Consider the following 57,671-nt stretch of genomic DNA (forward strand, 5'->3'; position numbering starts at 1 on the left):
GAACCTGCGGTTGGATCACCTCCTTACCTTAAAGAAACGTTCTTTGTAGTGCTCACACAGATTGTCTGATGAAAAGTAAATAGCAAGGCGTCTTGCGATTGAGACTGACACGTCCCCTTCGTCTAGAGGCCCAGGACACCGCCCTTTCACGGCGGTAACAGGGGTTCGAATCCCCTAGGGGACGCCACTTGCTGGTTTGTGTGAGTGAAAGTCGCCGGCCTTAATATCTCAAAACTTACCTTCGGGTGACGTTTGAGATATTTGCTCTTTAAAAATCTGGATCAAGCTGAAAATTGAAACGACACACTGTTTCATTTCTCCGTAATAAGAAATGAAAAGCGGTGTGTTCGAGTCTCTCAAATTTTCGCAACACGGTGATGTTTTACGAAACATCTTCGGGTTGTGAGGTTAAGCGACTAAGCGTACACGGTGGATGCCCTGGCAGTCAGAGGCGATGAAGGACGTGCTAATCTGCGATAAGCGTCGGTGAGGTGATATGAACCGTTATAACCGGCGATTTCCGAATGGGGAAACCCAGTGTGTTTCGACACACTATCATTACGTGAATCCATAGCGTAATGAAGCGAACCGGGGGAACTGAAACATCTAAGTACCCCGAGGAAAAGAAATCAACCGAGATTCCCCCAGTAGCGGCGAGCGAACGGGGAGCAGCCCAGAGTCTGAATCAGCTTGTGTGTTAGTGGAACGGTCTGGAAAGTCCGACGGTACAGGGTGATAGTCCCGTACACCAAAATGCACAGGTTGTGAACTCGAAGAGTAGGGCGGGACACGTGGTATCCTGTCTGAATATGGGGGGACCATCCTCCAAGGCTAAATACTCCTGACTGACCGATAGTGAACCAGTACCGTGAGGGAAAGGCGAAAAGAACCCCGGCGAGGGGAGTGAAAAAGAACCTGAAACCGTGTACGTACAAGCAGTGGGAGCCTCTTTATGGGGTGACTGCGTACCTTTTGTATAATGGGTCAGCGACTTATATTCTGTAGCAAGGTTAACCGAATAGGGGAGCCGAAGGGAAACCGAGTCTTAACTGGGCGTTAAGTTGCAGGGTATAGACCCGAAACCCGGTGATCTAGCCATGGGCAGGTTGAAGGTTGGGTAACACTAACTGGAGGACCGAACCGACTAATGTTGAAAAATTAGCGGATGACTTGTGGCTGGGGGTGAAAGGCCAATCAAACCGGGAGATAGCTGGTTCTCCCCGAAAGCTATTTAGGTAGCGCCTCGTGAATTCATCTTCGGGGGTAGAGCACTGTTTCGGCTAGGGGGTCATCCCGACTTACCAACCCGATGCAAACTGCGAATACCGAAGAATGTTATCACGGGAGACACACGGCGGGTGCTAACGTCCGTCGTGAAGAGGGAAACAACCCAGACCGCCAGCTAAGGTCCCAAAGTCACAGTTAAGTGGGAAACGATGTGGGAAGGCACAGACAGCCAGGATGTTGGCTTAGAAGCAGCCATCATTTAAAGAAAGCGTAATAGCTCACTGGTCGAGTCGGCCTGCGCGGAAGATGTAACGGGGCTAAACTGTGCACCGAAGCTGCGGCAGCGACACTATGTGTTGTTGGGTAGGGGAGCGTTCTGTAAGCCGTTGAAGGTGTGTCGTGAGGCATGCTGGAGGTATCAGAAGTGCGAATGCTGACATAAGTAACGATAATGCGGGTGAAAAACCCGCACGCCGGAAGACCAAGGGTTCCTGTCCAACGTTAATCGGGGCAGGGTGAGTCGACCCCTAAGGCGAGGCCGAAAGGCGTAGTCGATGGGAAACAGGTTAATATTCCTGTACTTGGTGTTACTGCGAAGGGGGGACGGAGAAGGCTATGTTAGCCGGGCGACGGTTGTCCCGGTTTAAGCATGTAGGCGGGAAGTTTAGGTAAATCCGGACTTCTTTTAACGCTAAGGTGTGATGACGAGGCACTACGGTGCTGAAGTAACAAATGCCCTGCTTCCAGGAAAAGCCTCTAAGCATCAGGTAACACGAAATCGTACCCCAAACCGACACAGGTGGTCAGGTAGAGAATACCAAGGCGCTTGAGAGAACTCGGGTGAAGGAACTAGGCAAAATGGTGCCGTAACTTCGGGAGAAGGCACGCTGATATGTAGGTGAAGTGGTTTACCCATGGAGCTGAAATCAGTCGAAGATACCAGCTGGCTGCAACTGTTTATTAAAAACACAGCACTGTGCAAACACGAAAGTGGACGTATACGGTGTGACGCCTGCCCGGTGCCGGAAGGTTAATTGATGGGGTTATCCGTAAGGAGAAGCTCTTGATCGAAGCCCCGGTAAACGGCGGCCGTAACTATAACGGTCCTAAGGTAGCGAAATTCCTTGTCGGGTAAGTTCCGACCTGCACGAATGGCGTAATGATGGCCAGGCTGTCTCCACCCGAGACTCAGTGAAATTGAACTCGCTGTGAAGATGCAGTGTACCCGCGGCAAGACGGAAAGACCCCGTGAACCTTTACTATAGCTTGACACTGAACACTGGTCCTTGATGTGTAGGATAGGTGGGAGGCTTTGAAGTGTGGACGCCAGTCTGCATGGAGCCAACCTTGAAATACCACCCTTTAATGGCTGGTGTTCTAACGTGGACCCGTAATCCGGGTTGCGGACAGTGTCTGGTGGGTAGTTTGACTGGGGCGGTCTCCTCCTAAAGAGTAACGGAGGAGCACGAAGGTTAGCTAATCCTGGTCGGACATCAGGAGGTTAGTGCAAAGGCATAAGCTAGCTTGACTGCGAGAGTGACGGCTCGAGCAGGTGCGAAAGCAGGTCTTAGTGATCCGGTGGTTCTGAATGGAAGGGCCATCGCTCAACGGATAAAAGGTACTCCGGGGATAACAGGCTGATACCGCCCAAGAGTTCATATCGACGGCGGTGTTTGGCACCTCGATGTCGGCTCATCACATCCTGGGGCTGAAGTAGGTCCCAAGGGTATGGCTGTTCGCCATTTAAAGTGGTACGCGAGCTGGGTTTAGAACGTCGTGAGACAGTTCGGTCCCTATCTGCCGTGGGCGCTGGAGAATTGAGGGGGGCTGCTCCTAGTACGAGAGGACCGGAGTGGACGCATCACTGGTGTTCGGGTTGTCATGCCAATGGCATTGCCCGGTAGCTAAATGCGGAAGAGATAAGTGCTGAAAGCATCTAAGCACGAAACTTGCCCCGAGATGAGTTCTCCCTGAGACTATAAGTCTCCTGAAGGAACGTTAAAGACGATGACGTTGATAGGTCGGGTGTGTAAGTGTAGCGATACATTGAGCTAACCGATACTAATGAACCGTGAGGCTTAACCTTACAACGCCGAAGATGTTTTGGCGAAGAGACATCAGATTCAGCTTGATACAGATTACATCAGAACGCAGAAGCGGTCTGATAAACAGAATTTGCCTGGCGGCTGTAGCGCGGTGGTCCCACCTGACCCCATGCCGAACTCAGAAGTGAAACGCCGTAGCGCCGATGGTAGTGTGGGGTCTCCCCATGCGAGAGTAGGGAACTGCCAGGCATTAATTAAAGTGAAGAAGCCCATCCTGACGGATGGGCTTTTTTGCGTCTGTATTCCCGGATAACCAGGCTGTTGTAGGCCTGATAAGCGCAGCGCATCAGGCAATAAGTACGGCTACCCGTGTACGAGGCTGAGTAACGGGTACGGTCGTCCGAGATCGTCCACTTCCCTCCATCCCGTCACGCTAAATCCCATCTTCTTATAGAATCCAACTGCCTGTTTATTCTGTTCATTAACGTTGGTCGTTAGCGTTGAAGTCATTGATAAAGCATGTTCAATCAGTAACTTACCAACGCCGCGACCACGTGCATCCGGGTCGACGAACAGGGCATCCATATGCTGATCGGTCAGGAGCATAAAGGCGACAGGCTCATCTTGTTCTGTCACTGCAACCCATAGCGGAGCTTCTGGTAAAAATGAACGTACCAGTTCTTCCAGCTCAAGGCGATAATCCGGTGAGAGGAAATGGTGTGTCGCATCGACTGAACGACACCAGATAGATACGAGCTTATCACCTTCGTCCTTACGCGAACGACGAATGGTAAAGGGCATAGCATTCTCCTTTTATCTTTACTGCACTATTCTACAGCAAGGGCCGTGAAACTTTCTCAACTTGAGGATGCAGGCTCGACATTCGCATGATTCCTGGGTATCTTCAGCTATCTGGATGTCTAAACGTTTAAACGTATGTAGTGAGGTTATCAGGTTATGCCAATTCGCGTGCAGGACGAGCTACCCGCCGTCAATTTCTTGCGTGAGGAAAACGTCTTTGTGATGACGACATCCCGCGCTTCCGGTCAGGAAATTCGACCACTGAAGGTGCTCATCCTCAACCTGATGCCCAAGAAGATTGAAACGGAAAATCAGTTCCTGCGCTTACTGTCGAACTCCCCCCTGCAGGTAGATGTTCAGCTGTTACGCATTGATGCCCGGGAGTCACGTAACACCCCAACGGAACATCTGAATAACTTTTACTGTAATTTCGAGGATATCTGCGATCAGAACTTTGACGGACTGATCGTGACCGGCGCGCCGTTGGGTCTGGTTGAATTTAATGACGTGGCTTACTGGCCGCAGATTCAACAAGTGCTTGAATGGGCGAAAGATCACGTTACCTCGACGCTATTTGTTTGTTGGGCGGTACAGGCCGCGCTGAATATCCTGTACGGAATTCCTAAGCAAACCCGTACGGACAAACTCTCAGGTGTTTATGAGCACCATATTCTTCACCCTCATGCGCTACTGACGCGCGGATTTGATGATGCGTTCCTGGCTCCGCATTCGCGCTATGCCGATTTTCCTGCTGCGCTTATCCGGGACTACACCGATCTCGAGATTTTTGCCGAGACAGAAGAGGGAGATGCCTACCTGTTTGCCAGCAAAGATAAACGTATTGCCTTTGTGACGGGTCATCCGGAGTATGACGCCCATACGCTCGGCAGTGAGTATTTTCGTGACGTCGAAGCGGGCTTAACGCCGGAAGTACCCTATAACTACTTCCCGAAAGATGACCCGCAAAACAAACCGCGGGCAACCTGGCGCAGCCACGGCAATCTGTTGTTTACTAACTGGCTCAACTATTACGTCTACCAGATCACGCCATATGATCTGCGTCACATGAATCCAACGCTGGATTAATCTTCTGTAGCAGACGATCCTTAAGCGTTTCAGCATGTTGAATCAGGCACCTTCGGGTGCCTTTTTTATTTCCGAAACGCACCTCATCATGTAATTAAATTTTATTTATATTGTTATCAATGAGTTAATTGATATTTAAATTAAAAATGGAAATTGTTTTTGATTTTGAAATTTAAATGAGTAGTCTTAGTTGTGCTGAACGAAAACCGCACAACGATCCTTCGTTCGCATTGGGGATGTGATTGGATCAATGACGAGGAACTACGCAATGAATCAACAGGCAACGACAACCGATGAACTGGTCTTCACCAGGCCGCGTGGCGAACAGGAGCAACAAATTCTGACCGCTGAAGCAGTAGAGTTTCTGACTGAACTGGTGACAAGATTTACGCCAAAACGCAATAAACTTCTGGCTGCACGTATCCAGCAGCAGCAGGATATTGATGACGGTAAGTTGCCTGATTTTATTTCGGAAACGGCTTCCATTCGAGAAGGTAACTGGAAAATTCGCGGAATTCCTGATGATTTACTGGATCGCCGCGTAGAGATCACCGGACCCGTTGAGCGCAAGATGGTCATCAACGCGCTCAACGCGAACGTCAAAGTCTTTATGGCTGATTTTGAAGATTCGCTGGCTCCTGAGTGGAGCAAAGTAATCGACGGGCAGATAAACCTGCGTGATGCGGTCAATGGCACCATTAGCTATACCAACGAAGCGGGTAAAATTTATCAGCTCAAACCTAATCCGGCTCTGTTGGTATGCCGCGTTCGTGGTCTGCATCTGCCGGAAAAACACGTTACCTGGCGTGGCGAATCCATCCCGGGCAGCCTGTTCGATTTTGCCCTCTATTTCTTCCACAACTACAAAGCGTTGCTGGCAAAAGGCAGTGGCCCTTATTTCTATCTGCCAAAAACGCAGGCCTGGCAAGAAGCGGCATGGTGGAGCGAAGTGTTCAGCTATGCAGAAGATCGCTTTAATCTGCCTCGCGGCACCATCAAAGCGACTCTGCTGATTGAAACGCTGCCGGCCGTCTTCCAGATGGACGAAATTCTGCACGCCCTGCGTGACCATATTGTGGGTCTGAACTGCGGTCGCTGGGACTACATTTTCAGCTATATCAAAACGCTGAAGAACCATCCGGATCGCGTGCTGCCGGACCGTCAGGTGGTGACGATGGATAAGCCATTCCTCAGCGCCTATTCGCGTCTGCTGATTAAAACCTGTCATAAACGTGGCGCATTCGCGATGGGCGGCATGGCAGCGTTCATTCCCAGCAAAGATGCGGAACGTAACAACCAGGTTCTGACCAAGGTAAAAGCGGACAAAGCGCTGGAAGCAAATAACGGTCATGACGGCACATGGATTGCCCATCCGGGGCTGGCAGATACCGCTATGGCGGTGTTCAACGACGTACTCGGTGAAAACAAAAATCAGCTGTTCGTGACCCGTGAAGAAGATGCCCCGATTACCGCAGAACAACTGCTGGCACCTTGTGAAGGTGAACGTACTGAAGAAGGCATGCGCGCCAACATCCGTGTTGCGGTGCAGTACATCGAAGCGTGGATCTCCGGCAACGGCTGCGTACCGATTTACGGTCTGATGGAAGATGCGGCTACCGCAGAAATCTCCCGTACCTCCATCTGGCAGTGGATCCACCACCAGAAAACCCTCAGCAACGGCAAGCCGGTCACCAAACCGCTGTTTCGCCAGATGCTGGCCGAAGAGATGCTGGTGATTCAGGACGAGCTGGGCGAACACCGCTACAGCAGCGGGCGTTTTGACGATGCCGCGCGCCTGATGGAGCAAATCACTACCTCTGATGAATTGATCGATTTCTTGACCCTGCCAGGCTACCGCCTGCTGGCGTAATCCACCACATAACAATATGGAGCATCTGCACATGAAAACCCGTACTCAACAAATCGAAGAATTACAGAAAGAATGGACTCAACCGCGCTGGGAAGGCATCACCCGTCCATATAGCGCGGAGGAAGTGGTGAAATTACGTGGCTCGGTCAACCCGGAATGCACGCTGGCTCAGCTTGGCGCGGCGAAAATGTGGCGTCTGCTGCACGGCGAATCGAAGAAAGGTTATATCAACAGCCTCGGCGCGCTGACTGGCGGTCAGGCGCTGCAGCAGGCGAAAGCCGGTATTGAAGCGGTCTACCTTTCAGGATGGCAGGTGGCGGCAGATGCAAACCTGGCATCCAGCATGTACCCGGACCAATCGCTGTATCCGGCGAACTCCGTCCCGGCGGTGGTGGATCGGATCAACAACACATTCCGTCGCGCCGATCAGATCCAATGGTCTACCGGTATTGAACCGAACGATCCGCGCTATGTGGATTACTTCCTGCCGATCGTCGCCGATGCGGAAGCGGGTTTTGGCGGCGTCCTGAACGCGTTTGAACTGATGAAATCGATGATTGAGGCTGGTGCAGCGGCCGTCCACTTCGAAGATCAGCTCGCATCAGTGAAAAAATGTGGTCACATGGGCGGCAAAGTTCTGGTGCCGACTCAGGAAGCTATCCAGAAACTGGTGGCCGCCCGTCTGGCGGCCGACGTCATGGGCGTTCCGACGCTGGTTATTGCGCGTACTGATGCTGATGCAGCCGATCTGATAACGTCTGACTGCGACCCATACGACAGCGAGTTCATCACCGGCGAACGTACCAGCGAAGGGTTCTACCGTACGCATGCGGGTATTGAGCAGGCGATCAGCCGTGGTCTGGCCTATGCACCTTATGCGGATCTGGTGTGGTGTGAAACCTCCACGCCGGACCTCGAACTGGCGAAGCGCTTTGCCGATGCTATTCATGCGAAATTCCCAGGCAAACTGCTGGCCTACAACTGTTCGCCATCGTTTAACTGGCAGAAAAATCTGGATGATAAAACCATTGCCAGCTTCCAGCAGCAACTGTCAGATATGGGGTACAAATATCAGTTCATTACCCTGGCGGGCATCCACAGCATGTGGTTCAACATGTTCGACCTCGCACACTCCTATGCGCAGGGTGAAGGCATGCGTCACTATGTTGAGAAGGTTCAGCAGCCAGAATTTGCGGCGGCGAAAGACGGTTACACCTTCGTGTCCCATCAGCAGGAAGTGGGTACAGGCTACTTCGACAAAGTCACTACCATCATTCAGGGCGGCGCTTCCTCGGTGACCGCGCTGACCGGCTCGACCGAAGAATCGCAGTTTTGATTAATGCCCGGTGGCGCTGCGCTTACCGGGCCTACGAAGGGATGTAGGCCGGATAAGCGAACGCGCCATCCGGCATGACGTTGTGCCGGATGGGAGAAGTCGATGACGCGTGGCCTGGAATTACTGATTGCTCAGACGATTTTGCAAGGTTTCGACGCCCAGTACGGGCGTTTTCTGGAAGTCACCTCCGGCGCGCAGCAGCGTTTTGAACATGCCGACTGGCATGCGGTTCAGCAGGCGATGAAAAGCCGTATTCACCTTTACGATCATCACGTGGGTCTGGTGGTGGAGCAGTTGCGCTGCATTACAGACGGCAAAAGTACCGACGCGGATTTTTTACTTCGCGTGAAAGAGCATTACACCCGGCTATTGCCGGATTACCCGCGCTTCGAGATTGCGGAGAGCTTTTTTAACTCCGTTTACTGCCGGTTATTTGACCACCGCTCGCTGACTCCCGAGCGGCTGTTTATTTTCAGTTCTCAGCCAGAGCGTCGTTTCCGCACGATCCCACGCCCGTTGGCGAAAGATTTTTTCCCTGATTCAGGTTGGGAGTGGCTGCTCACTCGCGTCCTTAGCGATCTGCCCCTGCGTCTTCCATGGCAGAATAAATATCGTGATATCCACTACATCATCGAACACCTGACCGAAACCCTGGGAGCGGATGTGTTGCAGGGCTGCCATTTACAGGTGGCGAATGAACTGTTTTATCGTAACAAGGCCGCCTGGCTGGTCGGTAAGCTGATTACCCCTTCTGGAACGCTGCCGTTTTTACTGCCAATCCACCGGACAGACGAAGGTGAGCTGTTTGTCGATACCTGCCTGACCACGACGGCGGAGGCGAGCATTGTGTTTGGCTTTGCCCGTTCCTATTTCATGGTGTATGCACCGTTGCCCGCCGCACTGGTGGAGTGGTTGCGCGAGATCCTGCCCGGTAAAACCACCGCTGAATTGTATATGGCGATTGGCTGCCAGAAGCATGCAAAAACGGAAAGTTATCGGGAGTATCTGCTCTACCTGGCCAACTGTGATGAGCAGTTTATTGAAGCGCCGGGGATCCGCGGTATGGTGATGCTGGTGTTTACCCTGCCGGGCTTTGACCGGGTGTTTAAAATCATCAAAGACAAATTTGCGCCGCAAAAAGAGATGTCTGCCGCCCACGTCCGCGCCTGTTATCAACTGGTCAAAGAGCACGATCGTGTGGGGCGGATGGCTGACACCCAGGAGTTCGAGAATTTTGTGCTGGATAAACGGCAAATCGATCCTGCGCTGATGGCGCTGTTGTTACAGGAAGCACCGGAAAAAATTACCGATCTTGGCGATCAGATTGTCATTCGCCATCTGTATATCGAACGACGGATGGTGCCGCTGAATATCTGGCTGGAGCAGGTCGAAGGTCAACAACTGCGCGATGCCATTGAAGAGTACGGCAACGCGATTCGTCAGTTGGCCGCCGCCAATATTTTCCCCGGCGATATGCTGTTTAAGAACTTCGGCGTCACCCGTCACGGGCGCGTGGTGTTCTACGACTACGATGAAATCTGCTACATGACGGAGGTTAATTTCCGTCATATCCCGCTGCCACGCTACCCGGAAGATGAGATGAGCGCTGAGCCGTGGTACAGCGTATCGCCTGGAGATGTCTTCCCGGAAGAGTTTCGGCACTGGCTATGTGCTGATCCGCGTATTGGTCCGCTATTTGAAGAGATGCACGCTGACTTGTTCAGCGCCGACTACTGGCGTGGTCTGCAAACGCGGATTAAAAACGGGCATGTGGAAGATGTTTACGCCTACCGGCGCAAACAGCGTTTCAGCGTGCGTTATGAAACCGATCGTAAGCCGGGTAAGGCGTAGCCGCCACCCGGCAATCCCATCTTAACGAAACCCGCCATACGCCAGCGTCACTTCTTTCGCCGCTTTGATCGCCATGGCGCCAAACTCGGTCACGCGATCGTCGGTAATGCGCGAAATGGGGCCGGAGATGGAAATCGCGGCGAACGGCTCGCGGTGCTCGTCATAAATGCACGACGCCACGCAGCGCAGGCCCAGCGCATGTTCCTCATCATCAAAGGAATAGCCGCGCTTACGCGTCTGGGCCAAATCCTCTTTCAGATGCACCGGCGACACCAGCGTGGCGTGGGTGTATGCGTGCAGACCTTTACGGTGCAACAGCCCAGTCACCTGTTCTTCGCTCAGCTGGGATAAAAACGCTTTGCCCGCCCCGGAGGCGTGCATCGGCAGTTTGCCGCCGATAGGCGCAGACATACGCATCAATTGGGTACACTGCACCTGGTCGATAATAATCGCCTGATGGTCGCTTTGATCCAGCACGGCGAGGTTGACCGTTTCACCGGAGTCTTCCATCAGTTTGCGCAGGATTGGGTGGACAATCGCCAGCAGATTACGGCTTTGCAGAAAGCTGCTGCCGACGATAAACGCATGTGCGCCCACGGCCCAGTGGCCTAATTCACCGACCTGACGAACAAATCCCTGCTGCTGCATGGTGGTCAGCAAACGGTGAGTCGTGGAGTTTGGCAGGCCAGCCTGCTGCGCCAGCTCGGTCAGCGCCACGCTGCCGTTGGATTCCGCAATCCACTCGAGCAGCTTCAGGCCGCGCGTCAGGGACTGAACCTGCCCGGTTGCGGGCGCAGTAGTAGCGGCGGGTTTTCTACCGCGTTTCGCGGGAACGGGGGCAACCATGGCAGACTCCTTTTCTGTATCGTGGAAATCATTTTCGTTTTATTCAATTATAATGCAAGAATTCCTGTACTGATCGGATGAGTGAAGCTGAACATGTCTCATGTTGGCCGTTGTTCTCTTTTCCGCCTCTCAGGTTTGTGCCAGTATGACCTGTTGAGTTTTTTTCGGTCTGGTTGAGCGTTGTCGGGAGCGAGTGTGAGCAGCAAAGTAGAACAATTACGTCAGCAGTTAAATGAACGTATTCTGGTGCTGGACGGCGGTATGGGCACCATGATCCAGGGATATCGTCTGAGCGAAGAGGATTTCCGCGGCGAACGCTTTGCCGAATGGCCGTGCGATCTGAAAGGCAACAACGACCTGTTGGTGCTCAGCAAACCGGAGGTGATTGCCGCGATTCACAACGCCTACTTCGAGGCGGGCGCGGACATCATCGAAACCAACACCTTTAACTCCACGACTATCGCCATGGCGGATTACCAGATGGAATCCCTGTCGGCGGAAATCAACTTTGCGGCAGCCAAACTGGCGCGTGCGGCGGCAGACGAATGGACGGCGCGCACGCCGAACAAACCGCGCTATGTCGCGGGCGTGCTTGGCCCAACCAACCGTACAGCGTCTATCTCGCCCGACGTCAACGACCCGGCTTACCGTAATATTACCTTTGATCAGCTGGTGGCCGCCTACCGCGAATCCACCAAAGCGCTGGTGGAAGGCGGCAGTGACCTGATCCTGATTGAAACCGTTTTCGATACCCTCAACGCCAAAGCCGCTATTTTCGCGGTTAAAACTGAATTCGAGGCGCTGGGCGTTGAGCTGCCGATTATGCTCTCCGGCACCATCACCGACGCTTCCGGGCGTACACTCTCCGGCCAGACCACCGAAGCGTTTTATAACTCGCTGCGCCACGCCGATGCGCTGACCTTCGGTCTGAACTGTGCCTTAGGCCCGGACGAACTGCGCCAGTACGTGCAGGAACTGTCGCGTATTGCCGAATGCTACGTGACCGCGCACCCGAACGCCGGGCTGCCAAACGCTTTTGGTGAGTACGATCTTGATGCCGACACCATGGCGGCGCAAATCCGTGAATGGGCCGAAGCGGGCTTCCTGAATATTGTTGGTGGCTGCTGCGGCACCACGCCGGAACACATCGCCGCCATGAGTCGCGCCGTGGAAGGGCTGCCGCCACGCCGCTTGCCGGAAATCCCGGTTGCCTGCCGCCTTTCCGGCCTTGAGCCGCTGAACATCGGCGACGACAGCCTGTTTGTGAACGTCGGCGAGCGTACCAACGTTACCGGTTCGGCGAAGTTTAAGCGCCTGATCAAAGAAGAGAAATACAGCGAAGCGCTGGACGTCGCCCGCCAGCAGGTAGAAAGTGGCGCGCAGATCATCGATATCAACATGGATGAGGGGATGCTCGACGCCGAAGCGGCGATGGTTCGTTTCCTCAACCTGATTGCCGGTGAACCGGATATCGCCCGCGTGCCGATTATGATCGACTCCTCGAAATGGGAAGTAATCGAAAAAGGGCTGAAGTGCATTCAGGGTAAAGGCATCGTTAACTCCATCTCGATGAAAGAGGGGGTTGAGACCTTTATTCATCACGCGAAGCTGCTGCGTCGCTACGGTGCTGCAGTGGTGGTGATGGCCTTTGACGAGCAGGGCCAGGCCGACACCCGCGCGCGCAAAATTGAGATCTGCCGTCGGGCGTACAAGATTCTTACCGAAGAGGTGGGCTTCCCGCCGGAAGATATTATCTTTGACCCGAACATCTTTGCCGTCGCGACCGGCATTGAGGAACACAACAACTATGCGCAGGACTTTATCGGGGCCTGTGAAGACATCAAACGCGAACTGCCGCACGCGCTGATCTCCGGCGGCGTTTCTAACGTGTCATTCTCATTCCGTGGCAACGACCCGGTACGTGAAGCCATTCACGCGGTATTCCTCTACTACGCCATTCGCAACGGCATGGACATGGGGATTGTTAACGCCGGACAACTGGCAATCTATGACGACCTGCCCGCCGAGCTGCGCGATGCGGTTGAAGATGTGATCCTCAACCGCCGTGACGATGGCACCGAACGACTGCTGGAGCTTGCTGAGAAGTATCGCGGCAGTAAAACCGACGATACGGCGAATGCCCAGATGGCGGAGTGGCGCAGTTGGGACGTGAAAAAGCGCCTCGAATACTCGCTGGTGAAAGGCATTACCGAGTTTATTGAGCTGGATACCGAAGAAGCGCGCCAGCAGGCTGCGCGCCCGATCGAGGTTATTGAAGGACCGCTGATGGACGGCATGAACGTGGTTGGCGACCTGTTCGGCGAGGGCAAAATGTTCCTGCCGCAGGTGGTGAAATCCGCCCGCGTGATGAAGCAGGCGGTGGCGTACCTCGAACCGTACATTGAGGCCAGCAAAGAGAAAGGCTCCAGCAACGGCAAAATGGTCATCGCTACCGTGAAGGGCGACGTGCACGACATCGGTAAAAATATCGTCGGCGTGGTGCTGCAATGTAACAACTACGAAATCGTCGATCTTGGCGTGATGGTGCCCGCGGAGAAAATCCTCAGAACCGCGCGTGAAGTGAATGCCGATCTGATTGGCCTTTCCGGGCTGATTACCCCTTCGCTGGACGAAATGGTCAACGTGGCGAAAGAGATGGAGCGTCAGGGCTTCACCATCCCACTGCTGATTGGCGGTGCGACCACCTCGAAAGCACACACTGCGGTGAAAATTGAGCAGAACTACAGTGGCCCGACGGTTTACGTGCAGAACGCCTCGCGTACCGTTGGTGTCGTGGCTGCGCTGCTCTCTGACACCCAGCGCGATGACTTTGTCGCCCGTACGCGTAAAGAGTACGAAACTGTGCGTATCCAGCATGCGCGTAAGAAACCGCGTACTCCGCCCGTAACGTTACAGGCTGCCCGCGACAACGATCTGGCCTTTGACTGGGAAAACTACACCCCGCCGGTGGCGCACCGTCTGGGCGTACAGGAAGTGGAAGCCAGCATCGAAACCCTGCGCAACTACATCGACTGGACGCCGTTCTTTATGACCTGGTCGTTGGCCGGGAAATATCCGCGAATCCTCGAAGATGAAGTAGTGGGCGAAGAGGCGAAGCGCCTGTTCAAAGATGCCAACGACATGCTGGATAAACTCAGCGCTGAGAAGACGCTGAATCCGCGTGGCGTGGTGGGTTTATTCCCGGCCAACCGTGTGGGTGACGACATCGAGATCTACCGTGATGAAACACGTACACACGTGCTTAACGTGAGTCATCATCTGCGTCAGCAAACGGAAAAAGTCGGTTTCGCCAACTACTGCTTGTCGGACTTTGTCGCGCCGAAACTGAGCGGTAAAGCAGATTACATTGGGGCTTTCGCGGTTACCGGTGGTCTGGAGGAAGATGCGCTGGCAGATGCTTTCGAAGCGCAACATGACGACTACAACAAGATCATGGTGAAAGCGATTGCTGACCGTCTGGCGGAAGCGTTCGCGGAATACTTGCACGAGCGCGTGCGTAAAGTCTACTGGGGCTATGCGGCGAACGAGAATCTCAGTAACGAGGAGCTGATCCGCGAAAACTACCAGGGGATTCGCCCGGCACCGGGCTATCCGGCGTGTCCGGAACACACCGAAAAAGCCACCATCTGGGAACTGCTGGACGTAGAGGCGCACACTGGGATGAAGCTCACCGAATCCTTCGCCATGTGGCCAGGTGCCTCGGTATCCGGCTGGTATTTCAGTCATCCGGACAGCAAGTACTACGCCGTGGCGCAAATCCAGCGCGATCAGGTTGAAGATTATGCCTTCCGTAAAGGGATGAGCGTGGCAGAAGTGGAGCGCTGGTTAGCGCCGAACCTCGGCTACGACGCCGACTGATTCACAAAACTGTCATCTTTATTTACAACAAACAGGGCACTCAATGAGTGCCCTGTCTCTTTATTACGTTTAAACCCTTATACTGAAAGAAGGCTTCGGCCTCAGGAACATATAACGATAAGGAGTACCTGATTCCGTGTTAACTCTGTTACACCTGCTTTCTGCTGTTTCTATGCTGGTCTGGGGTACGCATATTGTGCGTACCGGCGTGATGCGTGTCTTTGGTGCCCGTTTACGCACTGTGCTCAGCCGTAGTGTTGAAAAGAAGCCGCTCGCCTTTTGCGCGGGGATCGGCGTTACTGCTCTGGTGCAAAGCAGTAACGCTACCACCATGCTGGTGACGTCGTTTGTCGCGCAGGATCTCGTGGCGCTCACCCCTGCGCTGGTGATTGTCCTGGGTGCCGACGTGGGGACCGCGCTGATGGCGCGTATCCTGACTTTCGATCTCTCCTGGCTGTCGCCCTTGCTGATTTTTATCGGCGTCATTTTCTTTCTTGGGCGCAAGCAGTCTCGTGCCGGACAGCTGGGGCGGGTCGGTATTGGGCTGGGGTTGATTTTACTGGCGCTGGAGCTGATTGTGCAGGCAGTAACGCCGATCACTCAGGCTAATGGCGTACAGGTTATTTTCGCCTCGCTCACCGGCGATATCATGCTGGATGCGCTGATTGGCGCCATGTTTGCGATTATCAGTTACTCCAGCCTGGCGGCGGTACTGCTGACGGCCACGCTGACCGCTGCAGGCATTATCTCGTTCCCGGTGGCGCTGTGTCTGGTGATTGGCGCCAACCTCGGATCCGGCCTGTTGGCGATGCTTAACAACAGCGCCGCTAATGCCGCCGCCCGCCGAGTGGCGCTAGGTAGCCTGCTGTTTAAGCTGGTGGGTAGCCTGATTATCCTGCCGTTTGTTCATCCGTTGGCGAATTTGATGGATGAGCTACCGCTGCCGAAATCCGAACTGGTTATCTACTTCCACGTCTTCTACAACCTGGTACGCTGCGTGGCGATGGTGCCGTTCGCTGAACCGATGGCGCGTTTTTGTAAGCGCATCATCCGCGATGAGCCGGAGCTGGATGCACATCTGAAGCCCAAACATCTGGACGTCAGTGCGCTGGATACGCCGACGCTTGCTCTCGCTAATGCCGCCCGCGAAGCGCTGCGTATTGGCGATGCGATGGAGCAGATGATGGACGGGTTGAAGAAGGTGATGCACGGCGAGCCGCGCGAAGAGAAAGAGTTGCGCAGGATGGCGGATGACATCAACGTGCTGTACACGGCGATTAAGCTCTATCTGGCGCGGATGCCAAAGGATGAACTGGCGGAAGAGGAATCACGCCGTTGGGCGGAGATTATCGAAATGTCGCTCAACCTTGAGCAGGCTTCCGATATTGTCGAACGTATGGGCAGTGAGATAGCCGATAAGTCGCTGGCCGCCCGTCGGGCATTCTCGGTAGAAGGGCTGAAAGAGCTGGATGCGCTCTACGATCTGCTGCTCAGCAATCTGCAACTGGCGATGTCGGTATTCTTCTCAGGCGATGTGACCAGCGCCCGCCGTCTGCGTCGTAGCAAGCACCGTTTCCGTATTCTCAACCGTCGCTATTCGCATGCGCACGTTGACCGTCTGCATCAGCAGAACGTGCAAAGCATCGAGACCAGTTCCCTGCACCTGGCGCTGTTGGGCGATATGCAGCGTCTGAACTCACTGTTTTGCTCTGTGGCTTACAGCGTGCTGGAACAGCCGGATGAAGACGATGAGCGTGAGTACTAACGAGGACAGATGAAATGTTGCCCGGTGACGCTGATGCTTACCGGGCCTACGGATAACCGTCAATGTTGTCATTTACCTTGTAGGCCGGATAAGGCGAAGCCGCCATCCGGCATCAGACAACAAATCAACTAAAAGCAGTGGCCTGCCTCAACGGCAACCGCCTCTTCACCCGCTTTAAAGATATACGTGGTGTTTGGGCCGCCGAGCACAGATTGACCGTTACTCACTTTGATCCAGTTCCCTTCCGGCAAGCCAATCACCGTCAGCTCTGGTGCAACCACCAGCAGTTCGCGAATACGCTGTTCACGCGTTTCGCCTTTATGGCCTTCCGGCAGCGCGTTGGTGAAGTGCGGATTAATTTGCAGTGGGAACAGACCCAGGGCATCAAAGCCTTTGGGATCGACAATCGGCATGTCGTTGGTGGTGCGGATGGTCTGGCAGGCAAGGTTGGAACCCGCGCTCCAGCCGATGTACAGCGCACCGCGTTTGACGACATCCACAATCGGCGCCAGCAGCCCGCGCTCGCGGCTCTCTTTCAGCAACTGGAAGGTATTACCCCCGCCGACAATCACCAGCTCGGCGTTTTCAATGGCAGCAATCGGATCGGCAACGGTATGAATGCCCGTAACATTGACGCCCATTGGCGCAAAGATGGCTGCTGTTTTCGCCGTGTACTCATCCCAGGTTTGCGTCACGCCAGCGAACGGAATAAACACTGCCGTGCGGCGACCATTCAGTTGCTCAGCAATCAGCGGCAGCGCATGTTCCATCCAGCCTTTGCCCGGCAGCGTCGAGTTACTCAATAAAAGCAGTTCCATCATTTCTCCATGTAATCAGAAAATTACCAACCGCACTAATGCTACCACTATCAATCTAATGCCTTACTGATATGGCTCACGATGTTGGAAGGGGAGATAGAAGCTGGGACTATTTTCTAAGTGTCAATCCAATACCGAGCGCCTTCATCACCGCCAGCGTGGTTTTCAGCGTCGGGTTTCCTTTCTCACTAAACGAGCGATAGAGTTGTTCGCGGGATAATCCCGTTTCTGCCGCGATGCTCGCCATTCCCTTAGCGCGTGCCACCACGCCCAATGCTTTTGCAATGTACGTTGCATCGCCTGTTTCGAGGGCATCCGCCATAAATACAGCAATTTCTTCATCATCAACTAGCGCAGCAGCGGGATCGTACTGAGTAAGCTTATTCATGGCGGAAGGTCTCCTGATAGTCCAGTGAACGGGCGAGCATTCTCCAATAGGTTTAACATCGCCAGCTAAACCATTCGGCAGTCGAAAAAGTCGTGCGGCAATGAGCGTTTTGGCCCTGCGATCCCGTAGATTCTGTTCCCAGCGTTGGAAAACCGTGGTCTGAAGAATTTCCATGATTACGTTCCATGTATTTTATAAACTACATTATGAATTGACAAGTTGAAAGTAGAGAATAAAAAACTGGGAGGTGAGAGGAAATGCTGGTGGGCGTAAACAGGAAAGCACCTCGCAGACATCTTCTTCGGGGCGTGACAGGCCTGTGCAACCACCTTAGTGTGACATGATGATTTGCTGGTCGGGGAATAGGAAATGCTCGCTTATTACGCTAATCTTAGGCATGTCATGCGCACTGCTATGGGGGTTATCATGCGCACTGTGTCTAAGGTAAAAAAATCAGTCAATGTCTCTCTGGCTCCAGAGATACTGGAAGAGGCGCGCAAGCTTAAAATCAATCTGTCAGCGGTTTTAACCGAAGCCCTGATCGAAAAATTTCGCGAGAACAAACGCGAAGAATGGTTGCGGGATAATAAAAAATCGATAGAAGCATTAAATCAATGGGTGGAAGAAAACGGTTCGTTCAGTGATTTTCAAAGGACATTCTGATGGAGCAGTATTGCGCTTATGAAAATACAGGAAGTGGAAAAAGCGTTTATCCGTTTTTAATTAGCTTACAGCATCCGGTGGCCGCTGTTTTGCAGCATGTACTGGTCGCACCCGTTATAGCGCTAAGCCAGTTTCCCAACGAAGTCCCGCCAGCTAAAATTTGCCCGGTTGTTAGCATTGGTGGGCAAGCCTATGTGGTGATGACGTACATGATGACAGGCATACCTGTGAAGAATGTGGGTAACTTTGTGGGAGATCTGACCGCAAACAGGGCAGAACTTCGGGATGCGATTGATTTTCTGATTAATGGCTATTAGAGCGCCCATCCCTGGCGCTCTGTTCCTGCTTCGTTACCCCGCCCGCGCAAATTCTGCCGCTTCGGCAATCAATGCGTCATCCGGGCGTACGCCGGTATACATAGCGAACTGCTCTACGGCCTGTAAGGCAATCACCTCTGCACCGCTGATGGTCTTTTTACCCAACTGCTGTGCCAGCTTAATCACCGGTGTTTCCGGCGGCAGGGCGACGACGTCAAAAACGACGCTTGCCGTAGAGACCATCGCTTCGCTGTAGGCCAGTTCATGGCTCTCTTTGCCGCCAGCCATGCCGACGGGCGTCACGTTGACCAGAATATCGCAGGCAATCCCTTCCGACTGGGGCTGCCACTGGAAACCGTACTGTTTTGCCAGCGCCGGGCCGCTCTCGCGATTGCGCGCGGCAATGATGACATCTGTAAATCCGGCATCGCGAAACGCGGCGATAACCGCTTTACCCATTCCACCGCTGCCGCGAATCATCACGCGTGCGCTGCTATTGAGCTGGTGGCTGGCAATCAGGCTTTTTACCGCAATGTAGTCGGTGTTAAATCCTGTCAGCGTACCGTTGTCATTGACGATGGTGTTGACGGAATCAATGACGCTTGCGGAAGGATCGATGGCATCCAGAAACGGCATGCAGCTCTCTTTGAACGGCATAGAGACCGCACAGCCGCGAATTCCGAGTGCGCGAACGCCTTTCACTGCGGCCTCAATATCCTGCGTGGTAAAGGCTTTGTAGATAAAATTTAACCCTAATTTTTGATACAGATAGTTGTGAAAGCGAGTGCCGAAGTTGCCGGGGCGACCGGCAAGCGACATGCACAACTGGGTGTCGCGGTTAATCATGTTAAATTTCCTCGGCGTGAGACAATATGTACTGTTCGGCTTCCTGCGACCAAATCCCCTCATGTCGCTCCAGGATATCGCGCAAGGCTGGATCATCAATCTGGGTGAGCGCGGTTAATGGTAAGGCTTTGCCGGTGTAAACCAGTTTTTTCCCGCCGCCGACTGTTGGCAGTTCCAGCGTGGTTTCACCTGCCGCATTCAGCCCCAGAATGTGCGTCACCACTTTTGCCGCCTGAACTTTCTTCTCTTCGATAAGTTTAACCGCCGCGCGCATGTCGTCGGTATTGCCGCCAGACGTCCCAACATAATGGGTGAAGGCGTAGTGTACGTCGTAGAAGTTAATCGGCGCGCTAAATTGCTTATCCTGCGGACCAGCAAAGAAGTTCATGCAACCATCGGCAGCCAGCAGGGAAGAGGCCAGCGTAACCAGCTGTTCGTTGGGCACAAACACAAAGATGTCATCAAACCCGTGCCCGCCGCTCAGCGCCATTAAGGTGTCATAACTCGCATCCTGGGCGTGGAGATAATGGATCAACGTTTGTGGTTCTGATGGATAGTGCTTGCGGGCGTAGCTCAACTTGTCGTTATTGGTGTCGGTTACCACCAGCAGCGCCGGGTTAACCGGGCCATGCAGTGCATAGTCGATCGCCAGTAGTCCCATCGGCCCGGTGCCGCCGAGTATCAGTGTACGTCCCTGCGGACGAAGGCCCATCTTATGGTTATAAGAGCCTTCCTGCAGGTGATAGTTGGCGTTGAATGCGCCAATCACGCAGGACAGCGGCTCAACCAGCGAACCTTCAAAATAGGTTTCGCCTTCGTAGGCCAGCAGGCAGTCCTGCTCCATCACCTCATTGGGAATAACGACGTGGGTGGCTTCACCGCCCACCCACGGGAAGGAGTATCCCGGACAGTCCGGGCGATCCGGCAGTTGCAGGTTAGCCTGAATGACATAGCGCTGGCCGGGTTGAAACTTATGCTGCCATTTTTTGCCTACGGCAATAATGTCGCCGCAAAACTCATGACCGATGATGATTGGGTTGGTGGCCACATCGTCCGGCACCTTTTTGTGGTTCTCGCCCTGGTTAGCCTCTTTCCAGGAAGAAAGGCACAGGCTGTCGGTTACGACTGAGGCCAGAATTTCATCGTCCTGCATTTCAGGAAGGTCGAAGGTTTCCAGGCGCAGATCGCGTTTACCATAAAGACGTAAAGCTGTTGTTGTTTGCATTGTTACCACCTCTTCCTCTTTCGAGGACTATTTGTTGAAGTTGCCCCGGCATTGCCGGAGCGAAAAAATCAGGACAGGAAGCCCAGTGCGTTACCGATAATTCCCAGCGCAAACAGGGCGAAGATTAGCCATACCGGATTAATTTTCTTGTTGAGCAGACGCACCATCAGCAGCGTCAGACCCAACGCCAGCAGGCCGGGGCAGAGTTGGTCGAGAATGTTCTGCACGGTCATGGTGACGGTGGTGCCGTCTGCGCCAGGCGTTTGCGATACCACCAGCGGCACGTTGATGCTGGTCCATTTGGTGACCAATACTCCCATCACAAACAGGCCGAGAATCGATGCGCCTTCGGTCAGTTTCTGCAGCAGGTTGCCGCCCATGTCGCTGACGATGTTGACCCCTTTACGAAAGCCAAGCTGTAAGCCGTACCACTTCATTGCCAGACGTACTGCATTGAAAATAAAGAAGAACAATAGCGGGCCGAGAATGTTACCGGATAGCGCCAGCGATGCGCCGAGCGCGGCGGTAATCGGGCGCAGCGTTCCCCATACCAGCGGATCGCCGACGCCTGCCAGCGGACCCATCAGGCCGACTTTGATGCCGTTGATTGCGCCATCGTCAATTTCCGCACCGTTGGCGCGTGCTTCCTCCATTGCGGCGGTGACGCCAATCACTGGGCCGCAAACGGCAGGGGTGGTATTGAAGAACACCAGGTGGCGTTTGAGTGCGGCAACCTGATCCTCTTTTAGTGGATACAAGCGCTTGATGGCGGGGATCATGTCGTAGCAAAAGCCCAGCCCATGAATGCGTTCGAAGTTGAATGACGCCTGTTGCAGGTTGGAGCGAACAAACATGCTAAACAGGTCGGATTTGGTCAGTTTTTTCTGTTCCATGATGGGCTCCGTTAGTCTTCAAGCTGATCAAGAGCTTGAGAAGAGGGGGCTTGCGCCTGCGGTTCAGTCTTACGCCACTGTGGGTTCAACTGGATGTAGACCAGCGCGATAATCACGCCAACCCCACCGAAAGCCAGCAGGCTCAAATCGAGATAACCCCCAGCGATAAACCCGAGGAAGAAGAAGGGCATCAGGTACTTCACACCCATCATGCGCAGCACCATGGCGTAGCCGACCACCACGATAAAGCCACCGGCAATCTGCAATCCGCGGGTGACGAATTCCGGAATGGCGTTGAGCATATTGCTGACCATATCGGCGCTGACAAACAGCGAGACGATTAATGCAGGAATGGCAACGCGCAGCGCCTGCACGCCGAGGGCGGAAACATGCAGCATGTCGATGGTACGAAAGCGGGCGTCTTCGGCTGCTTTATCCGCCGCGTGCTGGAACACCACGGTGATGGTACGGGCGAACACCGTCAGTACCTGGCCTGCCGCCGCCACCGGCAGGGCGATGGCGATACCGGTAGCAATGCTTTGCTGACCGACGATAACCAGAATGGCGGAGATAATACTGGCGAGTGCCGAATCGGGAGACTGCGCTGCGCCGACGTTCATCCAGCCAAGAGCGATTAACTCCAGCGTGCCGCCGAGCATAATCCCGGTTTTTAAATCACCGAGGATCAGGCCGATAACGGTACAAGCAATTAGCGGACGGTGGGTCTGGAACTCATCCAGCACGCTGCCCATTCCGGCAATACAGGAAAATAGGAATATGGCGATAATTTGTAGGGTACTTATTTCCATAATATGTCACCTTATGAATGTGATCATCCCTGCCTGTTAAAGCATAAGTACACAGGCATTTTTATTTATTCAGCGAACGATTGTTCTTCTATTTTTTCGAGAATATTAATAGATGGATCGGATGCGACGACGCGTAAATCCAGCGTGACACCCAGTTTATCTAACTCACGAAACGCATGAATATCGTCGTTATCTAAAGAAACGGCTTTGGTTAATTGTTTTTTACCTGGTCGCCAGGCCATGCCGCCAATATTTAATGTGGTGATTTTTACCCCTTGTTTTACCATTGCTAATGCATCCTGCGGGCGGGTAAATAGATAAAAAACGGTTTCGTTCTGGTATTGCGGATTATGGTAAACCGCGACCGCCTTTTCGATATTAACGACGTTCACTTTCATTCCCGGCGGGGCGGCCTGACGCAATAATGTGCGACGTACTTCATCGTTATAAACGTCGTCATTACAGATAATAATCCGTTGTGCATTCGCCACCTTCGACCAGACGGTGGTGACCTGACCGTGGATCAGGCGGTCATCAATACGAGCAAGGGTAATGTTCATCAGAAATCCTCTTCGGCCGTTTCCAGATGTTTCCAGACGACACAGGTTTGTTGAGCAATGGTCGTCAGGTGTTCGCACAGTTCATCCACATTCATACTGCTTTGGTTGTCTACCAGCTCCAGCGCCAACGGCAGTGATAATCCGCTAATGACCCGTATCGCCGGATTGTGCATCGCCAGCGTCGCGGCAGCATTCCAGGGACTGCCACACTGCAAATCGACGGCAATCAGCCATTCATCGCCAGTGTGAATACTTACTAACTTTTTCAGCTTTTCCACGATGTCGCTGGCGTTTTCTCCGGGGACAAATGCCACGGCTTCAACATTGGCATCACCGTAGACCATCTGTACCGATTCCAGCATGGCGCAGGCCAGTTTGCCGTGAGCACAGAAGATTGCATTGACCATAAAACCTCCTTAGCCGCGCGTTTTTCCGCCCGCAATGTTAGTGGTTACTCCGGTTATGTAACTGGCGCGCTCAGACAAAAGATAACAAACAAAATCAGCGACTTCGCTTAAGCGCCCTGAGCGACCAATTGGGATCGCGTTCTTGGTGTAGCCCTCGCGCAGCTGTTCGACGGTGATGTTGCGAGTCCAGGCCAGCGCTTCTTCATACTCGGGGGTCCGCAGTCCGGTTTTTTCCAGAATGCCAGGTGCAATGCCCACCACACGAATGCCGTGTTTGCCCAACTCTTTCGACCAGGAACGGGTAAAGCTATTCAATGCGGCTTTGGTGGCGGCATAGCAACTTTGGCCCTCTGAACCTTCCAGCCCGCTTTCTGAAGAGACATTCACAATCACGCCGTTACGCTGTTTTACCATCTGGCGTGCCGCTGCTTGCGACATTAAGAACACACCTTTCTGGTTGATATTCACCATTTTTTCAAAAGCGGCTTCGTTGAGTTCATATTGCCCGGCGGGTGCTTTTTCATCGACCAGCAGCCGCGGAAAATTAACGCCTGCGTTATTCACCAAACCATCGATACGCCCATAGCGTTGGATAATTTCAGCGACAGTATGATTAACCTCTTTGGCGCTGGAAATATCCGTTGGCCAGAAATGATACCCGTCATGGCTATCGTATTTACCTTCTCCGCCATGAATATCTGCCATTTGCACATTAGCGCCCTGCGCTAATAACTCTTCAACAATCGCCAGGCCAATTCCGGATGCACCACCGGTAACAATAATGACTTTGCCCTGCAAGTTTAACCACGTTTGCATAATTAACTCCCGATTTTAGATAAGGGGATCCCACATAAAATTAATTATGGCAGGACCAATTAGAATTTATTTACTTCAACAATAATTCAGCGGTATGGCTGTTGGTAACTAAACAGTTAATATAATTCCCACGTAATGCGCCTAATATCCCACTGTATTTTTCTTCACCCATTGCAATGCCAATGGAGTAACGCGTCTGTTTTAATTTATTGGTTTCGATGGAGAGTGTCTTTTCACTCATATTGGTTTCTACGGTTACACCGTTGATATCGTAAAAGCGCGAGCAAATGTCTCCGGCGACCTGGCGAGCATGCAGGTCATCACTCTCTTCACTGCCGTAAAAAGCGTGCCAGTTGGCGCCATCACGTATTGCCGGAGATCCAATCCCGACCAGCGCGATGTCCAGATTATCCCAATAAGCGGAAATCGATTTAAAATGTCGTGACTGCATGATCCCGTTACGGATCAGCGGGTTTTCCAGCAGTGCCGGGAAATCTGCCAGGTGTGATTCCCCTTTGAGCTTTGCCGCAGCGCCATAGGTTAGCGTATTGACGTGGTAGCGGCTTTCAAGCTTGCCGGACGGTCCGCCGATAATCGGCACGCAGATCAGCTGGCGCGACTGGCTGGCAGGGGATAACCCTTCCACCAGTCCCCGCACCGCGCGGCCCCATGAGAACCCGATAATGTCCCCAGGTTCCAGTAAGCGTTCCAGCAACTGTGCGCCGTGCACACCCATCATCGTGAGCTGTTCGTCTTCCTGTTCGCTGTCGCATGAGACCACCACCGCCTCTTTCAGGCCAAATTTCTGTTTTAGCTGCTGTTCCAGCCACAGATTTTCGTTGTAGTCGTAATTAATGGCGATGGTGACGATACCCTGCTCGCGTCCACGTTTTAGCAAACGGCTGATCGTGGTGCGGTAAATACCCAGCTCGCGGGCGATTTGCGCTTGTGTCATATCCTGTTCGTAATACAGCTGCGCTATCTTTACGATCAGGCGGATATCATCGCTGTTTTCCGTCGCCATTTTTGGACTCCTGCACATTTGTGCAAATCACGAAATTGTCTTCTTGATCTGATATAACCCCAACTGTTCTCCATCTCAAAGCTATTTTCACTTATTTCAGCGCCCTGTAATGACCGATTGTGTTGCACATTTGATGTGGTGATGGCGTGTTGTTGGCACAGATGTGCTTATCTCTCTAATGTATTGATTCTGCTTGTTTTCACCCAACAAAATTGCAGGGATGGATCGCTGACACTTTTGTGTCAAAAGGTGTGACGGATCACAAATAGCGCGTGGGCAGTCGAACACGATTATTTTTTATCGTCCGCAAGGTAGGGTATATTTCGCTTTTAATACACAAAAGCATTCAAGTTGTATCAAGGCGGCAAGGGAACGAATTCCTGGGAGCATAGATAACTATGTGACCAGGGTGAGTGAGGGCAGCCAACGCAGAGACGGCTTGAAGGATGAAGTGTATACAGGAGAAATTATGCTGCCCGACTCATCCATCCGATTAAATAAATACATCAGTGAAAGCGGAATCTGCTCGCGTCGCGAGGCGGATCGCTTTATCGAACAAGGGAATGTCTTCCTGAATGGTAAACGCGCCACCATTGGCGATCAGGTGATGCCTGGCGACGTCGTAAAAGTGAATGGTCGGTTGATTGAGCCGCGTGAAGCGGAGGATCTGGTTTTTATCGCGCTGAACAAGCCGGTAGGAATTGTCAGCACCACCGAAGACAGCGAACGCGACAACATTGTTGATTTCGTGAATCACAGCAAACGCGTGTTCCCCATCGGTCGTCTGGACAAAGATTCCCAGGGACTGATCTTTCTGACTAACCACGGCGACTTGGTGAATAAAATCCTGCGTGCCGGTAACGATCACGAAAAAGAGTATCTGGTGACGGTCGATAAGCCCGTAACCGACGACTTTATTCGTGGGATGGGAGCCGGTGTGCCAATCCTCGGCACCGTCACCAAAAAATGTAAGGTCAAGAAAGAAGCGCCGTTTGTGTTTCGCATCACGCTGATTCAGGGGCTTAACCGTCAGATCCGTCGTATGTGCGAACACTTTGGCTATGAAGTTACCAAGCTTGAGCGCACACGCATCATGAACGTGAGTTTGTCCGGCCTGCCGCTGGGAGAATGGCGTGACCTGACGGATGACGAACTGATCGATCTGTTCAAGCTGATTGAGAATTCTTCTTCAGAAGCTAAACCGAAGGCGAAAGCGAAGCCAAAAGCTGCCACCGCAGGCATCAAGCGCCCGGTAGTGAAAATCGAAAAATCGGCGGAGAAAGAGAAATCGCGCCCGGCGGCAAACGGGAAGCGTTTTACCTCGCCGGGGCGTAAGAAGAAAGGACGTTAACGTCTGCCGCGCGTTGGCGTATTCGCCGACCAGGAGAATGACGCCTCTGAATCCGGTTTATAAGCCTGCTTTTTCTTCAACTGGCGGGCTTTTTTAGCTTCGGCTTCGCGCAAGGCCATCAGTTTATCGATGTACTCTTTCTTGATGCTGTTGGTCTCTGCGTTGGTCAGTAGTCGACCATGCGCAATGCGTGCGCGGTCAAGCAGCGTTTTCAGTTCACGCTGTTCGCGCTCGGTCATCTCTTTTTGGGTAATGCGGGGGAGTGCCATACGGGTGCCCTCTGTTAGCCGATATTCTCAGTGTACGGTAATCCTGGCCAGGCTGATAGCGCTCAATAGGCAATACGCAATTTCCCGCCAAAGTCCTGCTGGGTATAACCCGTTGTTTTGAATCCTTTATCCGTGATGATGCTATCGATTTCTTTTAACGTGGCGATACACATCACCCCATCCTGACCAAATTTGGTATGGTCGGCGAGAATTACCGCTTTTTTGCTCATGGCAATCATGGACTTTGCCACGTACGCCTCATCAAAACTTTTTACCAGCACTCCATGCTGAGGCGAAATTCCACCTGCGCCAATGAAGCAGATATCGGCGTGAATGGCGTTAATTTGCTGACAAACCGAGACACCGAGATTGGCGCGAAAATGGTAGTCATATTCACCGCCTAAGACGTAAACGCGGGCCTGAAGATTATGCTCTTTAATTTTATCCGCAATTAACGCTGAGTTGGTAATAACAGAATAAGCGAGTGGGGGTAATAGTTCAGCAAGAATTAAGTTAGTCGTACAGGAGTCAATAAACAGCGTATCGCGTTCGCTAACCATCGTGGCGGCAATTTTACCAATTGCCATTTTTTCATCACGGTGTATATCAATCCGCGCGCCAAACTCATCTTCCTGAACGACCTGTTTTTTGACAGCCCCGCCATGGATTTTGGTAATTTGTCCTTCGGACTCCAGTATCGAGAGGTCACGGCGAATGGTCTCTGATGTAACTTTTAGCGTTTCCGATAATTTGATAACTGTGACTTCACCGAACTTATTTAATTCATCAAGAATATGTTTTCTTCTTTTAATCGGGTTCATTATTTTCCGCCAATGTCGTGCTTTGGCGCATGGTAACTGGATGCGCAAAGCAACGCAACCACTCCAGCGCACAGACAATACCTTCATCATCATTAGAGGCCGTCACATAGCTGGCGTGTTGTTTTACTGCATCAGGCGCATTGCCCATGGCGATACCAATGTTCGCAGCGGTAAACATACTGATATCGTTCTGCTGATCGCCAATCGCCGTAACCTGTTCGGTCGCTATATTTAGCTGTTGCCTTAACATGTTTATAGCATAGCCTTTGTTTATTTCAGTTCGTTGGATGTCAATATAATTCCCCCCGGTGATTGTCGCCATATAACCACAGGGCAATTCATTAATCATTGCCGTACATAATGCCTTTATTTTTGATTGTTCTGTCACTAATGTGATCTTATAAATGTCATGCTGATTAAAAATATATTCAGGCGTTGCCGAAATAAAGGGTAGCTCAAATAAGTTGGCCTCATAAGTCGTCCATGGTGCTACGAGTCGGTCATCACGATGATAAATAGCATCGGCGCTAAAAAGATGATGGGGGTAGCAGGAAAGAGAAATAGATCGGTCAATCTCCCGGAGATCCATGCAAGAGAGTGTCGCAGTATGAATAATATGCTGCGACGTCATCTCCAGAATTTGCCCGCCATTAAAACCGGCGCACCAGGCAAACAATTTATCTACCTGTTGCTGTTGTAACAGGCGCAGCATAGAGGAGACCGGCCTGGCGGAACAGGCTGCCAGCAGACCGCCACGCTGGCGGAACTCAATCAGCGCCTGACGCGTGCGCGGGCTGATTGTTTTCTGCGATGTCAGTAACGTTCCATCCAGATCGGTCACCAGCAACATTTCTCTTTCCTCTGCGTTTACTGAGCAATAAACGGTGTGACGGCCTCTTTGGCGGCGTTGCAGACCATATTGTCGATTGCCGTACCTACGACCAGAATATTGACCCCGGTATCTTTAAACGCTTTGGCGTTGGCGAGGTTAATACCGCCTTCTGCCAGCGTTGGTACATCAACCGCGCCAACCAGCGCTCGCAGCCTTTCTTTAATGGCCTGTGGAATGTCGCCTGCTGCTACGCCTTCATAGCTCATACCGGTCATCAGGCCGATCATATCGACGCCAATTTCCTGCATCCGCTTCGCCACGCTGGAAACCTCTTCCGGCGTACGCGCAGGAATACCGAAAGTATGCAGATCGTCCGGGTGACCAATATAGGCGTCAACGGTCAGACCATATTGATGGGCGAGATTAACGATATCCTGCAGATCGTCCCAGTCGGATTTATGCGTGTGCAAACCATCGGCTCCGGCACGGGCAATCTCCAGAATCTCAGTGTCACTGAGCGGCACGGGCAAGGTTTCGGTAAAACCCCCCGCAATACCCACGGTAATGAAAATATCGTCAGGAACCACGTTACGCACGCCGTGTACCGCTTCAGCCATTTGCCCGTTGGTGATTTCATGGCGGATCTGCTCTGCTGCATGCATATTGCTCACGCCTTTGTGTCCACGCGCCAGCGCCAGTGCCGGGTGGTTTGGTTCCAGCAGCTTAACGCCTGCCTCACACACCGCTTTCGCCAGACGCGCATCGTCGCCAGTGATCCCCGTACTGAGGATGGTTTGTCCGCCGTGGAGCGCAATGGCATCTTTCACTTTCTGTAACGCTTTGGCGCGTTTTTTATTCATATCGCCTTTAAACATGGTGTACCTCTGGTGTTGGTGCATTAATTAACGGGCTGACGCTGCAGGTTCGCTCTGTACGACAGCCTTAAAACGGTTAGCAATAATGGTGGTAATACAGGTCATCGCCATTGTTGTGATCATCACGATAGCCATCTGAAGCGCATTGCTGGACAAGAACGGCGAGGCAAAAGCGGGAACATAAGCCACGCCTTTAACGTTAAAGAAGCCCAGCATCATGCCGCCCATTCCGGCCCAGAAAATGGCGGAGCCAAAGACAATTTTGTTGGCGAACATGAAGGGATAGGCAGATTCCACGAAGGTTCCGAAACCCAGGTTAATAAGCAGCCCCGGTGTGGCGACGGCGGCTTCACTTTTTTCGCGAGGGGCGATAACGTTGGCAAGGTTAATCCCTGCGGCAACCATCACCAGACCCACCATATCGACTGCGCCGAGGAAGCTTACGCCGGATTTTTCCATCTCCAGCAGAACCAGCGGCAGAATGACCGCGTGGTAGACCCCGCCCAGGATGGCTGGCCAGATAACCAACCCCGCCAGCAGTCCGGCAAGAACAGGACTGAAAGCCAGAGTGCTTTCGATAGCCAGTTTGATGTAATTACCTGCCGACAGCGCCAGCGGACTCAGCAGATAGTGCATGATCAACCCGGCGGCAAGACCTGAAATCCCACCGGCGACGATGTTGACGGTGGTCATCGGAAAGCGCCAGTTCAGGCACAGTTCAAACAGCCAACGGACAAATATACCCGCCATCAAGCCACCGATAATCCCACCGATCAGACCGCCCTCGACCGAAAGCACCCCGGCGACGACGCCAGCGACAATAGAGACTTCATCCAGCTCGGAAATCTGTTTTGCCGCGAGTACGGCAACCAACACTGGCAGGCCTTTCAGCAGGATTTCAAAGATATCGTTAAGCTTTTCCAGCCCCGGGATGTGGCTCAGAGCGAGAACAATCGCCATCGCGATAAAGCCAGGTAGCGCAGGGATCATAATGCTGCGAATGTTAAAGCGTTTGAGCAGGCTCTTTCCGGAGCCACCCTGGGAGGGTGACGCGCTCCCCAACTGCGGCTTGTACTTAATGCCCCAATGTTTACACAGAGACGCCACGAAGGAGACTGCGCGGGTGCGGCTGGTGGTGCCGGTCGTACCCGAGGTTGCGACGACATTTGCCCCTTTTGCGGCCACCAGCGCCATTGACGTTCCGCCGGTGCCAACGATCGGCGTTTTCATTTCAACGGCAGCGGTGAAGACTTCGTGGTTCGCTTTTCCCGGATCGGCGCTCATCACGACAATCCCGTCGATCGCGCCGCTACGGATCATCTCAGCAATCTGGCGATCGCTTTCGACCACCGAAGCGTTTACCTCTGAAAGTTTTCCCTGAAATATCCGTTGTGGTTTTTGTTGGTTTTCTTTGGTTAATGCAAACACGGATGCCGCTGTGTGGGGTTTGGCAACATCCATCGAGGCTTCCGCCGCGATAAACTGCACGGCGGCAACTTCCACACCTGCGGCTTCGCACTGCTGATAAATTTCCTGGAGTAGCTTCTCTGGCTCTGCGCCACCCAGGTTGTAGAGGTTGCCTCCACTGCTTCCAATAATCGCAATTTTTTTCATAGCGGCCTCAAAGATAGGGTAAAGGGGTTATTTGTGTTGTAGTGGAATCATAACTCCAACTAAAACAAAACAAATCAACATTAAATTAGCGAGGTAAATTGCCATTTGTATGGGGTTTGTTTATTAATTGCTTGAAATAAAAAGAATAAATTAAGATTTTGTTTTGTGTGGATGTTTGTTGTTTTGTGATGGAGTTCAAAGGAGTATCTAAATAAATGGAGGGTAACCCTCCATTTATACGCGATCAGTTTTGTTTTATAGCGCTTCGCTTTTCAGTAATCGGTTTACCGGACCAGTAACCCGCAAGCAGCGAACCAGAAAGGTTATGCCAGACGGAGAACAGCGCGCCAGGCAGTGCGGCCAGCGGGCCGAAGTAGATTTTACCCAGCGCAGCGGCGAGGCCGGAGTTCTGCATGCCGACTTCAATCGCCAGTGTGCGGCAGGTGGATTCATCAAAGCCGAACAGTTTCCCGCCCCAGTAGCCGCCAAGCAGGCCAATGGTGTTATGCAGAATAACGGCGATAATCACCACAAAGCCGACCGACGCAATGTGCGATGCAGAACCTGCCACAACAGCGCTGATAATCGCCAGAATGCACACCATAGAAAACGCGGGCAGATACGGTTCTACGGTTTTTACGACGCGTGGGAACAGATGATGAATGACCAGGCCCAGCGCAATCGGAATGACCACAATCTGCAATATACTCAACAGCATTCCCATCACGTCGACCTGAATATGCGCATCAACGTACAGGCGCGTCAGCAGCGGCGTGGCGACAACACCGACCAGTGTTGAAACCGATGAAATCGTCACGGACAACGCCACGTCACCTTTCGCCAGATAGATCATCACGTTAGATGCCGTGCCGCTGGCCACGCTGCCGACCAGCACCATACCTGCGGACAATTCCGGCGGCATATTAAAAGCCAGCGCCAAAATCCATGCGGCGAGCGGCATCACCAGATAGTGCAGGAAAATACCCGCCGCGACCGGGGCTGGGCGTGAGAGTACGCGTTTAAAATCATCCACCTTCAGGTGCACGCCCATGCCGAACATAATCAGCATCAGTAACGACGGCACTAATGGCCCGACAGGCGTAAAGGTGGAGGGCGTGTAATACGCAATAACAGAGAGCAGCAGCGCCCATAACGGGAACAGCCGCGTGAGAGTAGCGAGCATATTGTATTCCTTGCGATTTAAAGATGTTGTGTTGTTATAAAAAAGCCGGGTTCGAGCCCGGCTATAGTTATTGTTTATCGCGTGATGGAATATTATTCAAACAAATTATGGTGCAGCTTCTGTACCACCTGCTCGGCTTCGCTACCGGGCACGAGGAAGCACAGGTTGTGGCTGGACGCGCCGTAGCAAATCATCCGAATATTGAACGGTTCCAGTACGCCGAACACCTCTTTACCCACGCCACAGGCTTTGGACAGGTCATTGCCAATCAACGCCACCAGCGCCAGGCCTTCTTCCACTTCAACCCGACACAGGGCAGACAGTTCCATCAGCAGAGACTGTGTTAACAGCGTATCGCCGGTGGAAGTTGAACCAGTGGTATCCAGCGTCAGCGCCACGCTGACTTCGGATGTGGTAATTAAATCGACCGAGATATTGTGGCGTGCCAGGATGCCGAACACTTCCGCTAAAAAGCCGCGAGAGTGCAGCATATTCAGGCTATGCAGCGTCAGTAGCGTCTGCTTACGGCGTAGTGCCAGCGCCCGGAACAGCGGTGGATTCGCGGTTTTATTACACACCAGCGTGCCGCCTGCTTTTGGATCCTTACTGGAGCCTACAAACACCGGGATATCGCTACGTACGGCAGGCAACAGGGTTGCCGGATGCAGCACTTTCGCGCCAAAGGTCGCCATTTCCGCGGCCTCTTCAAAGGCGATTTCATCAATACGCTGCGCAGCCGGAACCACGCGCGGATCGGTCGTGTAAATGCCAGGAACGTCGGTCCAGATATCAACGCGCGTGGCGTGCAGGGCTTCGGCCAGTAAGGCGGCGGTATAATCGCTGCCACCGCGCCCCAATGTGGTGGTGCGGCCTTTGCTTTCGCTGCCGATAAAGCCCTGAGTAATCACCAGACCTTCGCTCAGACGCGGGGCCAACTGGAGCGATGCCAGTTCAGCCAGCGCCGCAACGTCGGGCTCTGCACGGCCAAAACGATCGTTGGTGCGCATCACTTTGCGCACGTCAAACCACTGCGCCTGCACGTTGCGTTCACGCAGGATCTCGACGAACAGCAGGGTAGACATCAGTTCACCGTGGCTGACCAGTTCGTCGGTCAGCGCGGTTGAGGTCGCCAGTGACGCCGCTTCTGCCAGTGTGGTGATGTTTTCCAGCAGACGTTCGATCTCTTCACGGATCACGTTTGGATAACGCAGTCGTTCCAGAATATTGAACTGAATTTGACGAATGGCATCGAGTTTTTCGAAGCGCTCGGTTGGCTCCAGCCCTTCAGCCAGTGCGACCAGCAGGTTGGTGATTCCCGCAGAAGCGGAAAGTACCACCACACGGACGTTAGCATCAGAAAGCACGACATCAGCGCTGCGATTCATGGCATCAAAATCCGCCACGCTGGTACCACCAAACTTGGAGACAACTACATCAGTCATAACTACCTCGTGTCAGGGAATGAATAGAGCGACCATGGCACAAAGGAAACTGGTGCAGGCGCAAATGCAAATACCGTATTTATAAATAAAATGTGTAGCTTGCACTGTCAACGCTGGGATTATGCGGATTTTTCATGCTGCAACTGCGTTGAGTAACGGTACTAATAACAACGCTGATAACCGCTATACTTTTTAGCCACGTTTGGCGGATGCCCTGGCAATGGCATTAAAACAATCACACTTTTCTGTGACTGGCGTTACAATCGATCTCAGTCACAATTCTCAAAATCAGAAGAGTATTGCTAATGAAAAACATCAATCCAACGCAGACCTCAGCCTGGCAGGCACTACAAAAACACTTTGAAGAAATGAAAGACGTTACTATCGCGGATCTGTTCGCGAAAGATAGCGATCGTTTCACGAAGTTTTCCGCGACGTTTGACGATCTGATGCTGGTGGATTTCTCCAAAAACCGCATCACTGAAGAGACGCTGGCTAAACTGCAGGATCTGGCGAAAGAAACCGATTTGGCGGGTGCCATCAAGTCCATGTTCTCCGGTGAGAAAATCAACCGTACTGAAGACCGTGCCGTGCTGCACGTGGCGCTGCGTAACCGTAGCAATACGCCAATCATCGTTGACGGCAAAGATGTGATGCCGGAAGTGAATGCGGTACTGGAGAAGATGAAATCTTTCTCTGAAGCGATTATCTCCGGAAGCTGGAAAGGCTATACCGGCAAAGCCATCACTGATGTCGTGAACATTGGTATCGGCGGCTCTGACCTCGGCCCGTTCATGGTGACCGAAGCGCTGCGTCCGTATAAAAATCACCTGAATATGCACTTTGTGTCGAACGTCGATGGTACGCACATCGCCGAAGTGCTGAAAAAAGTGAACCCGGAAACCACGCTGTTCCTGGTCGCTTCCAAAACCTTCACCACCCAGGAAACCATGACCAACGCCCACAGCGCGCGCGACTGGTTCCTGGCGACCGCTGGCGACAACAAGCACGTAGCCAAACACTTCGCAGCGCTCTCCACTAACGGTAAAGCGGTTGGCGAGTTCGGTATTGATACTGCCAATATGTTCGAGTTCTGGGACTGGGTTGGCGGTCGTTACTCCCTGTGGTCTGCCATTGGTCTGTCCATCATCCTGTCCGTAGGCTTCGACAACTTTGTTGAGCTGCTCTCCGGCGCGCATGCGATGGACAAACACTTCTCCACCACCCCGGCTGAGAAAAACCTGCCGGTGCTGCTGGCGCTGATCGGTATCTGGTACAACAACTTCTTCGGTGCCGAAACCGAAGCGATTCTGCCGTATGACCAGTATATGCACCGTTTCGCGGCCTACTTCCAGCAAGGCAACATGGAATCCAACGGTAAATACGTTGACCGTAACGGCAATGCGGTGGATTACCAGACTGGCCCGATCATCTGGGGTGAGCCGGGTACTAACGGCCAGCATGCGTTCTACCAGCTGATCCACCAGGGCACAAAAATGGTGCCGTGCGATTTCATCGCGCCGGCAATCACCCACAACCCGCTGTCGGATCACCATCCGAAACTGCTGTCTAACTTCTTCGCGCAAACCGAAGCGCTGGCTTTTGGTAAATCTCGTGAAGTGGTTGAGCAGGAATATCGCGACCAGGGTAAAGATCCGGCTACGCTTGAGCACGTTGTGCCGTTCAAAGTGTTCGAAGGTAACCGTCCAACGAACTCCATCCTGCTGCGCGAAATCACGCCGTTCAGCCTGGGTGCGTTGATTGCGCTGTACGAGCACAAAATCTTCACTCAGGGCGCGATCCTGAACATCTTCACCTTTGACCAGTGGGGCGTTGAGCTGGGCAAACAGCTGGCGAACCGCATTCTGCCAGAGCTGAACGATGATAAAACTGTTTCTTCCCATGATGTTTCTACTAATGGGTTGATTAACCGTTATAAGTCCTGGCGCTAATCTGCTTCTTCCTTCGAACCGCAGCGGTGTTGGCTGCGTTCGTTAACCCCGGTCACATAGCTATCTATGCTCCCGGGGATTAACGATCTTGCCGCCTTGCTGCAATTCGAATGAATTTGCAGATTACCTGTGATAGAAGCTGATATTATTATCAGCTTTTTTTATAAGATAATTCCACTTCTCCACCTTATTACCTAAAAATTTAATTGAGCTTAATCCTAAAATAATATGTTCAACGTTCTCCTGTTTCTGATGTTTTAAGATTTACCGGATATTGTGTTTTTACTATTATATTTTAACTATTTGAATTTAATTGTTTTTATTATTTATTGTTAATCGTTTTCTCTCTCGCTATCTAATTATCCTAAATTCCCCTGTGGCGTAATTTGAACACTTTGGCTTGTGTATACTCGATCTCGCCCGAAATTCTTTTGGGTAAATCTCCATTCATGCAATGAAGGGAATTTGTGATGAAAAAAGTTGTGTATGGCCTTTGGGCTATATCTGCGCTTGCGGCGACGTCTGTCTATGCCGCCCCCGTTCAGGTGGGTGAGGCTGCAGGGTCGGCTGCCGCGTCGGTTTCGGCGGGAAGTTCCTCCGCGACCAGCGTGAGCACCGTAAGTTCCGCGGTGGGGGTTGCCCTGGCGGCAACCGGTGGCGGCGATGGTTCTAATACCGGAACCACCACCACGACAACCACCAGTACCCAGTAATACCGGTACGTTTAATTCTAACCACACTTCGGTGTGGTTATTTTGCCTCTCTGGAGAAACGTCGTGAAGCGACCCGCGCTCATAATGGTTTGTCTGTTACTACAGGCGTGCTCAGCCACCACCGAAGGTTTGGGGCATTCGCTGTGGGATAGCGTATTTGGGACTCCCGGCGTAAAGATGACGGATGATGAAATCCAAAATATGCCTTACGCCAGCCAGTATATGCAGCTCAACGGCGGTCCCCAGCTGTTTGTGGTACTCGCGTTCGCAGAAAACGGACAGCAGAAATGGGTGACTCAGGATCGGGCCATTCTCGTGACGCAACATGGGCGACTGGTGAAAACACAGCTCGACGGAGACAACCTCATCGAGGTGAATAATCTGGCTGCCGACCCGCTCAGTAAGCCCAATCAGATAGTCGATGGCGCAACGTGGTCTCGCACGATGGGCTGGACCGAGCATCAGCAGGTACGCTATGCCACCGCCCGCTCGGTCTTCACATGGGATGGCGCTGACACCATCAAGGTCGGTAGCGATGAAACGCCGGTACGCATCCTCGATGAAGACGTCACCACCGATCAAACGCGCTGGCATAACCGCTACTGGGTAGACAGTGACGGCATGATTCGCCAGTCAGAACAGTATCTTGGCGCAAGTTTCTTCCCGGTGAAAACTACGCTGATTAAGGCGGCAAAATCATGATGAAACGAATGATTACCGCGCTTTCCTTCAGCCTGTGCGCGGCATCTGTTTTTGCTGCGGGCAGTGTAAAAGTGATCACGACAGGCAGCACCGAAGCAAAAACGCTGACCGGCGCGGAGCATTTGGTCGATCTGGTGGGTCAACCGAAGCTGGCGAATAGCTGGTGGCCAGGCGCGGTGATTGGCGAAGAGCGGGCAACGGCTGAGGCGCAACGTCAGCAGCAGGCATTACTGGATCGTCTGGCGACGTTGAGTGCTGGAGAAAGCGGTGATGATGCCGCGGCTATCAACGCGTTACGCCAGCAAATTCAGGCGCTGAAGGTGACCGGCAGACAGACGATTAATCTCGACCCGGATGTTGTACGCGTCAGCGAGCGAGGCAACCCGCCGCTGCAGGGCAATTACACGCTGTGGGTTGGGCCGCAGCCCACGGATATCACGCTGTTGGGTTTGCTAAGCCACCCGGGTAAACAGCCGTTTATACCCGGACGTGATGTTGCCAGCTATCTCGATGGGCAGCATCGGCTCAGCGGCGCGGATCGTAGCTACGCCTGGGTTGTCTATCCCAACGGACGCACACAAAAAGTGCCGGTCGCCTACTGGAACAAACGTCACATTGAGCCGATGCCCGGCAGCATCATTTTTGTCGGGCTGTCGGACTCTGTCTGGAGCAGCACCCCGGATGAAATCAATGCCGACATTCTTCGCACCCTGACCCAGCGGATACCCGAATAATGAGAAAAACTTATCTGCTCAGCCTGTTGGCGCTGGGGATCAGCGCGGCCTGTCACGGTGAAACGTATCCTGCGCCGATTGGTCCTTCCCAGTCTGATTTTGGCGGCGTGGGGCTGCTGCAAACCCCAACCGCACGCATGGCGCGTGAGGGCGAAATGAGCCTTAACTACCGCGATAACGATCAGTACCGCTACTACTCCGCGTCGGTGCAACTGTTCCCGTGGCTGGAAACGACCCTGCGCTATACCGATGTGCGCACCAAAAAATACAGCAGCGTGGAGTCGTTTTCAGGCGATCAGACATACAAGGATAAGGCGTTCGACCTGAAGCTGCGGTTGTGGGAAGAGAGCTACTGGATGCCGCAGGTGGCAGTTGGCGCGCGCGATATAGGCGGAACGGGCCTGTTCGATGCGGAGTATATTGTGGCGAACAAAGCCTGGGGACCGTTTGATTTCTCACTCGGTCTCGGCTGGGGATACCTCGGGACCAGCGGCAACGTCAGCAATCCGTTTTGTTCATACAGCGATAAATTCTGTCATCGCGATAACAGCTACAAGCAGGCGGGTTCCATTGACGGCAGCCAGATGTTCCACGGCCCGGCATCGCTGTTTGGCGGCGTAGAGTATCAGACTCCCTGGCAGCCGCTGCGCCTGAAGCTGGAGTACGAGGGAAATAATTATCAGCAGGATTTTGCGGGCAAGCTGGATCAGAAGAGCAAGTTTAACGTCGGCGCTATTTATCGCGTCACCGATTGGGCCGACGTTAACCTCAGCTATGAGCGCGGCAATACCTTTATGTTTGGGGTCACGCTGCGCACGAACTTTAACGATCTGCGACCACGCTATAACGACAACGCCCGCCCGAAATATCAGCCACAGCCGCAGGATGCCATCCTGCAACATTCGGTGGTGGCGAATCAGCTAACGCTGCTGAAATACAATGCCGGGCTGGCGGATCCTAAAATCCAGGTGCAGGGCGATACGCTGTATGTAACAGGCGAACAGGTGAAATACCGTGACTCGCGCGAGGGGATCGAGCGTGCCAACCGGATCGTGATGAACGATCTTCCCGACGGGATCCGCACGATCCGTATTACGGAAAATCGCCTTAACTTGCCGCAGGTGACGACCGAAACGGATGTTTCCAGCCTGAAGCGCCATCTGGAAGGCGAGCCGTTGGGCCATGAGACTCAACTGGCGCAAAAACGCGTTGAGCCCGTAGTGCCGAAAACGACCGAGCAGGGCTGGTATATCGATAAGTCGCGCTTCGATTTCCACATCGATCCGGTGCTTAACCAGTCGGTAGGCGGCCCGGAAAATTTCTATATGTATCAGTTGGGCGTGATGGGCACGGCAGATTGGTGGGTGACCGATCATCTGCTGACCACCGGGAGTTTGTTCGCCAACCTCGCCAATAACTATGACAAGTTTAACTACACCAACCCGCCGCAGGATTCGCATTTACCGCGCGTGCGTACCCATGTGCGTGAGTATGTACAGAACGACGTCTACGTGAATAACCTGCAGGCCAATTACTTCCAGTCACTCGGGAACGGGTTTTACGGACAGGTTTACGGCGGCTATCTGGAGACCATGTATGGCGGGGCGGGCGCGGAAGTATTGTACCGTCCATTGGACAGCAACTGGGCCTTTGGCATTGACGCCAACTACGTGAAACAGCGTGACTGGCGTAGCGCACAGGACATGATGAAATTCACCGACTACAGCGTGAAGACCGGGCATTTGACCGCGTACTGGAATCCTTCTTTCGCTCAGGATGTGCTGGTGAAAGCCAGCGTGGGTCAGTATCTGGCCGGGGATAAGGGCGGAACGTTGGAGGTAGCCAAACGCTTCGACAGCGGTGTCGTGGTGGGTGGTTATGCGACTATCACTAATGCCTCACCGGATGAGTACGGCGAGGGTGATTTTACTAAAGGGGTGTACGTTTCAGTGCCGCTGGATCTGTTCTCGTCAGGCCCAACCCGCAGTCGCGCGGCGATAGGCTGGACACCGTTAACGCGTGATGGCGGTCAGCAGCTTGGGCGTAAGTTTGGTCTGTACGATATGACCAGTGACAGGAGTGAGAATTTCCGGTGATGTGAATGTTGATCGCCCGGTGGCGCTACGCTTACCGGGCATCCGGCAAGAACCGTCATGCGAACAAAATATAAACAAAAAATATAGATCTCTGTCACATTTTTGCGTTATACAGGAACCTCGCCACTGAGTAAGAGGTGCTGTTATGACGTCGCTATCTCGTCCCCGCGTGGAGTTTATCTCCACCATCTTGCAGACCGTGCTGAATCTGGGGCTGCTGAGTCTGGGCCTGATCCTGGTCGTATTCCTCGGGAAAGAAACGCTGCATCTGGCAGATGTGCTGTTCGCGCCGGAACAAACCAGCAAATATGAGCTGGTGGAAGGACTGGTGGTTTACTTTCTGTATTTTGAATTTATCGCACTGATTGTGAAGTACTTTCAGTCAGGGTTTCACTTTCCGCTGCGCTATTTTATCTATATCGGGATCACCGCGATTGTGCGGTTGATCATTGTCGATCATAAAGCACCTATGGATGTGCTTACCTATTCCGCGGCGATCCTGCTGCTGGTGATCACCCTGTGGCTGTGCAACTCGAAGCGGTTGAAGCGAGAGTAAAAAAACAACACGCCGTTGGGGCGGCGTGTTGTATGTCAGGCTTATTGTGCAGAGACGGGCTGGGTTTTCTCTGCGGCGGGTTCCCACAGTTCTTCAAGTTCTTCCAGTGTTTTGCCTTTGGTTTCCGGCACGAACTTCCACATGAACAGCGCCGCCAGGATGCCCATACAACCGTAGATCCAGTAGGAGAAACCGTTGTGGAAATGGGAAACCAGCCACGAATTTTTGTCCATCATTGGGAAGGTCCAGGAGACGAAGTAGTTCGCCAGCCACTGGGCCGCAACTGCAATGGCGAGCGCTTTACCTCGAATCGCATTCGGGAAGATTTCAGCCAGCAACACCCAACAAACCGGTCCCCAGGACATGGCGAATGCCGCGACATAAAATAGCATCGACAGCAGCGCCACCAGGCCGGAAGCCTGCGTATAAAATGCAGTGCCGAGGCTGAACATCCCAATTGCCATGCCGAGTGCGCCAATGATCTGCAGCGGTTTGCGACCAAATTTGTCCACAGTCATGATAGCCAGCACGGTGAAGCTCAGGTTGATTACGCCGACAATAATGGTCTGCAATAACGCCACATCGGTGCTGGCCCCAAGCGTTTTGAAGACTTCCGGTGCGTAGTACAGCACGACGTTAATACCGACAAACTGCTGGAAGATGGATAACATCACGCCGATAACGATCACGCCTGCACCAAACATCAACAGGCGACCACCGGTTTTGCGCCCATGCTCGAGTGACTGATTAATCTCCTGCATGGCCTGAGTGGCGAGGGTGCTGCCCATAATTTTGCGCAGAATACCTTCTGCTTGTTCGTGTCTGCCGCGCGCCATCAGCCAACGTGGGCTTTCTGGTACGGTATACAGCAGCAGTAAAAACAGCAGGGCGGGGATACTTTCGGAGGCAAACATATATCGCCAGCCATCGGTATTCAGCCAGTTGGCGTCTCCTGAACGGGCAATAAAATAGTTAACGCAATACACCAGTAACTGGCCAAAAATAATCGCGAATTGGTTAAAGGAAACCAGTTTCCCACGAATATGTGCCGGAGCCAGCTCAGCAATATACATAGGTGAGAGCATTGAGGCTAAACCTACGCCAATACCACCGATGATGCGATAAATAACGAATTCGGGGACGTATCCTGCTAAATAAACAGGCACAGCATTATCGGGGTTAATGGTGGTAAAACCTAATTCTGGCCATGCGGATCCGATGCCGGAAATAAAAAATAACAGCGCAGCGATTTTCAGCGAATCCCGGCGACCAAAGCGGTTACTACAATACCCGCCCAGCGCACCACCGATGATGCAGCCAATCAACGCACTGGCGACGCAAAAACCCAACAATGAGTTGGCGGCGGATTCACTTAAGTGTTGTGGAGCGACAAATACGGTATTTAAGGATTCTACCGTTCCGGATATGACCGCAGTGTCGTAACCGAATAATAGTCCTCCTAAAGTTGCGACTAATGTAATCGAAAAAATATAACTGGAATTATATTGAGTGTTCATTCAGACCTGCCTTAGAGGGTACAGCTCTTTTGATCAGTGCTGTGATGGTGAATTTAACAGGCAGGGAAGACAATTATCATTTTTTACATTGCAATTACGTTTTGTCTTTTCTGTGATCTTAATTCCGTTTAATTAGTTTATTTCCAGACGAAAAATAGAATTGCAGTGATGGAGAGCACGAAAGGAAATAATCATAACGGTAATGCAAAATAACATAAAAAAAGGGCGCTCCGTAGAGCGCCGAATAACAGTCACAGGTTGGGATAACATAAGTTGAGGGTTGCAGTGGCATTGCCCGTTGCCGGGCGGGGTAACACAACTACTTTGATGAAACTTAACCTTTCACACCACCCGCGGTCAGGCCGTTGACCAGCCAGCGCTGCGCCAGCAGGAATACCAGCGTGATCGGAATGGCGGAAAGTACAGCTGCGGCGGCAAAGTCGCCCCACAAATAGTTCTGTGGATTGAGGTACTGCTGCATACCTACCGCGAGGGTATAGCTGTTCACATCACGCAGCAGCAGTGACGCGACCGGGACTTCGGTAATAGCGGCAATGAACGACAGAATAAATACCACCGCCAGAATCGGAACGGAAAGCGGTAGCAGCACCAGGCGGAATGCCTGCCACGGCGTTGCGCCATCCAGCGCGGCCGCTTCTTCCAGCGAACCGTCGATGGTTTCGAAATAGCCCTTAATCGTCCATACATGCAGTGCAATACCGCCAAGATAGGCGAAGATCACGCCGCCGTGCGTGTTCAGGCCGATAAACGGAATGTACTGGCCCAGGCGGTCAAACAAGGCATACAACGCGACCAGAGACAGTACCGCCGGGAACATCTGGAAAATCAGCATCCCTTTCAGCAGGGTTGCTTTACCCGGGAAACGCATACGGGCAAAGGCGTAAGCACAGGTGGTGGAAAGCGTCACGATACCAATCGCGGTAATGGTGGCCACCTTCACTGAGTTCCACAGCCACAGCAGTACCGGGAACGGCGGCGGCGTCACACGGCCATCTGCGTGCTCAACGCTAAAGCCCAGCGCCAGTTTCCAGTGTTCCCAGGAGATGTTTTCCGGGATCAGGCTACCGGTGGCGAAGTTACCTTCGCGCAGCGAAATAGCAATGACCATCAGCAGCGGGAACATGATCGCCGCGATGAAAATCAGTAGCAGAAGGTGCGTGGTCAATAAACGTAGCTTCTGAGATTTGGGTTGGACCATAGCCATATTCCGTGCCCTCCTTAGTCGAATTTCATTCGTGTGGCTTTCAGGTTAACAATCGCCAGCGCACCCACCAGCAGGAAGATCAGCGTGGCAATCGCCGCTGCCAGACCGAAGTCCTGTCCGCCGCCGCCTTCGAAGGCGATACGGTAGGTGTAGCTCACGAGCAGGTCGGTATAGCCGGCTGGCGTGGTGGTGCCGAGTCGGTCCGGGCCACCGTTGGTCAACAGCTGAATCAGCACGAAGTTGTTAAAGTTAAAGGCGAAGCTGGCGATCATCAGCGGTGTCAGCGGCTTAATCAGCAGCGGTAGCGTTATCTTAAAGAAGTTCTGGAACGGGCCTGCGCCATCCATCGCCGAGGCTTCATACAGATCGTCAGGAATTGCTTTCAGCAGACCCATGCACAGGATCATCATGTATGGATAACCGAGCCAGGTGTTGACGATAATAATCATCGAACGCGCGGTGGTTGGGTCGCTGAACCAGGCTGGTTTGATACCAAACAGTGCGCTCAGCATCATGTTGATTTCACCAAAGCTCTGGTTGAATAAGCCCTTGAAAATCAGAATCGAGATAAACGACGGTACGGCATACGGAAGAATCAGCAGGACACGGTAAATCGCTTTGCCTTTGAGAGACTCCCACTGTACGAGACAGGCCAGCACCATCCCCACAGCAACGGTGAGGATCACTGTCAGAACGGAGAAGACCACCGTCCAGACAAAGATGGCGAAGAATGGTTTCTGGATGCCTTCGTCGGTAAACACGCGGGTGAAGTTGTCCCAGCCGATGGCAACGGTATAGCCTGGACTGAGTTTTTCGCTACCCCAGCTACCGTCAGCGTTAATCGCCTGATAATAACCAATGTCGCTGTTCGGACGGTATTTTACGCCGCTCTGGTTATTGGTGAGCGTGCCGTCGTCAGCGAGGGTATAGAGCGGTTGCGTGCCGGAAAACTGACGCAGTGAACTCATGATCACTTTGCTTTCATCCGGCAGGATAGCTGTCAATTGGTTTAGCGCCTGGCGATTCTGGGTGATGATGCGCAGCGTCCCACGTTCGCCCGCTGGTAAGGCATCCGTTTCTTTTAGTTGCAGTTTCTGTTCGCCGCCAAATTTGAAGGCATCGGAAACATAATTTTTGCCGGTTTCACCGTCGGTGAGCGCCAGTTGCCACTCCGTACCCGCCGGATACAGACCGAAGTTGTAGGTTTTACCTGCTTGATAAGAACGATCCATCAGGACTTCCTGAGCACGTTCAAAGGTCAGCTGGTTGGTGCTGCTGTAGTTGGTAAAGGCAATTGCGATGGTGCAAACCAATGGAAACAGAACAAACAGCCCCATACCAGCGACGCCAGGATAAACATAACGCCAGGCATAGGTTTTACGGTTAGCGAAAATATACAAGCCAGCAGAGCTTAAAATCAGCGTCATGATGGCAAACAGGTACTCCCCCTGAGCGTACATCAAAACAACAAGGTAACCGACCAGCAGCCCAAGCAGACCTATCACTGACCATTTAAGCCGGTCGCTTTGCCACCAGTGTTTCTTTTTAATGACATCCATGGGGATCTTCCTCTTTACGCTTTATCCTTCGCACTACCTCTTTGTTGGCTGCGGAAGCGCACCCCAGTCACTTACTTATGTAAGCTCCTGGGGATTTGCCTCCTTGCCGCCTCGATGTAGCGCGAATGATTTCGCGTAACAACGTATTCAATAAACCTGATTCCCTAAGAAATAAGGGAAACCGTATTACTTGGTGATACGACCTTGTGCATCTTTCAGCGCGGCATCGACGGTCTGACGGCCGCTGGCTGCGTTGATCACTGCGGTACGAACGGCATACCAGAATGCGGACATCTGCGGGATGTTCGGCATGATTTCGCCTTTCTGGGCGTTATCCATGGTGGCAGCGATGCGTGGATCTTTTGCTAATTGATCCTGGAAGGATTTCAGCGCCACGGCACCCAGCGGTTTGTCCTTGTTCACTTCATCCAGACCCTGATCGGTCAGCAGGTAGTTTTCGAGGAACTCTTTCGCCAGTTCTTTGTTCGGGCTGGCGGCGTTAATACCGGCGCTCAGTACCCCAACGAACGGTTTAGACGCTTTGCCTTTGAAGGTTGGCAGCAGCGTTACGCCGTAGTTAATTTTGCTCTTGTCGATGTTCGACCACGCCCACGGACCGTTGATGGTCATCGCCGTTTCGCCCTTGTTGAAGGCCGCTTCTGCGATGGAGTAGTCGGTATCCGCGTTCATGTGTTTGTTCTTGATAAGGTCAACCAGGAAGGTCAGACCCGCTTTCGCGCCAGCGTTGTCCACGCCCACGTCTTTCACGTCATATTTGCCGTTTTCAAACTTGAACGCGTAACCGCCGTCGGCAGCAATCAGCGGCCAGGTGAAGTACGGTTCTTGCAGGTTGAACATCAGCGCAGATTTACCTTTCGCCTTCAGCTCTTTGTCCAGCGCAGGAATTTCTTCCCAGGTTTTCGGTGGATTTGGCACGAGGTCTTTGTTGTAAATCAGCGACAGCGCTTCAACCGCGATTGGGTAAGCAATCAGCTTGCCGTTATAGCGTACGGCATCCCAGGTGAACGGGTAGAGTTTGTCCTGGAACGCTTTATCCGGGGTGATTTCAGCCAGCAGGCCAGACTGCGCGTAGCCGCCAAAGCGGTCATGTGCCCAGAAGATGATGTCCGGGCCATCACCGGTCGCGGCAACCTGCGGGAATTTTTCTTCTAGTTTGTCCGGGTGCTCAATGGTGACTTTGATACCCGTGTCTTTCTCGAATTTTTTGCCTACTTCAGCGAGGCCGTTGTAGCCTTTATCGCCGTTAATCCAGATAACCAGCTTACCTTCTTCAATCTTGGCGAGAGCCGAGGCGGAGAACATCATCGTCGTCAATGCGGACAATGCGAGGATGCGTGCGCCAGTTTTGATTTTCATAGTTCCCATCCTGTTTGGTGATTTTGCAGAGGTGGCTTAACGGTGACTAGTTTCTTTATACGACAACCTCTTTCCATCCTCCTTACCCCTACGCCCCACCCATTCTTTATGTGATCTGTGTTACATAAATGTGAGTAATGCGTACTGGCGCACATAAAAACCCACTGATTTTTGCAAGCGACATCACGAAATTCCTCCACGGCGTACAGCCCGGGTCTCAGACGCTGCTCTCTCATCCTCCCGCCTCCTCCCCCATAAAAAAGCTGGGGGGTGGAGGATTCACGCCGTTAAGGGATAACGCATAGTCAATCCATCAATGAATGTTGCTGTCGATGACAGGTTGTAACGAAGGGAGAAGGGCATGGCGAGCGTACAGCTGCGAAATGTAACGAAAGCCTGGGGTGACGTGGTGGTATCGAAAGATATCAATCTCGACATTCACGAAGGGGAATTCGTGGTGTTTGTCGGACCGTCAGGCTGTGGTAAGTCAACCTTGCTGCGTATGATCGCCGGACTTGAAACCATCACCAGTGGTGATTTGTTTATCGGGGAGACCCGGATGAATGACATTCCACCCGCCGAACGTGGCGTGGGGATGGTCTTCCAGTCCTATGCGCTGTATCCCCATTTGTCCGTCGCCGAAAACATGTCGTTCGGCCTCAAGCTGGCAGGCGCCAAAAAAGAGGTGATGAACCAGCGTGTTAATCAGGTCGCAGAAGTGCTGCAACTGGCCCATCTGCTGGAGCGCAAACCCAAAGCGCTCTCTGGTGGACAACGTCAGCGTGTGGCGATTGGCCGTACGTTGGTTGCAGAGCCGCGAGTCTTTCTGTTGGACGAACCGCTGTCAAACCTCGATGCCGCACTGCGCGTCCAGATGCGCATTGAAATCTCCCGCCTGCATAAGCGTCTTGGCCGCACGATGATTTACGTCACCCACGATCAGGTCGAAGCGATGACCCTGGCCGACAAAATTGTGGTGCTGGATGCCGGCCGCGTCGCGCAGGTAGGTAAACCCCTGGAGCTGTACCACTACCCGGCTGACCGCTTTGTTGCCGGGTTTATTGGCTCGCCGAAGATGAACTTCCTGCCGGTGAAAGTGACGGCAACGGCGATCGATCAGGTTCAGGTTGAGCTGCCTAACCGCCAGCAAATATGGCTACCAGTGGAAAGCCGTGCGGTGCAGGTCGGCGCCAATATGTCTTTGGGTATCCGCCCGGAACATCTGCTGCCCAGCGATATTGCTGATGTCACCCTCGAAGGTGAAGTACAGGTAGTCGAGCAGCTTGGTCACGAAACACAAATCCATATCCAGATCCCCGCCATCCGTCAGAACCTGGTTTACCGCCAGAACGACGTGGTGTTGGTAGAAGAGGGTGCCACATTCGCTATCGGCCTGCCGCCAGAGCGTTGCCATCTGTTCCGTGAGGATGGCACTGCATGTCGTCGGTTGCATCAAGAGCCGGGCGTTTAAGGTATCCCATTAAAAAAAAGCGCAAAACCGTCAAGGTGAAGCGTTTAAAGAAAAGCAATGATCTCAGGAGATAGAACGATGATTACTCTGCGCAAACTTCCTCTGGCGGTTGCTGTGGCAGCAGGCATTATGTCTGTTCAGGCAATGGCTGTCGATTTCCATGGTTATGCTCGTTCCGGTATCGGCTGGACAGGTAGTGGCGGCGAACAACAATGTTTCCAGGCAACCGGTGCCCAAAGTAAATACCGTCTCGGTAACGAATGTGAAACCTATGCCGAAATTAAGCTGGGCCAGGAAGTGTGGAAAGAAGGCGATAAGAGCTTCTACTTCGACACTAACGTTGCCTACTCTGTTGCACAGCAGAATGACTGGGAAGCGACCGATCCTGCTTTCCGCGAAGCCAACGTGCAGGGTAAAAACCTGATTGAATGGCTGCCGGGTTCCACCATCTGGGCCGGTAAACGTTTCTATCAGCGTCATGATGTCCATATGATCGACTTCTACTACTGGGATATTTCAGGTCCTGGTGCCGGTATTGAAAACATCGATCTGGGCTTTGGTAAGCTGTCTCTGGCCGCAACCCGTTCTCAGGAAGCGGGGGGTTCTTACACCTTCAGTAGCCAGAATATCTACGACACATCCAAAGATACCGCGAACGACGTATTCGACATGCGTTTAGCGCAGATGGCCATTAACCCGGACGGCATGCTGGAACTGGGTGTTGACTACGGTCGTGCGAATAAAACTGACGGTTATAGCTACGCGGATAGCGCTTCTAAAGATGGCTGGATGTTCACTGCAGAACATACTCAGAGCATGCTGAAGGGCTATAACAAGTTTGTGGTTCAGTATGCAACTGACGCGATGACCACGCAGGGTAAAGGTGGCTCGCAGGGTACTTACGGTTCAACCTTCGATACCCAGGCAACACCAAATGATCCCGTTATCCATCATGTAAACAACAACATCAATAACAACGGTAGCCTGGTGCGCGTACTTGACCACGGTGCTATCTCTCTGGGCGATAAGTGGGACCTGATGTACGTCGGTATGTATCAGAATATCGACATGGATAACGACCTGGGTACTGAATGGTACACCGTGGGTATTCGTCCGATGTACAAATGGACGCCAATCATGAGCACCCTGATGGAAGTCGGCTACGACAACGTCAAATCTCAACAGACTGGCGATCGCAACAGCCAATACAAAATCACCCTGGCGCAACAGTGGCAGGCAGGCGACAGCATCTGGTCTCGTCCGGCAATCCGCGTCTTTGCAACCTATGCCAAATGGGATGAAGAATGGGGCTACGTGAAAAACGGAGATAAGGTCTCTAAATATGCTGCTGCAACCAACTCCGGTATCAGCACAACCAGCCGTGGCGATAGCGACGAGTGGTCCTTCGGTGCCCAGATGGAAATCTGGTGGTAATCCAGCATTAACCTGACGTAATGACCTAAAGAGGGGCGTAAGCCCCTCTTACTTACGGTTTAGCGCGCTATTGCCTGGCCACCGCTGAACCCATGCTATCTGAGGTGATAACAATGAAAATGAAGAAAAGTCTCGTTGCCCTTTGTTTATCGGCAGGGTTATTTGCCAGCGTTCCTGGAATCAGCCTGGCCGATGTGAATATCGTTCCGCAGGACACCGCAGCTGCACCGTCGATTCCGACGGCTGCGTTGCAACAACTGGCCTGGACGCCCGTCGACCAATCGAAAACCCAGTCAACCCCGTTGGCGACAGCGGGACAGCGTCTGGACATTGCCGGTATTAGCGGCCCGGTTGCCGCCTATAGCGTACCGGCCAATATTGGTGAACTGACCCTGACGCTGAGCAGTGAAGTTAACCAACAAACCAGCGTATTTGCGCCAAACGTTTTAATTCTTGATCAGAACATGACGCCATCTGCGTTCTTCCCCAGCAGCTACTTTACCTACCAGGCACCGGGTGTGATGAGTGCGGATCGCCTGGAAGGGGTGATGCGTCTGACGCCAGCGCTGGGACAGCAGAAGCTTTATGTTCTGGTCTTTACTACTGATAAAGATCTCCAACAGACCACCACGCTGCTTGACCCGGCGAAAGCGTATGCCAAGGGCGTGGGCAATGCTGTTCCGGATATTCCGGACCCGATTGCCCGCCATACTACCGATGGTCTGGTGAAACTGCAGGTGAAAACTAACAGCACCTCCAGCGTGCTGGTTGGGCCGCTGTTTGGCTCCTCTGGCCCGGGTCCGGTGACGGTGGGTAATACCGCTGCACCTGCGGTGGCCTATGCAGCCCCGGCTGCCGCGGTAGCCGCACCGGCACCGCAACCGGTGAAGAAAAGCGAGCCGATGCTGAATGACACTGAGAACTATTTTAACCAGGCGATTAAGGATGCCGTGGCGAAAGGTGATGTTGATAAAGCGCTGAAGCTGCTTGATGAAGCTGAACGTCTGGGATCCAAATCTGCCCGTTCCACCTTTATCAGCAGTGTAAAAGGCAAGGGGTAACCATCTCCCCACATTGTTGATTTTGCAACAACTGGTGCGTCTCCTGGCGCACCTTTTTTTATCCTTCGATGCTACTTGTTACACTTATGTTGCCCTACCGATCACTTAATCGTGTTTGCTCACCCCGCAAAGCCTTTTCTGCGATACAATGCCTTCAGGTTATGAATCGGAGAGTAAGGCATGCCACACCCCGCGTTAACGCAACTGCGTGCTCTGCGTTATTTTGATGCGATCCCGTCGCTTGACCCTCAATTGCTCGACTGGTTGTTACTGGAAGATTCGATGACCAAACGTTTTGAGCAGCAGGGAAAACAGGTCACCGTAACATTGATACGAGAAGGATTCGTTGGGCAAAATGAAGTCGCTGAAGAGTTGACGCTGCTGCCGGCAGAATCCCGCTATTGGTTGCGGGAAATCCTGTTATGCGCGGATGGTGAGCCATGGCTTGCCGGGCGGACCGTGGTGCCTGAATCCACCTTGTGCGGCCCCGAACTGGCTTTACAAAATCTGGGGAAAACCCCGCTCGGGCGCTATCTGTTTACATCATCGACATTGACCCGCGATTTTATTGAGATTGGCCGCGATGCAGCGCTGTGGGGGCGTCGTTCCCGACTGCGGCTGAGCGGTAAGCCGCTGATGCTTACCGAGCTTTTTTTGCCTGCATCGCCGTTGTACTGAGAGGAAGATAAAGATGGAGTGGAGTCTGACGCAGAGTAAGCTGCTGGCGTTTCACCGCTTGATGCGTACGGATAAGCCAATTGGCGCCTTACTGCTGCTCTGGCCGACGCTGTGGGCGCTGTGGGTAGCGACCCCTGGTGTACCGCAATTATGGATACTGGCGGTGTTTGTCGCCGGTGTGTGGCTGATGCGCGCTGCCGGATGCGTGGTGAATGATTATGCCGACAGGAAATTTGACGGTCACGTCAAACGGACCGCAAACCGGCCGCTGCCGAGCGGTGCAGTCACGGAGAAAGAGGCCCGAACGCTGTTCGTGGTCTTGGTACTGCTGGCCTTCCTGCTGGTTCTGACTCTTAACACGATGACGATTTTGTTGTCCGTTGCCGCGTTAGCACTGGCGTGGGTTTATCCCTTCATGAAACGCTATACGCACCTGCCGCAGGTGGTGCTGGGGGCGGCGTTTGGCTGGTCTATTCCCATGGCGTTCGCCGCCGTGAGCGAGTCCGTACCGCTGAGCTGCTGGCTGATGTTCCTCGCCAACATTCTCTGGGCGGTGGCGTATGACACGCAGTATGCGATGGTTGATCGCGATGACGATCTGAAGATTGGCATTAAATCGACCGCCATTCTGTTCGGCCAGAACGACAAGCTGATTATTGGCATTCTGCAGGTCGGTGTGCTGGCGCTGATGGCGATGGTGGGGTGGTTAAACGGGTTGGGGCTGGGCTATTACTGGTCACTGCTGGTGGCGGGCGCGCTGTTTGTGTATCAGCAGAAACTGATTGTCGATCGTGAACGGGATGCCTGCTTTAAAGCGTTTATGAACAATAACTATGTGGGGCTGGTACTGTTCTTAGGGCTGGCGATGAGCTACTGGCACCTTTGAGTTTGGCTTAGCCTGCAAAATAAAAACCGGTCATTTCGACCGGTTTTTTTATGCTTACTCGCCCTGCGTTGCGCTTTCGATGGTCAGACGCACATCGGACGTGACCAGCTCGGCCAGCATCTGATAGATCTTCATCGTCTCTTCCGGTTCGGCATCACCGGTATCGCTGATGTAGCCCTCGTCACGCAGCGTCAGCACCAGGGAGCTGAACACGGCTTTATCGAAGAACTCAGGCGCGTTGATACCGTGCAGCACGGAAAGACGTTGTGCCACGGTGCGGCTCTCTTTCTCCAGGGTACTGCGGTTGATGGACGGGTTCGCACTCAGCAGCCAGAAGGTAATGGCATAGCGCTGCAGCGTTTCACGCGCGCCCGCAGCCAACAGCTGCAGCGTGCGAGAATGAACCGGGTTGATATGCAGCTCATCGTTCTGCAGGGTTATCAGACCCTGACGTTGCATTTCGTTGGCCAGCTCGTCAATTACCCCGGCAAGCTCATCACGCTCCCAACGCAGGAACAACTCGGCTTTCAGCATCGGGTACAGCGCTTCAATATGCTGCTGCAATGCGGCGCGTGAAATCCGGCGGTGCTGAGTCACAATCGCGGCCATCAACGAAGGCAGAACCAGCATGTGGGCAATGTTGTTGCGGTAGTAGGTCATCAGTACCGCCTGCTCGCGCGGCAGAATGATGATGTCACCGATGGTGTCTTTCTCAACCTCAAACTTGTTCATCTGCAAGGCGTGGTCGATCAGTTCACTGGCGCTCTGCGCGGGAACGGTTGAGTCCGTCGCGTACGGCACGTTGCGCAGCAGGCTCAGGTAGCAGTCGAGCTGCTCGGTTAACTGTTCACGGGTCAAAGAGCGCTGGCGGGAAGCCAACAGCGCGGTACAACACAGGTTCATGGCGTTGGCCGCGCCTGCGTTGTTAATGCGCACCATCAGATCGGCAGCAATGTTATTCACCGTCGGCGTCAGCCAGGCCGGACGGATAGACTCGATAGGATCGATAGATTCACGCCACTCCGGCACATGCTGGTTGAGGTAAGTCATCAGCGGCATTGGTTCGCCAAAGTTAACGTAGCCCTGACCCAGATTACGCAGCTTGCTTAAGCCACGCAGCATTTGCGGCAGGCTCTCTTTTTCTTTCGTCGCGCCACGCAGCTCTTTGGCGTAGGTGCCCACTTCCATTACGTGCTCGTAGCCGATGTAGATCGGTACGAGGGTAATCGGACGCGTACCGCCGCGCAGCATCGCCTGAATGGTCATCGACAGGGTGCCGGTTTTCGGGTCGAGCAGGCGGCCGGTACGCGACCGCCCACCTTCGACAAAGTACTCAACCGAATAGCCGCGGCTGAACAACTCGCCCAGGTATTCGCGGAATACGGTGGAATAGAGCTTATTGCCTTTAAACGTACGACGAATAAAGAATGCGCCAAGACGGCGGAAAATCGGACCTGCCGGCCAGAAGTTCAGGTTGATCCCTGCCGCGATATGCGGTGGAACCAGTCCCTGATGGTACAGAACGTACGACAGCAGCATGTAGTCCATATGGCTGCGGTGGCACGGCACATAGACGATTTCATGTCCGTCGTGCGCCAGTTGGCGTACGCGCTCCGCATTATGAACGTTAATCCCCTGATACAGACGGTTCCAGGTAAAGCCCAGAATACGGTCCGTCAGGCGGATCATTTCGTAGGAGAAGTTGGCGGCAATCTCTTCCATCAATGCGATAGCGTTTTGCTGCGCTTTTTCATGGGAGATTTTTTTGCTGCGTGCTTCATCTTCCACCGCGCGTGCGATGGCTTTTGAGGCCAGCAGTTTATTAAACAGATCCTGGCGGGCAGGAAGGCGAGGGCCAACCGCCGCTAAGCGCTGGCGGGCAAAGTGCATACGCGCCACGCGTGCCAGTTTCTGCGCGATGGTTTTATCTGTGCCGTGTTCGTCTGCCATGCGACGCAGGGAGACGGAAGGTGAGAAGCGGACAAAGCTGTCGCGGCCCAGCCAGGACACAGCAAAGAATTTCTGTACGCCATTCAGCATGCGCAGTGGTGGATTGACTTCGCCTTTCTCGCGCCCAGGAGCACGGCCAAACATCACAGACACCGGCACCATCTGAACATCCAGATCGGGGTTGCTGCGATGTAAGTCGAGATAGTTATGGAACAACTTGATGGACTCTTCTTTTGGCGTGTAATAGGTGAATACACGCGGGCCGCCGTGTATAAACACGTAGCGCGGCAGCAAAGTCCCGTCTATCTCCAGCGGTTCCAGGGGATCAGGGAGGTCGTGCACCAGGCATTGGGCACGCAGCGTCAGCAAGTCAGCTTTTGAGTTGTACGGTAAGACGTACATAATGGGACGAGAGGTATCGAGTCCCAATTCCGGGGCGGGTTCCGCCGGGATAGACTTGCTTTTTACCAGGATGCTTAATGGTAAATTCAGTAATTTGTAGTAAATTCGTGGCCAGCCGGACATAAACGATGTAAAGCCTCTGGTTAATAATGCAAATGCGCTGCAAGGATATCAGAAAGTTTAGTGAATTTCTGTGGTATCCCGTCATACTTCGCGCAGCTTTGCTTATGCCCTGAAACAAACAGGGTAACGATGCAATAATACTCACGCTAATAATGTAAAAAGGTTCTTTTGATGGCCAATAATACCACTGGATTCACTCGGATTATCAAAGCAGCAGGCTATTCCTGGCAAGGTTTCCGCGCAGCATGGATCAATGAGGCGGCATTTCGTCAGGAAAGCGTTGCCGTACTGTTGGGGGTAGCAATTGCCTGCTGGCTGGACGTTGACGCGATTACCCGCGTACTGCTGATTGGTTCGGTGATGCTGGTGATGATCGTTGAAATTCTGAATAGCGCCATTGAGGCGGTTGTCGACCGAATTGGTTCTGAGTATCACGAGCTTTCTGGTCGGGCGAAAGATATGGGATCGGCTGCGGTATTGCTTTCTATTTTTGTCGCTGTGATCACCTGGGGCATCCTGTTGTGGTCGCATTTGCGATAAAGATTCCACAACTTCATAAATCTCCTGTTTTTTGTGCAGTTTGCGGTTCCAAATTCGCCTTTAGCTGTATATACTCACAGCATAACTGTATATACACCCAGGGGGCGGAATGAAAGCGTTAACGGCCAGGCAGCAAGAGGTGTTTGATCTCATTAGAGATCACATCAGCCAGACAGGTATGCCACCGACGCGTGCGGAGATCGCGCAGCGTTTGGGGTTCCGTTCCCCAAACGCGGCTGAAGAACACCTGAAAGCACTGGCGCGTAAAGGTGTGCTGGAAATCGTTTCTGGCGCATCGCGTGGTATTCGCCTGCTGCAGGAAGAAGAGGAAGGCTTACCGCTTGTTGGTCGTGTCGCGGCCGGTGAGCCACTTCTGGCACAGCAGCACATCGAAGGCCATTACCAGGTTGACCCATCACTGTTCAAACCGAACGCCGACTTTCTGCTGCGCGTCAGCGGTATGTCGATGAAAGATATCGGGATTATGGATGGCGATTTACTGGCTGTGCATAAAACGCAGGACGTGCGTAACGGCCAGGTTGTTGTTGCCCGTATTGATGATGAAGTCACGGTTAAGCGCCTGAAAAAGCAGGGCAACAAGGTTGAACTTCTGCCGGAAAACAGTGAATTTAAACCTATCGTTGTCGATCTGCGCGAGCAAAACTTCACCATTGAAGGGTTGGCTGTCGGCGTAATTCGTAACGGTGAATGGCTGTAATGATCTGCTGATTTCCTGTCGGCCGGAAAGGGCGTTTACGCTGCTCTCCGGCAAATTGCCCGATGATGCTACGCTTATCGGGCCTACAAAAACGCGTTAATTTCTTTTCAGGCTCTTTTCCATGCCTTTCTTTACCTCCTCTGATAAAGCACTCTGGCACCTTGCCTTACCGATGATTTTCTCCAACATCACTGTTCCACTGCTGGGGCTGGTGGATACCGCAGTGATTGGTCATTTGGATAGCCCGGTCTACCTGGGTGGCGTTGCTGTCGGCGCAACAGCGACCAGTTTTCTCTTTATGCTGCTGCTGTTTTTACGCATGAGTACCACCGGCCTGACGGCCCAGGCGTTCGGTGCGAAAAATCCTCAGGCGCTGGCGCGCGCGCTGGTACAACCGCTGATACTGGCGCTGGGAGCGGGGCTGCTTATCGCGCTGTTTCGCACGCCGATTATCGATTTAGCGCTGCATATTGTCGGGGGTAGTGAAGCGGTACTGGAACAAGCCCGGCGTTTCCTGGAAATCCGCTGGCTAAGCGCGCCCGCCTCACTGGCCAATCTGGTGCTGCTCGGCTGGTTGCTTGGCGTACAATATGCGCGTGCGCCGGTTATCCTGCTGATTGTCGGCAATATTCTCAACATTGCGCTCGATTTATGGCTGGTGATGGGCCTGCATATGAACGTGCAGGGTGCAGCACTGGCGACGGTGATTGCCGAATATGCCACGCTGCTTATCGGTCTGATGATGGTACGCAAAGTCCTGCATTTGCGCGGAGTTTCGCTGGCAATGCTGAAGCAGGCGTGGCGTGGCAACTTCCGCCGTTTGCTGGCGCTCAACCGTGACATCATGCTGCGTTCGCTGCTGTTGCAACTCTGCTTTGGTGCTATCACGGTACTCGGGGCTCGCCTCGGTAGCGATGTCATTGCGGTCAATGCCGTTCTGATGACCCTGCTGACGTTCACTGCCTATGCGCTGGACGGGTTTGCCTATGCCGTGGAAGCGCACTCTGGCCAGGCCTATGGGGCACGCGATGGTAGCCAGTTGCTGGATGTCTGGCGGGCGGCCTGCCGGCAGTCGGGTATTGTTGCCGTCTTGTTTTCGATGGTTTATGCCCTGTTCGGCGAGCAGATTGTGGCGCTGCTGACCTCGCTGCCGCAAATCCAACACCTGGCCGATCGCTATCTTTTCTGGCAGGTGGTTTTGCCGCTGGTGGGTGTGTGGTGTTATCTGCTGGACGGCATGTTTATTGGCGCAACGCGTGCCGCAGAAATGCGCAACAGTATGGCCGTTGCCGCAGTGGGATTCGCCTTAACGCTCCTGACTTTACCGCTGCTGGGAAACCACGGCTTGTGGCTGGCGTTAACCGTTTTTCTCGCGCTGCGCGGGCTTTCACTGGCCTTCATCTGGCGACGTCACTGGCGTAATGGCACCTGGTTTGCCTGATGCCTATGGTTAAAAATTCCGAATAGTAAATAAAACCCAGAATCCCTGACTACACTTACTATCACGTCCAGCAAAAACAGCATGTATTCGGGCGCGGCACTCTCGCTATTCACAACCTAACGATGAGGACTTGATGATGAATAAAGACGAAGTCAGTGGTAACTGGAAACAGTTCAAAGGTAAAGTGAAAGAGCAATGGGGCAAACTGACCGATGATGATATGACGGTCATTGAAGGTAAACGCGACCAGCTGGTTGGTAAAGTCCAGGAACGATACGGGTACGCGAAAGATCAGGCGGAGAAAGAAGTTAAAGATTGGGAAAAACGCAACGATTACCGCTGGTAATTAACCCCTCCCTCCTGAGAGTACAAGGACGTACGCTCTTTTATTTACCGCCCGACTTTCTTTTTCACCTGAATGGTATGGTCATGCTGGCATTCGCCAGGATGGCGGCATGATTCAACTTCCACACATGCCGGACACAGGCCGTGGGCTTCAATCACATTATGGCGCAGAGCAAATCCCATTTTAGCTGCCAGCGTATGCATAATATCTTCCACGCCTTCCGCACACTCTTCTTTTACCACGCCACAGCGGTCGCAGATGAACATTGCGGAACTGTGGGTTGGCTGATCGAACAGATGGCAAAGCACATAGCTGTTGGTTGACTCCACTT

At 53.0% G+C, this 57,671-nt stretch carries 49 protein-coding genes, 1 tRNA gene and 3 rRNA genes (2 of these 53 only partly in view); 28 read left to right on the plus strand and 25 right to left on the minus strand.

Annotated features, from left to right (window positions below; translation table 11 throughout):
- From AL515_RS02805 to rrf, 4 genes are all read left to right on the plus strand, one after another.
- Window positions 1-26 (plus strand): 16S ribosomal RNA (locus tag AL515_RS02805) (it extends 1,516 nt beyond the left edge of the window).
- A gap of 85 nt (window positions 27-111) precedes the next feature.
- Window positions 112-187 (plus strand) — tRNA-Glu (locus AL515_RS02810).
- 219 nt (window positions 188-406) lie between these two features.
- Window positions 407-3,313, plus strand: a 23S ribosomal RNA gene (locus AL515_RS02815).
- Between the two features lie 92 nt (window positions 3,314-3,405).
- Window positions 3,406-3,521: ribosomal RNA gene (gene rrf / locus AL515_RS02820) — 5S ribosomal RNA — on the plus strand.
- Together the 16S, 23S and 5S rRNA genes with 1 tRNA gene alongside form the textbook arrangement of a ribosomal RNA operon.
- Window positions 3,522-3,635: 114 nt before the next feature.
- Here rrf and AL515_RS02825 read toward each other — a convergent pair.
- Entirely contained in the window at window positions 3,636-4,073 is a 438-nt protein-coding gene (locus AL515_RS02825) for an acetyltransferase (protein WP_061067002.1), read from the minus strand.
- 156 nt (window positions 4,074-4,229) lie between these two features.
- Between AL515_RS02825 and metA the strand changes: the two genes are divergently transcribed.
- The 4 genes from metA to aceK all read left to right on the plus strand — a co-directional run bounded on the left by metA (window position 4,230) and on the right by aceK (window position 10,216).
- Window positions 4,230-5,159, plus strand: a complete 930-nt coding sequence (gene metA, locus AL515_RS02830; RefSeq protein ID WP_003841431.1) for a homoserine O-acetyltransferase MetA — start codon at window positions 4,230-4,232, stop codon at window positions 5,157-5,159.
- Window positions 5,160-5,427: 268 nt separating this feature from the next.
- Window positions 5,428-7,029 carry a malate synthase A gene (gene aceB / locus AL515_RS02835; protein ID WP_061067003.1) on the plus strand — a complete coding sequence of 534 codons (1,602 nt, stop codon included), beginning with the start codon at window positions 5,428-5,430 and terminating at the stop codon, window positions 7,027-7,029.
- A gap of 31 nt (window positions 7,030-7,060) precedes the next feature.
- Complete coding sequence (gene aceA / locus AL515_RS02840; protein WP_003031609.1) at window positions 7,061-8,365, plus strand: isocitrate lyase; 1,305 nt, start codon at window positions 7,061-7,063, stop codon at window positions 8,363-8,365.
- A 102-nt stretch (window positions 8,366-8,467) separates the two neighbouring features.
- Window positions 8,468-10,216, plus strand: coding sequence for a bifunctional isocitrate dehydrogenase kinase/phosphatase (gene aceK / locus AL515_RS02845; protein ID WP_061067004.1), 1,749 nt, complete (start codon window positions 8,468-8,470; stop codon window positions 10,214-10,216).
- A gap of 21 nt (window positions 10,217-10,237) precedes the next feature.
- Here the strand turns inward: aceK and iclR are convergent, their stop codons facing one another.
- A complete protein-coding gene (gene iclR / locus AL515_RS02850; protein ID WP_003844677.1) occupies window positions 10,238-11,062 on the minus strand; it encodes a glyoxylate bypass operon transcriptional repressor IclR in 825 nt (274 codons plus the stop codon).
- Window positions 11,063-11,257: 195 nt separating this feature from the next.
- Between iclR and metH the strand changes: the two genes are divergently transcribed.
- The gene (gene metH, locus AL515_RS02855) at window positions 11,258-14,941 is read left to right on the plus strand and encodes a methionine synthase (protein ID WP_061067005.1); all 3,684 of its coding nucleotides are present in this window, start codon (window positions 11,258-11,260) and stop codon (window positions 14,939-14,941) included.
- Between the two features lie 136 nt (window positions 14,942-15,077).
- Window positions 15,078-16,706, plus strand: coding sequence for a Na/Pi cotransporter family protein (locus tag AL515_RS02860; RefSeq protein WP_061067006.1), 1,629 nt, complete (start codon window positions 15,078-15,080; stop codon window positions 16,704-16,706).
- 128 nt (window positions 16,707-16,834) lie between these two features.
- Here AL515_RS02860 and pepE read toward each other — a convergent pair whose 3' ends face one another.
- Window positions 16,835-17,524, minus strand: a complete 690-nt coding sequence (gene pepE, locus AL515_RS02865) for a dipeptidase PepE (protein ID WP_032942056.1) — start codon at window positions 17,522-17,524, stop codon at window positions 16,835-16,837.
- A gap of 109 nt (window positions 17,525-17,633) precedes the next feature.
- Window positions 17,634-17,912, minus strand: coding sequence for an addiction module antidote protein (locus AL515_RS02870; RefSeq protein ID WP_048213961.1), 279 nt, complete (start codon window positions 17,910-17,912; stop codon window positions 17,634-17,636).
- Window positions 17,913-18,281: 369 nt separating this feature from the next.
- On the opposite strand from AL515_RS02870, the gene AL515_RS02875 reads away from it, so the two are divergent.
- Both AL515_RS02875 and AL515_RS02880 read left to right on the plus strand, forming a co-directional pair.
- A complete protein-coding gene (locus AL515_RS02875; protein ID WP_003844689.1) occupies window positions 18,282-18,575 on the plus strand; it encodes a type II toxin-antitoxin system CcdA family antitoxin in 294 nt (97 codons plus the stop codon).
- Entirely contained in the window at window positions 18,575-18,892 is a 318-nt protein-coding gene (locus tag AL515_RS02880; RefSeq protein WP_003841409.1) for a CcdB family protein, read from the plus strand. Before AL515_RS02875 ends, AL515_RS02880 begins: the two co-directional genes overlap by 1 nt.
- Window positions 18,893-18,925: 33 nt before the next feature.
- Here the strand turns inward: AL515_RS02880 and AL515_RS02885 are convergent, their stop codons facing one another.
- From AL515_RS02885 to AL515_RS02920, 8 genes are all read right to left on the minus strand, one after another.
- A complete protein-coding gene (locus AL515_RS02885; protein WP_061067007.1) occupies window positions 18,926-19,738 on the minus strand; it encodes a shikimate 5-dehydrogenase in 813 nt (270 codons plus the stop codon).
- Window position 19,739: 1 nt separating this feature from the next.
- Window positions 19,740-20,963, minus strand: coding sequence for an L-sorbose 1-phosphate reductase (gene sorE / locus AL515_RS02890; RefSeq protein ID WP_061067008.1), 1,224 nt, complete (start codon window positions 20,961-20,963; stop codon window positions 19,740-19,742).
- Between the two features lie 68 nt (window positions 20,964-21,031).
- Window positions 21,032-21,856, minus strand: a complete 825-nt coding sequence (locus AL515_RS02895; protein ID WP_003031641.1) for a PTS system mannose/fructose/sorbose family transporter subunit IID — start codon at window positions 21,854-21,856, stop codon at window positions 21,032-21,034.
- An 11-nt stretch (window positions 21,857-21,867) separates the two neighbouring features.
- Window positions 21,868-22,665: a PTS mannose/fructose/sorbose transporter subunit IIC gene (locus AL515_RS02900; RefSeq protein ID WP_044715019.1), complete on the minus strand. Its 798-nt coding sequence runs from the start codon at window positions 22,663-22,665 to the stop codon at window positions 21,868-21,870.
- A 65-nt stretch (window positions 22,666-22,730) separates the two neighbouring features.
- Window positions 22,731-23,225: a PTS system mannose/fructose/N-acetylgalactosamine-transporter subunit IIB gene (locus tag AL515_RS02905; protein WP_003031646.1), complete on the minus strand. Its 495-nt coding sequence runs from the start codon at window positions 23,223-23,225 to the stop codon at window positions 22,731-22,733.
- Window positions 23,225-23,632: a mannose/fructose/sorbose PTS transporter subunit IIA gene (locus tag AL515_RS02910; protein WP_003031647.1), complete on the minus strand. Its 408-nt coding sequence runs from the start codon at window positions 23,630-23,632 to the stop codon at window positions 23,225-23,227. The genes AL515_RS02905 and AL515_RS02910 overlap by 1 nt, the downstream gene beginning before the upstream one ends.
- 9 nt (window positions 23,633-23,641) lie before the next feature.
- A complete protein-coding gene (locus tag AL515_RS02915; protein ID WP_008786899.1) occupies window positions 23,642-24,448 on the minus strand; it encodes an SDR family oxidoreductase in 807 nt (268 codons plus the stop codon).
- A 70-nt stretch (window positions 24,449-24,518) separates the two neighbouring features.
- On the minus strand, window positions 24,519-25,472 hold the full coding sequence (locus tag AL515_RS02920) for a sugar-binding transcriptional regulator (RefSeq protein WP_003031652.1): 954 nt from the start codon (window positions 25,470-25,472) through the stop codon (window positions 24,519-24,521).
- 469 nt (window positions 25,473-25,941) lie between these two features.
- On the opposite strand from AL515_RS02920, the gene rluF reads away from it, so the two are divergent.
- A complete protein-coding gene (gene rluF, locus AL515_RS02925) occupies window positions 25,942-26,823 on the plus strand; it encodes a 23S rRNA pseudouridine(2604) synthase RluF (protein WP_032948298.1) in 882 nt (293 codons plus the stop codon).
- On the opposite strand, the gene AL515_RS02930 is transcribed toward rluF, so the two are convergent.
- The 7 genes from AL515_RS02930 to lysC all read right to left on the minus strand — a co-directional run bounded on the left by AL515_RS02930 (window position 26,820) and on the right by lysC (window position 33,859).
- On the minus strand, window positions 26,820-27,092 hold the full coding sequence (locus tag AL515_RS02930; protein WP_003031655.1) for a DUF3811 domain-containing protein: 273 nt from the start codon (window positions 27,090-27,092) through the stop codon (window positions 26,820-26,822). The two genes, rluF and AL515_RS02930, sit on opposite strands and share 4 nt — an antisense overlap.
- Window positions 27,093-27,154: 62 nt before the next feature.
- Window positions 27,155-27,913, minus strand: coding sequence for a DeoR/GlpR family DNA-binding transcription regulator (locus AL515_RS02935; RefSeq protein WP_005132777.1), 759 nt, complete (start codon window positions 27,911-27,913; stop codon window positions 27,155-27,157).
- A complete protein-coding gene (locus tag AL515_RS02940) occupies window positions 27,900-28,763 on the minus strand; it encodes a Cof-type HAD-IIB family hydrolase (protein ID WP_061067009.1) in 864 nt (287 codons plus the stop codon). Before AL515_RS02940 ends, AL515_RS02935 begins: the two co-directional genes overlap by 14 nt.
- Before the next feature lie 17 nt (window positions 28,764-28,780).
- Window positions 28,781-29,620, minus strand: coding sequence for a histidine biosynthesis protein (locus AL515_RS02945; RefSeq protein WP_044702272.1), 840 nt, complete (start codon window positions 29,618-29,620; stop codon window positions 28,781-28,783).
- A gap of 27 nt (window positions 29,621-29,647) precedes the next feature.
- Entirely contained in the window at window positions 29,648-31,234 is a 1,587-nt protein-coding gene (locus AL515_RS02950; RefSeq protein ID WP_048213948.1) for a PTS sugar transporter, read from the minus strand.
- Window positions 31,235-31,478: 244 nt separating this feature from the next.
- The gene (gene panS / locus AL515_RS02955; RefSeq protein WP_048213947.1) at window positions 31,479-32,417 is read right to left on the minus strand and encodes a ketopantoate/pantoate/pantothenate transporter PanS; all 939 of its coding nucleotides are present in this window, start codon (window positions 32,415-32,417) and stop codon (window positions 31,479-31,481) included.
- Between the two features lie 92 nt (window positions 32,418-32,509).
- Window positions 32,510-33,859: a lysine-sensitive aspartokinase 3 gene (gene lysC, locus AL515_RS02960; RefSeq protein ID WP_061067010.1), complete on the minus strand. Its 1,350-nt coding sequence runs from the start codon at window positions 33,857-33,859 to the stop codon at window positions 32,510-32,512.
- Window positions 33,860-34,164: 305 nt separating this feature from the next.
- On the opposite strand from lysC, the gene pgi reads away from it, so the two are divergent.
- From pgi to psiE, 6 genes are all read left to right on the plus strand, one after another.
- A complete protein-coding gene (pgi, locus tag AL515_RS02970; RefSeq protein WP_061067011.1) occupies window positions 34,165-35,811 on the plus strand; it encodes a glucose-6-phosphate isomerase in 1,647 nt (548 codons plus the stop codon).
- A 470-nt stretch (window positions 35,812-36,281) separates the two neighbouring features.
- Window positions 36,282-36,524: an exopolysaccharide production protein YjbE gene (yjbE, locus tag AL515_RS02975; RefSeq protein ID WP_040229828.1), complete on the plus strand. Its 243-nt coding sequence runs from the start codon at window positions 36,282-36,284 to the stop codon at window positions 36,522-36,524.
- 63 nt (window positions 36,525-36,587) lie between these two features.
- Window positions 36,588-37,226: a YjbF family lipoprotein gene (locus AL515_RS02980; RefSeq protein ID WP_061067012.1), complete on the plus strand. Its 639-nt coding sequence runs from the start codon at window positions 36,588-36,590 to the stop codon at window positions 37,224-37,226.
- The gene (locus AL515_RS02985) at window positions 37,223-37,960 is read left to right on the plus strand and encodes a capsule biosynthesis GfcC family protein (protein ID WP_061067013.1); all 738 of its coding nucleotides are present in this window, start codon (window positions 37,223-37,225) and stop codon (window positions 37,958-37,960) included. The genes AL515_RS02980 and AL515_RS02985 overlap by 4 nt, the downstream gene beginning before the upstream one ends.
- The gene (locus AL515_RS02990) at window positions 37,960-40,056 is read left to right on the plus strand and encodes a YjbH domain-containing protein (protein WP_061067014.1); all 2,097 of its coding nucleotides are present in this window, start codon (window positions 37,960-37,962) and stop codon (window positions 40,054-40,056) included. The genes AL515_RS02985 and AL515_RS02990 overlap by 1 nt, the downstream gene beginning before the upstream one ends.
- 145 nt (window positions 40,057-40,201) lie before the next feature.
- Window positions 40,202-40,612, plus strand: coding sequence for a phosphate-starvation-inducible protein PsiE (gene psiE, locus AL515_RS02995; RefSeq protein ID WP_048213940.1), 411 nt, complete (start codon window positions 40,202-40,204; stop codon window positions 40,610-40,612).
- Window positions 40,613-40,653: 41 nt separating this feature from the next.
- Here psiE and xylE read toward each other — a convergent pair whose 3' ends face one another.
- From xylE to malE, 4 genes are all read right to left on the minus strand, one after another.
- The gene (gene xylE / locus AL515_RS03000) at window positions 40,654-42,129 is read right to left on the minus strand and encodes a D-xylose transporter XylE (protein WP_061067015.1); all 1,476 of its coding nucleotides are present in this window, start codon (window positions 42,127-42,129) and stop codon (window positions 40,654-40,656) included.
- A gap of 334 nt (window positions 42,130-42,463) precedes the next feature.
- On the minus strand, window positions 42,464-43,354 hold the full coding sequence (malG, locus tag AL515_RS03005) for a maltose ABC transporter permease MalG (protein ID WP_016155340.1): 891 nt from the start codon (window positions 43,352-43,354) through the stop codon (window positions 42,464-42,466).
- 14 nt (window positions 43,355-43,368) lie between these two features.
- Window positions 43,369-44,913 (minus strand): maltose ABC transporter permease MalF, encoded by a 1,545-nt coding sequence (gene malF / locus AL515_RS03010; protein WP_061067016.1) that lies wholly within the window; start codon window positions 44,911-44,913, stop codon window positions 43,369-43,371.
- A 186-nt stretch (window positions 44,914-45,099) separates the two neighbouring features.
- The gene (gene malE / locus AL515_RS03015; RefSeq protein WP_061067017.1) at window positions 45,100-46,290 is read right to left on the minus strand and encodes a maltose/maltodextrin ABC transporter substrate-binding protein MalE; all 1,191 of its coding nucleotides are present in this window, start codon (window positions 46,288-46,290) and stop codon (window positions 45,100-45,102) included.
- Between the two features lie 361 nt (window positions 46,291-46,651).
- On the opposite strand from malE, the gene malK reads away from it, so the two are divergent.
- From malK to ubiA, 5 genes are all read left to right on the plus strand, one after another.
- On the plus strand, window positions 46,652-47,761 hold the full coding sequence (gene malK / locus AL515_RS03020) for a maltose/maltodextrin ABC transporter ATP-binding protein MalK (protein ID WP_005132674.1): 1,110 nt from the start codon (window positions 46,652-46,654) through the stop codon (window positions 47,759-47,761).
- Between the two features lie 78 nt (window positions 47,762-47,839).
- Window positions 47,840-49,195 carry a maltoporin gene (locus AL515_RS03025; protein ID WP_048213936.1) on the plus strand — a complete coding sequence of 452 codons (1,356 nt, stop codon included), beginning with the start codon at window positions 47,840-47,842 and terminating at the stop codon, window positions 49,193-49,195.
- A 113-nt stretch (window positions 49,196-49,308) separates the two neighbouring features.
- Entirely contained in the window at window positions 49,309-50,256 is a 948-nt protein-coding gene (malM, locus tag AL515_RS03030; RefSeq protein WP_061067019.1) for a maltose operon protein MalM, read from the plus strand.
- 180 nt (window positions 50,257-50,436) lie between these two features.
- Window positions 50,437-50,934 carry a chorismate lyase gene (ubiC, locus tag AL515_RS03040; protein ID WP_048213934.1) on the plus strand — a complete coding sequence of 166 codons (498 nt, stop codon included), beginning with the start codon at window positions 50,437-50,439 and terminating at the stop codon, window positions 50,932-50,934.
- Between the two features lie 13 nt (window positions 50,935-50,947).
- Window positions 50,948-51,820, plus strand: a complete 873-nt coding sequence (ubiA, locus tag AL515_RS03045) for a 4-hydroxybenzoate octaprenyltransferase (RefSeq protein WP_048213933.1) — start codon at window positions 50,948-50,950, stop codon at window positions 51,818-51,820.
- A 54-nt stretch (window positions 51,821-51,874) separates the two neighbouring features.
- On the opposite strand, the gene plsB is transcribed toward ubiA, so the two are convergent.
- Window positions 51,875-54,295: a glycerol-3-phosphate 1-O-acyltransferase PlsB gene (gene plsB, locus AL515_RS03050; protein WP_048213932.1), complete on the minus strand. Its 2,421-nt coding sequence runs from the start codon at window positions 54,293-54,295 to the stop codon at window positions 51,875-51,877.
- A gap of 171 nt (window positions 54,296-54,466) precedes the next feature.
- Between plsB and AL515_RS03055 the strand changes: the two genes are divergently transcribed.
- The 4 genes from AL515_RS03055 (at window position 54,467) to AL515_RS03070 (ending at window position 57,340) form a co-directional block, all read left to right on the plus strand.
- Window positions 54,467-54,835, plus strand: a complete 369-nt coding sequence (locus AL515_RS03055; protein WP_048213931.1) for a diacylglycerol kinase — start codon at window positions 54,467-54,469, stop codon at window positions 54,833-54,835.
- Between the two features lie 109 nt (window positions 54,836-54,944).
- Window positions 54,945-55,553 (plus strand): transcriptional repressor LexA, encoded by a 609-nt coding sequence (gene lexA / locus AL515_RS03060; protein ID WP_003826596.1) that lies wholly within the window; start codon window positions 54,945-54,947, stop codon window positions 55,551-55,553.
- Between the two features lie 121 nt (window positions 55,554-55,674).
- Window positions 55,675-56,994: an MATE family efflux transporter DinF gene (dinF, locus tag AL515_RS03065; protein WP_048213930.1), complete on the plus strand. Its 1,320-nt coding sequence runs from the start codon at window positions 55,675-55,677 to the stop codon at window positions 56,992-56,994.
- Window positions 56,995-57,130: 136 nt separating this feature from the next.
- A complete protein-coding gene (locus tag AL515_RS03070; protein WP_005132658.1) occupies window positions 57,131-57,340 on the plus strand; it encodes a CsbD family protein in 210 nt (69 codons plus the stop codon).
- A 44-nt stretch (window positions 57,341-57,384) separates the two neighbouring features.
- On the opposite strand, the gene zur is transcribed toward AL515_RS03070, so the two are convergent.
- Window positions 57,385-57,671, minus strand: partial view of a zinc uptake transcriptional repressor Zur gene (zur, locus tag AL515_RS03075; protein ID WP_003031709.1) — the 3' portion only. 232 nt of this gene lie beyond the right edge of the window; 287 of the gene's 519 nt are visible here — the last part of the coding sequence; its start codon lies beyond the right edge, outside the window; it ends in the stop codon at window positions 57,385-57,387.

Origin of the sequence: Citrobacter sp. FDAARGOS_156 (assembly GCF_001559235.2) — a bacterium.
GTDB classification, from domain to species: domain Bacteria; phylum Pseudomonadota; class Gammaproteobacteria; order Enterobacterales; family Enterobacteriaceae; genus Citrobacter; species Citrobacter youngae.

Excerpts from the sequence above, each read along its gene's own strand:
- AL515_RS02825 (WP_061067002.1), bottom strand. The coding sequence starts at position 4,073 with ATGCCCTTTACCATTCGTCGTTCGCGTAAGGACGAAGGTGATAAGCTC.
- metA (WP_003841431.1), top strand. The coding sequence starts at position 4,230 with ATGCCAATTCGCGTGCAGGACGAGCTACCCGCCGTCAATTTCTTGCGT.
- aceB (WP_061067003.1), top strand. The coding sequence starts at position 5,428 with ATGAATCAACAGGCAACGACAACCGATGAACTGGTCTTCACCAGGCCG.
- aceA (WP_003031609.1), top strand. The coding sequence starts at position 7,061 with ATGAAAACCCGTACTCAACAAATCGAAGAATTACAGAAAGAATGGACT.
- aceK (WP_061067004.1), top strand. The coding sequence starts at position 8,468 with ATGACGCGTGGCCTGGAATTACTGATTGCTCAGACGATTTTGCAAGGT.
- iclR (WP_003844677.1), bottom strand. The coding sequence starts at position 11,062 with ATGGTTGCCCCCGTTCCCGCGAAACGCGGTAGAAAACCCGCCGCTACT.
- pepE (WP_032942056.1), bottom strand. The coding sequence starts at position 17,524 with ATGGAACTGCTTTTATTGAGTAACTCGACGCTGCCGGGCAAAGGCTGG.
- AL515_RS02870 (WP_048213961.1), bottom strand. The coding sequence starts at position 17,912 with ATGAATAAGCTTACTCAGTACGATCCCGCTGCTGCGCTAGTTGATGAT.
- AL515_RS02875 (WP_003844689.1), top strand. The coding sequence starts at position 18,282 with ATGCTCGCTTATTACGCTAATCTTAGGCATGTCATGCGCACTGCTATG.
- AL515_RS02880 (WP_003841409.1), top strand. The coding sequence starts at position 18,575 with ATGGAGCAGTATTGCGCTTATGAAAATACAGGAAGTGGAAAAAGCGTT.
- AL515_RS02885 (WP_061067007.1), bottom strand. The coding sequence starts at position 19,738 with ATGATTAACCGCGACACCCAGTTGTGCATGTCGCTTGCCGGTCGCCCC.
- sorE (WP_061067008.1), bottom strand. The coding sequence starts at position 20,963 with ATGCAAACAACAACAGCTTTACGTCTTTATGGTAAACGCGATCTGCGC.
- AL515_RS02895 (WP_003031641.1), bottom strand. The coding sequence starts at position 21,856 with ATGGAACAGAAAAAACTGACCAAATCCGACCTGTTTAGCATGTTTGTT.
- AL515_RS02900 (WP_044715019.1), bottom strand. The coding sequence starts at position 22,665 with ATGGAAATAAGTACCCTACAAATTATCGCCATATTCCTATTTTCCTGT.
- AL515_RS02905 (WP_003031646.1), bottom strand. The coding sequence starts at position 23,225 with ATGAACATTACCCTTGCTCGTATTGATGACCGCCTGATCCACGGTCAG.
- AL515_RS02910 (WP_003031647.1), bottom strand. The coding sequence starts at position 23,632 with ATGGTCAATGCAATCTTCTGTGCTCACGGCAAACTGGCCTGCGCCATG.
- AL515_RS02915 (WP_008786899.1), bottom strand. The coding sequence starts at position 24,448 with ATGCAAACGTGGTTAAACTTGCAGGGCAAAGTCATTATTGTTACCGGT.
- AL515_RS02920 (WP_003031652.1), bottom strand. The coding sequence starts at position 25,472 with ATGGCGACGGAAAACAGCGATGATATCCGCCTGATCGTAAAGATAGCG.
- rluF (WP_032948298.1), top strand. The coding sequence starts at position 25,942 with ATGCTGCCCGACTCATCCATCCGATTAAATAAATACATCAGTGAAAGC.
- AL515_RS02930 (WP_003031655.1), bottom strand. The coding sequence starts at position 27,092 with ATGGCACTCCCCCGCATTACCCAAAAAGAGATGACCGAGCGCGAACAG.
- AL515_RS02935 (WP_005132777.1), bottom strand. The coding sequence starts at position 27,913 with ATGAACCCGATTAAAAGAAGAAAACATATTCTTGATGAATTAAATAAG.
- AL515_RS02940 (WP_061067009.1), bottom strand. The coding sequence starts at position 28,763 with ATGTTGCTGGTGACCGATCTGGATGGAACGTTACTGACATCGCAGAAA.
- AL515_RS02945 (WP_044702272.1), bottom strand. The coding sequence starts at position 29,620 with ATGTTTAAAGGCGATATGAATAAAAAACGCGCCAAAGCGTTACAGAAA.
- AL515_RS02950 (WP_048213948.1), bottom strand. The coding sequence starts at position 31,234 with ATGAAAAAAATTGCGATTATTGGAAGCAGTGGAGGCAACCTCTACAAC.
- panS (WP_048213947.1), bottom strand. The coding sequence starts at position 32,417 with ATGCTCGCTACTCTCACGCGGCTGTTCCCGTTATGGGCGCTGCTGCTC.
- lysC (WP_061067010.1), bottom strand. The coding sequence starts at position 33,859 with ATGACTGATGTAGTTGTCTCCAAGTTTGGTGGTACCAGCGTGGCGGAT.
- pgi (WP_061067011.1), top strand. The coding sequence starts at position 34,165 with ATGAAAAACATCAATCCAACGCAGACCTCAGCCTGGCAGGCACTACAA.
- yjbE (WP_040229828.1), top strand. The coding sequence starts at position 36,282 with ATGAAAAAAGTTGTGTATGGCCTTTGGGCTATATCTGCGCTTGCGGCG.
- AL515_RS02985 (WP_061067013.1), top strand. The coding sequence starts at position 37,223 with ATGATGAAACGAATGATTACCGCGCTTTCCTTCAGCCTGTGCGCGGCA.
- AL515_RS02990 (WP_061067014.1), top strand. The coding sequence starts at position 37,960 with ATGAGAAAAACTTATCTGCTCAGCCTGTTGGCGCTGGGGATCAGCGCG.
- psiE (WP_048213940.1), top strand. The coding sequence starts at position 40,202 with ATGACGTCGCTATCTCGTCCCCGCGTGGAGTTTATCTCCACCATCTTG.
- xylE (WP_061067015.1), bottom strand. The coding sequence starts at position 42,129 with ATGAACACTCAATATAATTCCAGTTATATTTTTTCGATTACATTAGTC.
- malG (WP_016155340.1), bottom strand. The coding sequence starts at position 43,354 with ATGGCTATGGTCCAACCCAAATCTCAGAAGCTACGTTTATTGACCACG.
- malF (WP_061067016.1), bottom strand. The coding sequence starts at position 44,913 with ATGGATGTCATTAAAAAGAAACACTGGTGGCAAAGCGACCGGCTTAAA.
- malE (WP_061067017.1), bottom strand. The coding sequence starts at position 46,290 with ATGAAAATCAAAACTGGCGCACGCATCCTCGCATTGTCCGCATTGACG.
- malK (WP_005132674.1), top strand. The coding sequence starts at position 46,652 with ATGGCGAGCGTACAGCTGCGAAATGTAACGAAAGCCTGGGGTGACGTG.
- AL515_RS03025 (WP_048213936.1), top strand. The coding sequence starts at position 47,840 with ATGATTACTCTGCGCAAACTTCCTCTGGCGGTTGCTGTGGCAGCAGGC.
- malM (WP_061067019.1), top strand. The coding sequence starts at position 49,309 with ATGAAAATGAAGAAAAGTCTCGTTGCCCTTTGTTTATCGGCAGGGTTA.
- ubiC (WP_048213934.1), top strand. The coding sequence starts at position 50,437 with ATGCCACACCCCGCGTTAACGCAACTGCGTGCTCTGCGTTATTTTGAT.
- ubiA (WP_048213933.1), top strand. The coding sequence starts at position 50,948 with ATGGAGTGGAGTCTGACGCAGAGTAAGCTGCTGGCGTTTCACCGCTTG.
- plsB (WP_048213932.1), bottom strand. The coding sequence starts at position 54,295 with ATGTCCGGCTGGCCACGAATTTACTACAAATTACTGAATTTACCATTA.
- AL515_RS03055 (WP_048213931.1), top strand. The coding sequence starts at position 54,467 with ATGGCCAATAATACCACTGGATTCACTCGGATTATCAAAGCAGCAGGC.
- lexA (WP_003826596.1), top strand. The coding sequence starts at position 54,945 with ATGAAAGCGTTAACGGCCAGGCAGCAAGAGGTGTTTGATCTCATTAGA.
- dinF (WP_048213930.1), top strand. The coding sequence starts at position 55,675 with ATGCCTTTCTTTACCTCCTCTGATAAAGCACTCTGGCACCTTGCCTTA.
- AL515_RS03070 (WP_005132658.1), top strand. The coding sequence starts at position 57,131 with ATGAATAAAGACGAAGTCAGTGGTAACTGGAAACAGTTCAAAGGTAAA.